The sequence below is a fragment of the Micavibrio sp. TMED2 genome, assembly GCA_002168225.1.
Classification (GTDB): domain Bacteria; phylum Pseudomonadota; class Alphaproteobacteria; order TMED2; family TMED2; genus TMED2.
In genome coordinates this window covers 1,434,908-1,492,578 of sequence record NHBH01000001.1, presented here as the reverse complement: position 1 = coordinate 1,492,578, position 57,671 = coordinate 1,434,908, and the positions used below count along the sequence as shown (strand labels likewise).

45 protein-coding genes (1 of these 45 cut by a window edge) are annotated in these 57,671 nt (G+C 59.2%); 18 read left to right on the top strand and 27 right to left on the bottom strand.

Annotation, left to right across the window (positions count from 1 at the left end; translation table 11 throughout):
• A protein-coding gene (locus tag CBB62_07095; protein ID OUT42060.1) for a hypothetical protein crosses the window boundary here: on the bottom strand, positions 1 to 2,174 show its 5' portion. 178 nt of this gene lie to the left of the window's left edge; the window shows 2,174 of its 2,352 coding nt (coding positions 1–2,174); the start codon lies at positions 2,172 to 2,174; the stop codon falls past the left edge of the window.
• 670 nt (positions 2,175 to 2,844) lie between these two features.
• Here CBB62_07095 and CBB62_07090 point away from each other — a divergent pair.
• The 3 genes from CBB62_07090 to CBB62_07080 all read left to right on the top strand — a co-directional run bounded on the left by CBB62_07090 (position 2,845) and on the right by CBB62_07080 (position 9,233).
• Complete coding sequence (locus CBB62_07090; GenBank protein OUT42059.1) at positions 2,845 to 4,749, top strand: hypothetical protein; 1,905 nt, start codon at positions 2,845 to 2,847, stop codon at positions 4,747 to 4,749.
• Positions 4,749 to 6,119, top strand: a complete 1,371-nt coding sequence (locus CBB62_07085; GenBank protein ID OUT42058.1) for a hypothetical protein — start codon at positions 4,749 to 4,751, stop codon at positions 6,117 to 6,119. The genes CBB62_07090 and CBB62_07085 overlap by 1 nt, the downstream gene beginning before the upstream one ends.
• Positions 6,120 to 6,866: 747 nt before the next feature.
• On the top strand, positions 6,867 to 9,233 hold the full coding sequence (locus tag CBB62_07080) for a hypothetical protein (protein OUT42057.1): 2,367 nt from the start codon (positions 6,867 to 6,869) through the stop codon (positions 9,231 to 9,233).
• 22 nt (positions 9,234 to 9,255) lie between these two features.
• On the opposite strand, the gene CBB62_07075 is transcribed toward CBB62_07080, so the two are convergent.
• Complete coding sequence (locus tag CBB62_07075) at positions 9,256 to 10,545, bottom strand: glycosyl transferase family 1 (GenBank protein ID OUT42056.1); 1,290 nt, start codon at positions 10,543 to 10,545, stop codon at positions 9,256 to 9,258.
• A gap of 117 nt (positions 10,546 to 10,662) precedes the next feature.
• On the opposite strand from CBB62_07075, the gene CBB62_07070 reads away from it, so the two are divergent.
• From CBB62_07070 to CBB62_07055, 4 genes are all read left to right on the top strand, one after another.
• Complete coding sequence (locus tag CBB62_07070) at positions 10,663 to 11,889, top strand: hypothetical protein (protein ID OUT42055.1); 1,227 nt, start codon at positions 10,663 to 10,665, stop codon at positions 11,887 to 11,889.
• Positions 11,886 to 12,941 carry a hypothetical protein gene (locus CBB62_07065; protein ID OUT42054.1) on the top strand — a complete coding sequence of 352 codons (1,056 nt, stop codon included), beginning with the start codon at positions 11,886 to 11,888 and terminating at the stop codon, positions 12,939 to 12,941. Before CBB62_07070 ends, CBB62_07065 begins: the two co-directional genes overlap by 4 nt.
• Positions 12,942 to 12,945: 4 nt before the next feature.
• Positions 12,946 to 13,905, top strand: a complete 960-nt coding sequence (locus tag CBB62_07060; protein OUT42053.1) for a hypothetical protein — start codon at positions 12,946 to 12,948, stop codon at positions 13,903 to 13,905.
• A 79-nt stretch (positions 13,906 to 13,984) separates the two neighbouring features.
• Positions 13,985 to 15,943: a nucleotide sugar dehydratase gene (locus CBB62_07055; GenBank protein OUT42052.1), complete on the top strand. Its 1,959-nt coding sequence runs from the start codon at positions 13,985 to 13,987 to the stop codon at positions 15,941 to 15,943.
• Positions 15,944 to 15,958: 15 nt separating this feature from the next.
• Here CBB62_07055 and CBB62_07050 read toward each other — a convergent pair whose 3' ends face one another.
• Positions 15,959 to 17,386 (bottom strand): mannose-1-phosphate guanylyltransferase/mannose-6-phosphate isomerase, encoded by a 1,428-nt coding sequence (locus CBB62_07050; protein ID OUT42689.1) that lies wholly within the window; start codon positions 17,384 to 17,386, stop codon positions 15,959 to 15,961.
• 239 nt (positions 17,387 to 17,625) lie between these two features.
• On the opposite strand from CBB62_07050, the gene CBB62_07045 reads away from it, so the two are divergent.
• Both CBB62_07045 and CBB62_07040 read left to right on the top strand, forming a co-directional pair.
• Positions 17,626 to 18,420, top strand: coding sequence for a sulfate adenylyltransferase (locus tag CBB62_07045; protein ID OUT42051.1), 795 nt, complete (start codon positions 17,626 to 17,628; stop codon positions 18,418 to 18,420).
• A 15-nt stretch (positions 18,421 to 18,435) separates the two neighbouring features.
• A complete protein-coding gene (locus CBB62_07040) occupies positions 18,436 to 20,319 on the top strand; it encodes an adenylyl-sulfate kinase (GenBank protein ID OUT42050.1) in 1,884 nt (627 codons plus the stop codon).
• 42 nt (positions 20,320 to 20,361) lie between these two features.
• Here the strand turns inward: CBB62_07040 and CBB62_07035 are convergent, their stop codons facing one another.
• The 3 genes from CBB62_07035 to CBB62_07025 all read right to left on the bottom strand — a co-directional run bounded on the left by CBB62_07035 (position 20,362) and on the right by CBB62_07025 (position 23,106).
• A complete protein-coding gene (locus CBB62_07035) occupies positions 20,362 to 20,631 on the bottom strand; it encodes a hypothetical protein (GenBank protein OUT42049.1) in 270 nt (89 codons plus the stop codon).
• 106 nt (positions 20,632 to 20,737) lie between these two features.
• Positions 20,738 to 21,757, bottom strand: a complete 1,020-nt coding sequence (locus CBB62_07030; protein OUT42048.1) for a hypothetical protein — start codon at positions 21,755 to 21,757, stop codon at positions 20,738 to 20,740.
• Positions 21,757 to 23,106: a hypothetical protein gene (locus CBB62_07025; GenBank protein ID OUT42047.1), complete on the bottom strand. Its 1,350-nt coding sequence runs from the start codon at positions 23,104 to 23,106 to the stop codon at positions 21,757 to 21,759. The genes CBB62_07030 and CBB62_07025 overlap by 1 nt, the downstream gene beginning before the upstream one ends.
• Before the next feature lie 170 nt (positions 23,107 to 23,276).
• Here CBB62_07025 and CBB62_07020 point away from each other — a divergent pair, with 170 nt between their 5' ends.
• Entirely contained in the window at positions 23,277 to 23,666 is a 390-nt protein-coding gene (locus CBB62_07020) for a hypothetical protein (GenBank protein ID OUT42046.1), read from the top strand.
• Positions 23,667 to 23,742: 76 nt separating this feature from the next.
• Here the strand turns inward: CBB62_07020 and CBB62_07015 are convergent, their stop codons facing one another.
• Positions 23,743 to 24,798, bottom strand: a complete 1,056-nt coding sequence (locus CBB62_07015) for a hypothetical protein (protein ID OUT42045.1) — start codon at positions 24,796 to 24,798, stop codon at positions 23,743 to 23,745.
• On the bottom strand, positions 24,773 to 25,777 hold the full coding sequence (locus CBB62_07010) for a hypothetical protein (GenBank protein OUT42044.1): 1,005 nt from the start codon (positions 25,775 to 25,777) through the stop codon (positions 24,773 to 24,775). Before CBB62_07010 ends, CBB62_07015 begins: the two co-directional genes overlap by 26 nt.
• A 157-nt stretch (positions 25,778 to 25,934) precedes the next feature.
• On the opposite strand from CBB62_07010, the gene CBB62_07005 reads away from it, so the two are divergent.
• A complete protein-coding gene (locus tag CBB62_07005) occupies positions 25,935 to 26,825 on the top strand; it encodes a hypothetical protein (protein ID OUT42043.1) in 891 nt (296 codons plus the stop codon).
• A 3-nt stretch (positions 26,826 to 26,828) separates the two neighbouring features.
• Here CBB62_07005 and CBB62_07000 read toward each other — a convergent pair whose 3' ends face one another.
• The 6 genes from CBB62_07000 to CBB62_06975 form a co-directional block, all read right to left on the bottom strand.
• Positions 26,829 to 27,749, bottom strand: a complete 921-nt coding sequence (locus CBB62_07000) for a hypothetical protein (protein ID OUT42042.1) — start codon at positions 27,747 to 27,749, stop codon at positions 26,829 to 26,831.
• A gap of 17 nt (positions 27,750 to 27,766) precedes the next feature.
• Positions 27,767 to 30,592 carry a pyruvate, phosphate dikinase gene (locus CBB62_06995; GenBank protein OUT42041.1) on the bottom strand — a complete coding sequence of 942 codons (2,826 nt, stop codon included), beginning with the start codon at positions 30,590 to 30,592 and terminating at the stop codon, positions 27,767 to 27,769.
• Positions 30,492 to 32,594 carry a glycine--tRNA ligase subunit beta gene (locus tag CBB62_06990; GenBank protein ID OUT42040.1) on the bottom strand — a complete coding sequence of 701 codons (2,103 nt, stop codon included), beginning with the start codon at positions 32,592 to 32,594 and terminating at the stop codon, positions 30,492 to 30,494. Before CBB62_06990 ends, CBB62_06995 begins: the two co-directional genes overlap by 101 nt.
• A gap of 8 nt (positions 32,595 to 32,602) precedes the next feature.
• Complete coding sequence (locus CBB62_06985; GenBank protein ID OUT42688.1) at positions 32,603 to 33,523, bottom strand: glycine--tRNA ligase subunit alpha; 921 nt, start codon at positions 33,521 to 33,523, stop codon at positions 32,603 to 32,605.
• 178 nt (positions 33,524 to 33,701) lie between these two features.
• Entirely contained in the window at positions 33,702 to 34,487 is a 786-nt protein-coding gene (locus tag CBB62_06980; GenBank protein ID OUT42039.1) for a hypothetical protein, read from the bottom strand.
• A gap of 153 nt (positions 34,488 to 34,640) precedes the next feature.
• Positions 34,641 to 34,868 carry a hypothetical protein gene (locus CBB62_06975; protein OUT42687.1) on the bottom strand — a complete coding sequence of 76 codons (228 nt, stop codon included), beginning with the start codon at positions 34,866 to 34,868 and terminating at the stop codon, positions 34,641 to 34,643.
• Positions 34,869 to 35,046: 178 nt separating this feature from the next.
• On the opposite strand from CBB62_06975, the gene CBB62_06970 reads away from it, so the two are divergent.
• Positions 35,047 to 36,084 carry a farnesyltranstransferase gene (locus tag CBB62_06970; GenBank protein ID OUT42686.1) on the top strand — a complete coding sequence of 346 codons (1,038 nt, stop codon included), beginning with the start codon at positions 35,047 to 35,049 and terminating at the stop codon, positions 36,082 to 36,084.
• Positions 36,085 to 36,155: 71 nt separating this feature from the next.
• The gene (locus CBB62_06965) at positions 36,156 to 37,037 is read left to right on the top strand and encodes a mechanosensitive ion channel protein MscS (protein OUT42038.1); all 882 of its coding nucleotides are present in this window, start codon (positions 36,156 to 36,158) and stop codon (positions 37,035 to 37,037) included.
• Here CBB62_06965 and CBB62_06960 read toward each other — a convergent pair whose 3' ends face one another.
• Complete coding sequence (locus CBB62_06960) at positions 37,038 to 38,072, bottom strand: hypothetical protein (protein ID OUT42037.1); 1,035 nt, start codon at positions 38,070 to 38,072, stop codon at positions 37,038 to 37,040.
• Between the two features lie 328 nt (positions 38,073 to 38,400).
• Here CBB62_06960 and CBB62_06955 point away from each other — a divergent pair, with 328 nt between their 5' ends.
• Positions 38,401 to 40,854 carry a hypothetical protein gene (locus tag CBB62_06955; GenBank protein ID OUT42036.1) on the top strand — a complete coding sequence of 818 codons (2,454 nt, stop codon included), beginning with the start codon at positions 38,401 to 38,403 and terminating at the stop codon, positions 40,852 to 40,854.
• Between the two features lie 58 nt (positions 40,855 to 40,912).
• Here the strand turns inward: CBB62_06955 and CBB62_06950 are convergent, their stop codons facing one another.
• From CBB62_06950 to CBB62_06925, 6 genes are all read right to left on the bottom strand, one after another.
• Complete coding sequence (locus CBB62_06950) at positions 40,913 to 42,100, bottom strand: hypothetical protein (protein ID OUT42035.1); 1,188 nt, start codon at positions 42,098 to 42,100, stop codon at positions 40,913 to 40,915.
• A gap of 125 nt (positions 42,101 to 42,225) precedes the next feature.
• Entirely contained in the window at positions 42,226 to 43,137 is a 912-nt protein-coding gene (locus CBB62_06945; GenBank protein ID OUT42034.1) for a hypothetical protein, read from the bottom strand.
• A 79-nt stretch (positions 43,138 to 43,216) separates the two neighbouring features.
• Positions 43,217 to 43,897, bottom strand: a complete 681-nt coding sequence (locus CBB62_06940) for a hypothetical protein (GenBank protein ID OUT42033.1) — start codon at positions 43,895 to 43,897, stop codon at positions 43,217 to 43,219.
• Between the two features lie 2 nt (positions 43,898 to 43,899).
• A complete protein-coding gene (locus CBB62_06935) occupies positions 43,900 to 44,889 on the bottom strand; it encodes a hypothetical protein (protein OUT42032.1) in 990 nt (329 codons plus the stop codon).
• A gap of 17 nt (positions 44,890 to 44,906) precedes the next feature.
• Entirely contained in the window at positions 44,907 to 45,674 is a 768-nt protein-coding gene (locus CBB62_06930) for an ABC transporter ATP-binding protein (protein OUT42031.1), read from the bottom strand.
• Positions 45,671 to 46,828, bottom strand: coding sequence for a hypothetical protein (locus tag CBB62_06925; GenBank protein OUT42030.1), 1,158 nt, complete (start codon positions 46,826 to 46,828; stop codon positions 45,671 to 45,673). Before CBB62_06925 ends, CBB62_06930 begins: the two co-directional genes overlap by 4 nt.
• 69 nt (positions 46,829 to 46,897) lie before the next feature.
• Between CBB62_06925 and CBB62_06920 the strand changes: the two genes are divergently transcribed.
• A complete protein-coding gene (locus CBB62_06920) occupies positions 46,898 to 47,413 on the top strand; it encodes an adenine phosphoribosyltransferase (protein OUT42029.1) in 516 nt (171 codons plus the stop codon).
• A 2-nt stretch (positions 47,414 to 47,415) separates the two neighbouring features.
• Here the strand turns inward: CBB62_06920 and CBB62_06915 are convergent, their stop codons facing one another.
• Positions 47,416 to 47,973, bottom strand: coding sequence for a hypothetical protein (locus CBB62_06915; GenBank protein OUT42028.1), 558 nt, complete (start codon positions 47,971 to 47,973; stop codon positions 47,416 to 47,418).
• Between the two features lie 106 nt (positions 47,974 to 48,079).
• Here CBB62_06915 and CBB62_06910 point away from each other — a divergent pair, with 106 nt between their 5' ends.
• Positions 48,080 to 48,889, top strand: coding sequence for a hypothetical protein (locus CBB62_06910; protein OUT42027.1), 810 nt, complete (start codon positions 48,080 to 48,082; stop codon positions 48,887 to 48,889).
• Between the two features lie 9 nt (positions 48,890 to 48,898).
• Here CBB62_06910 and CBB62_06905 read toward each other — a convergent pair whose 3' ends face one another.
• Complete coding sequence (locus CBB62_06905) at positions 48,899 to 49,384, bottom strand: hypothetical protein (protein ID OUT42685.1); 486 nt, start codon at positions 49,382 to 49,384, stop codon at positions 48,899 to 48,901.
• A 160-nt stretch (positions 49,385 to 49,544) separates the two neighbouring features.
• Between CBB62_06905 and CBB62_06900 the strand changes: the two genes are divergently transcribed.
• On the top strand, positions 49,545 to 52,325 hold the full coding sequence (locus tag CBB62_06900; protein ID OUT42026.1) for a hypothetical protein: 2,781 nt from the start codon (positions 49,545 to 49,547) through the stop codon (positions 52,323 to 52,325).
• A 5-nt stretch (positions 52,326 to 52,330) separates the two neighbouring features.
• Here the strand turns inward: CBB62_06900 and CBB62_06895 are convergent, their stop codons facing one another.
• Together CBB62_06895 and CBB62_06890 are read right to left on the bottom strand one after the other, a co-directional pair.
• Entirely contained in the window at positions 52,331 to 53,953 is a 1,623-nt protein-coding gene (locus CBB62_06895; protein ID OUT42025.1) for an ATP-dependent DNA ligase, read from the bottom strand.
• 4 nt (positions 53,954 to 53,957) lie between these two features.
• The gene (locus CBB62_06890) at positions 53,958 to 54,995 is read right to left on the bottom strand and encodes a DNA ligase-associated DEXH box helicase (GenBank protein OUT42024.1); all 1,038 of its coding nucleotides are present in this window, start codon (positions 54,993 to 54,995) and stop codon (positions 53,958 to 53,960) included.
• A 29-nt stretch (positions 54,996 to 55,024) separates the two neighbouring features.
• On the opposite strand from CBB62_06890, the gene CBB62_06885 reads away from it, so the two are divergent.
• Entirely contained in the window at positions 55,025 to 55,948 is a 924-nt protein-coding gene (locus tag CBB62_06885) for a pseudouridine-5-phosphate glycosidase (protein OUT42023.1), read from the top strand.
• 3 nt (positions 55,949 to 55,951) lie between these two features.
• Here CBB62_06885 and CBB62_06880 read toward each other — a convergent pair whose 3' ends face one another.
• Positions 55,952 to 56,704: a 5'-methylthioadenosine/S-adenosylhomocysteine nucleosidase gene (locus CBB62_06880; protein OUT42022.1), complete on the bottom strand. Its 753-nt coding sequence runs from the start codon at positions 56,702 to 56,704 to the stop codon at positions 55,952 to 55,954.
• A 64-nt stretch (positions 56,705 to 56,768) separates the two neighbouring features.
• Positions 56,769 to 57,608, bottom strand: coding sequence for a hypothetical protein (locus CBB62_06875; GenBank protein ID OUT42021.1), 840 nt, complete (start codon positions 57,606 to 57,608; stop codon positions 56,769 to 56,771).
• Between the last annotated feature and the right edge of the window lie 63 nt (positions 57,609 to 57,671).

Genomic DNA, 57,671 nt, shown 5'->3' with positions numbered 1-57,671 from the left:
GCAAAGTCAGTATCAGTACCGCCATCCACGAAGTTGTCTGTTGCAGTACCACTATCATCACCGGCAGGACCACCAAACTCGAGTTGGTCAACACCAGTTGCGAAGTCAGTAATAACATCAGCACCAGCTTGTGACAGAGCGCTGTCGCCGTCAGCGAAGACGAAGACGTCCGCACCAGCGTTACCGGTCAGGTCGTCACGACCCGTGCCACCGGTGATGGTTTCTGCACCAGCACCACCAGCAATCACGTCGTCACCAGCACCACCGCTAAGCAGTGAGGCACCAGCATCGCCAGTGATGTTGTCTGCACCGGCACCACCGTCGATGGTGTCTGCACCGCCGCCAGAGGTGATGATGTCGGTATCGCTACCGCCGGTGATCAGGTTGTCACTACCGTTACCGGTAATGTTCAGCAGGCTGTCAATGGCAGAGGCATCAACACCGACATCGTTACCACCGGTAAGTTCAATGAACTCAACATTTACAACATCGCCGGACAGGGTAAGGACGTCATCATCTTCACCACTGTAGAAGATGGTATCGTCGCCATCACCACCGTCAATCACTTCGCCGTCGGCGAATTCATCTTCCTCAATGAAGATCGCGTCGTCACCGTCGCCAGCAAGAATGCTGTCGGCACCGTCACCACCCATGATGCTGTCGTTACCGTCGCCAGCGTCAATGGTGTCATCACCATCGTTGCCGTAAACAGCATCGTCATCATCACCAGCGAACAGAGCGTCGTTACCTTCGCCACCGAAGAGGCTGTCTTGACCAATGCCACCGGTCAGGATGTCATCACCCAGACCACCGACGAGGGTGTCATCACCGTCAATACCGGTAATGGTGTCAGCGAATTCGGTGCCTTCAACGTTGAGAGCTTCAGTAGTGATCAGGTCACCACCGGTGATGTTCAGACCATTACCAACGGCAGAGAAATCGTGGAAGTTCTCACCATCGTCATGGATCAGGATGTTCTCGAAACCGACGAGCTCACCGGTGAAGGTAAGAGCACCGGTATCAGCCAGAACAGTGTCGGTACCAATGATCAGGGTGTCAGTACCTTCATCGCCAAGAAGAACGATAGACTGGGTACCGGAACCGCCATTGGTCATGAACACATCATCACCAGCGCCACCGAAGACGGTATCAGTGTCAGCAGCTGCTGCGCTGAACTCATCATCGTCGAGATCGAAGGTGTCGTCGCCGAGGCCACCGAACAGAACGTTTGCACCGGTATCGGTACCATCGCCCAGGAACAGGTCGTTGTCTGCACCGCCGTAAAGAACGTCGTTTGCAGCACCACCGGTCAGGGTGTCAGCGCCTTTGTTACCATAGATGACAACATCGTCGGTACCAGCAGTATTACTCTGACTGGTGACAACGTCATTGTCTTGACCACCGTAAAGGGTGTCGCTGTCGCCACCTTCACTGTAGATGCTGTCTTCACCGGTATTACCGTAAACAACATCATCGCCGTCGTTACCGCGCAGGGTATCGTTACCAGCGCCACCATAGAGAAGGTCATCACCGTCAGAACCGTTCAGTGAGTCATCACCGAGGTTACCAAACAGGGTATCATTACCGTCGTCAGCAAAGAGGCTGTCATTACCCTGACCACCGTACAGAACGTCGTCACCGGTACCGGATGTGATGCTGTCATCGCCCTGGTTACCATAAATGACGTTGTCGCCGTCACCAGCAGTGACTTCATCGTTGCCCTGGCCACCGTACAGGATGTTATCGCCATCGCCGGCAACAATGCTGTCACGGCCGAGGTTACCATAAACGATGTTATCGCCATTGCCGACGGTGATGGTGTCGTTACCGCCGAGACCGAAGATCTTGTTATCTTCGTTAGCAGCATCAACCAGCGCACCTGCAGTTACGTCGATGTCATTAGAAACATCGTCGAGAGCAGAACCGGTATCGTTGTTACCAACGATAAACACAGAACCATCCTGGAAGGTCACGTTGGTCGTGGTCAGGGTGGTGAACTGGGTGTCGAGGGTGAAGGTTTTGCCTTGAGCAGACACGGTGGTCTGTGCGCCGGCACCAACGATGATAGCAGCAGCAGCAGTGATGCCGACATCATCAAAAATCAGCTGATCAACAGCAGGATTGAACGGAACAACCGAACCTGCGGTGATACCTGAAAAAAGGAAGATAGCCATTTTGTAATAAGCTCCCTTGAGGTCCTAAAAGAAGAGAAAAAACTCGGTTTATTGCAACTTCAACCGCCGCCCCAGATGCCCCAGTCCGATAATCGCCAAGCCATTCAGTGAACGACCCAAACTGACGAAAAACCTTCGGTACCAAGTGCGCGATGCTGACAAAATGTTAGGCCATCAACACAACGCGGCACCCAAGTAGGCGGGAGCGCAGCTGTAATCACGCACCCTGATAGCCCTTCACGCGGACAGAAGCAAGCATGGAAGTTTCTTGTTTTTCACAAGCTACAGGCAGGTTCCGAGCCTGTGGCAGACTTGCAACATATCGTGTGGTATATAGGCAAATGCGGCCTATGTAAGGACATCTTAATACGATTTTCCGAGAGCAAGGGGCTCGGCTGCATCGTCCACACGCGACAAATCTTCACTTTCTTTCCACACGCGCATTGCTTACAACGTCGCCTTACAGGGCGGTTCGGCAGATTATTAGCCGAAAAATCAAGGTTTGGCACCGATTCTGCCGGTTTTCGGGCAGTGTCAATCTGGCTCAACTGCGGCCCCATGCTGATAAACAGCGATACATAAACTATTATGAGTAGCGGCCTGGCGACGCGATAGCGCCATGCAGGCTCGTCATTCCACTGATCGATAACGTGATTGGCAAGCATCACCGATGAACAAGCAAAACGATACCAGCGCCGCAGATAACGCGCCCGAGAACGCATCCGACAACCAGACAGACGAAAACACCGAAACCGGCCAGGCCGGCACGGCAGTAGCCCTCGGTGGCCCTGAGTCGATACAGGCTGCCGCGCGGGCCAAGGCCGCAGGAGCCAATGATCTGGATGCCCGCGGTGCCATTCTCGCCTGCCGCAAGGTCTTCGGTGTCGTTGCCTGTTTCAGCTTCTTCATCAACCTGCTGATGCTGACCGTACCGATGTACATGATGCAGGTATTCGACCGGGTTCTGACCAGCCGGTCGACCGACACATTATATATTATTACCGCTATCGCCATTTTCTGTCTGGTCATCATGGGTACGCTCGACTGGGTGCGCTCCAAGCTGCTGGTGCACATCTCCAGCTGGATGGATGAGCGCCTCGGTCGCCATGTGCTTGCCACCTCGATCCGTGCCGCCTCCCTGCACCGCGATGCCAGTACCGTTCAGGGTCTGCGCGATCTGAGCACTGTGCGCAACTTCGCCGCCGGATCGACCATCTTCCACTTCTTCGATGCCCCGTGGGTACCGCTGTTCCTGCTGGTGATCTTTCTGGTTCACCCGGCCATGGGCATGATCGCCCTCGTCGGTGCTTTGGTGCTGTTCGGTCTGGCGCTGGCCAATGATTACGCCACCCGCAAGCCGCTGAACGAGGCGAATGGCCGAGCCATCAAGCAGATGAACCTCGCCGAAGCCACCGTGCGCAATGCCGAGGTGGTCGAGGCCATGGGCATGCTCGACAATCTGGTCGCCCGCTGGAATATCGAGAATCGCGACATCATGGAGATTCAGGAAGTGGCCAGCCGCCGGGCCGGCAGCATTTCCGCCTTTACCAAGTTTTTCCGCCTGCTGGTCCAACTCGCGATCATGGGCGTTGGTGTCTATTTTGCCCTCGGTCAGCAACTGACGCCGGGTGCGATGATCGCCGGTTCCATTATCCTTGGCCGTGCCCTCGCCCCGATCGAGCAGATGATCGGCTCATGGCGCAGCTTCGTCAGTGCCCGGGCCAGCTATGATCGCCTCAACCGCCTGCTGCACCGGGATCTGGCCGAGGTACGCGGTGAGATGACCTTCCCCGCCCCTGCCGGTCGCCTGACCGCAGAAGCCGTCACCTTCGGCATGCGTGGCCAGACCAAACCGATCCTGCGTGGGGTCAGCTTTGCGCTCGAAGCCGGCGAGTCTCTCGGCCTGATCGGCCCGTCGGCGGCGGGTAAATCCACCCTCGCCCGGCTGCTGGTTGGTGTCTGGATGCCGACATCGGGCAAAATCCGCCTCGATAATATCGACGTGTTCCACTGGAACCGCCGTGATTTCGGCCAGTATCTCGGCTATCTGCCACAGGATATTGAACTGTTTGCCGGCACCATCCGTGAGAACATTGCCCGCATGGGTGAATGCAGGGACGAGGAAGTCATTGCAGCGGCCCAAAAGGCCAATGCCCATGACATGATCCTGCGTCTGCCGGAAGGATATGACACCAAGATTGGTGCCGATGGCCTTGGCCTCTCCGGTGGTCAACGCCAGCGGATCGGCCTCGCCCGCGCCCTGTTCGGCAATCCGAAGCTGCTGATTCTCGACGAGCCGAACTCGAACCTCGACAGCGAGGGGGAAGCCGCCCTGATGGATGCGCTCAAGACCGCCAAGGCGGAAGGCACGACCATCGTGATCATCGCCCACCGTCCGAGCGTCCTCGCCTTTGTCGACAAGATGCTGGTCCTGCGCGACGGTATGGTTGAAATGTTCGGCGATCGTAATGAAGTAATGGGCAAATTGACCCGTGCCGTGCCGGCCACTGCCGGGGCTGCCGGTCAAATTCAGGCCAGTGATGGCAATCAGGCCCTCAGCGGCGGAGCAAAATAATGAGCAATCAGCCAATGATCGAACAATCACCCGCGCCCCAGTCACAGGCGAACCCGACCGAAACCCGTCAGGAATTCGAGTCGCCCTTCCATCGTGCCCGCAAACCGGCCCTGATCGGCCTCGCCGTGGTCGGCACCTTCTTCTTCGGCGTGGGCGGCTGGGCTTCCTTTGCACCGCTTGACAGTGCTGCGGTTGCATCCGGCCAGGTTGCCGTCGACAGCCGCCGCCAGACGGTCCAGCACCTTGAGGGCGGGATCATTCAGGAAATCGTGGTTACCGAAGGCAGCAAGGTTCAGGAAGGCGACGTACTGGTCCGCCTCGACCGCACTCGCGCCAACGCCAATGTGGACCTACTCAACGGTCAGTATCTCTCCGCCATCGGTACCAAAGCCCGCCTGATCGCCGAGCGTGACGGCGCAGACAAGATCGAATTCTTCGGTGAACTGGCAAAAGATGACCTGTCTCCAACAGAACAGGAAATCGTCGATGGTCAACGCAATGTCTTTACGTCACGGCTGAACCACTACAACGGCCAGCGCGACATTCTCGAGCAGCGCAAGTTGCAGATGAACGAGGAAATTGCCGCCCTTGATGCCCAGCGGAAAGCCGAGAGCGCCCAGCTGGCGCTGATTCAGGAAGAGATCGGCGCGGTCAAGGAACTGGTCGACAAGGGTCTGGAGCGCAAGCCACGCCTGCTCAGCCTGCAACGTGCCGCTGCCGAAATCAGCGGTAACCGCGGTGAATATCAGGGACGGATGGCACAGGTCCGCCAGCAGATCGGTGAGATCGAATCTCAATTGATCGATATCGACAACCAGCGCCTGACCGAAGTGACCGGCCAGCTGCGTGAGGTCGAAGACCGCATCTATGATGTCAAACAGCGCCTGAGTGCCGCCGAAGACGTCTTGCTGCGCACAGACATTGTGTCACCGCGTACCGGTACCGTCGTCAACCTGCGCTATTTCACCCCCGGCGGTGTTATCCGCGCCGGTGAGCCGGTTCTCGATCTGGTGCCAAGTGATGATCGTCTGGTGATCGACGCCATGGTCAACCCGCTCGACATTGATGTGCTCTATGAGGGTATGCCAGCTCAGGTTCGCCTGTCCGCCTACAGCCAGCGAAGCACACCGATTTTCCATGCCCGGCTGGAGCAGCTCTCCGCTGACAGCATGACCGATTCCCAAACCGGTGCCCGGTTCTATATGGCGCGGGTTGTGGTTGAGGATGACAAGCTGGACCTGTTCGAGGATATCAAGCTGATCCCCGGCATGCCTGCGGAAGTCATGCTGCTGACCGGCAAGCGGACCGCCATGGATTATCTGCTGACCCCGATCACCAAAACCATCGAACGCGGCATGCGCGAGCGCTGATCAGCGCTCGCTGCCAGCCCGGTTTCCGGGCGGTTAGACGGCAAGCTTCTCCACGGTCTGCACCACGGTCTCAAGGCATGAGAACGGGCGACGCTTGTCGAGCTGTGTCGCCAGCTTGTGCACCCGCTTGTGCCAATCAGTGGCAGCCAGCCCCAACTTCACCAGCCGGGCATATTCATCGATATCCTCGCCCTGGATCATCTCGGCGATCTTGCGGGCCTTGAGGTTGCGACTGTTAAGGCTCTGCTCCAGATGACGCGGCAGCAGCAGCTGGGCACAGCCCATGGCGAGTGCCGTCTCCAGCGTCCCCATACCGCCGTGATGCAGCACCACGGTCGCCTCGCGCAGCCGTTCTTCCAGCGGTGGCGGCGTGTCGTGCACGATCATCCCCGCCTTGCGCAGGGCATCCCGCAGTTCCGGTGACGCGCTGCGGATGAAGGCTTCCGCCGGTACCTTGGCATTGACCACGGCCTGCAGCATCTTCCGGGTATTATTGAAATCCGCCGCCAGATAGATGAACAGCTTCGGCTCCGCCGGAATCGGGCGCACCGCTGGCAACTCATCAAGCGGCCCTGCCGCTTTCTGTTTCCGACTGTCATTGTAGATGTCGAGTTCCGGCAGGGTCGTGATGACCTGTGCATCCCCGGCGACGAGCTGGCCGAGGCGCTCCACCTGCGGCTGTCCACGCTTGGTCAGCAGGGCATTCACATCGCTGGTGATCTCGTCGACAGGCTTGATCGGTGCGCCATGGGCACGCAGTGGCGGGAACACCGGCGGATCATGGGGCGGCACGACAAAGCCGTCGCCAAAGGCCAGATACGGATAGCGACCGCGCACCGCCATCGGCAGGATCGGGCAGTAATCACCAATGACCACGGATGGCTGGATATAGTTCAGCAGGCCATCCCAGGCATCGAGCGTCGGCTCAAGTACATCCATTTTGGCATACCCGCAGATGGCCATGATGTCAGCATAGGTCAGGGCACGAAACGGCTCGTTTTTCGGGGCCAGACTGACCTGCTGCGGGATCGGGATCATCGGATATCCGGCCTCGCGCACCTCATCGGCAAGGGTGTGAATCGTACGCTGGGCGATAACCGGCTCAAACCCAGCCGCCTCCACCGCCCTGGCCACAACCATCAGGCGACGGATATGGCCGAGACCTCCGCCCATTTCCCACGCAAGCAACGCACGGCGCGCCATGTCATATCCCCAATTCAGAAAGCCAGTGGCGTGAATTGCCCGGACTGGTATCACTGTCATGGTTTACGCCGCTGCAATTCATGCTATGCAACAGCCACCCACCACCGGACAGCCCGGACACCGATTCCCGATCACCACCTGTTTGATGCAAGACGCACCATGAAGAATGCCGCTCTTTATTACCATCCTGATGGCTATCGTACAGATGGTAAAAAACTCATGGGACGTCAGGCGGCCGGGGAAAGCTTCCTGCGTGGCTATCTCGCCTATGCCGATACCGATACGGTTTATGCCCTGTCCCCGACCCGGCATCACCTGCAGGATTTTGACCGGTTCTGTAAGGAACATGACCGGCGCGAGACACCGCTGCGGAAGGTCGGGATTATTGATCAGAATGACCCGGCTGTAGGCGATGTCGGTGCAATTTTCCTGCCCGGCCCCAATCTTGAGGAATATGCCTGGAAGCGTCGCCGCATGGCGCCAACCAACTATTCCCTGACCGGCGTAACCCATACCACCGCATCGGAAGGGGCAATGGCCCATATCGCTAAGATGCTGACCGCGCCGGTCGAGCCATGGGACGCCCTGATCTGCACCTCGACCTTTGTCCGCAAGACCGTTGACCGGCTGCAGGATAATTATAGCGCCTATCTGGCTGAACGCCTCGACTGTGCGCCAATCAAGCCGAAGCTGCAGATGCCGGTTATTCCGCTCGGTATTTTCGCCGATGATTACGACCGTCCGGCAGCCGAGCGGGCACGCCACCGGGCAAGGCTGCGCAAGCAGTTCTTGATTGGCGAGAACGATATTGCCGTCCTGTTCGTCGGTCGCCTCAGCTTCCATGCCAAGGCCAACCCACTGCCCATGCTGATCGCGCTGGAGGAGTTGGCCAAATCCATGCCGGGCGGGCACAGGGTCCATCTGATTCAGGCGGGCTGGTTTGCCAATGACGCCATCGGCAAGGCGTTTGATGAGGCGCAAGCTGCCCTCTCCCCCTCGGTTGTGCATCACCTCGCCAATGGCCGGGACAGTGATATCCGGGTCAATATCTGGCATGCAGCGGACATCTTCTGCTCGCTCGCCGACAATATTCAGGAAACCTTCGGCCTGACCCCGGTCGAAGCCATGGCGGCCAGTCTGCCGGTCGTGGTCAGCGACTGGGACGGCTACCGCGATACCATCGTCCATAATGAAACCGGCATCCGCGTACCGACCATCCTGCCGCAGATGCAGGGCGGCATTCCGCTGGCCGAGCGGTATGAGGACGAGCACATCAATTATGACCAGTATTGCGCCGAAAGCTGCATGAGCACGACGGTCGATATCCGCCATACGGTCGAGGCATTCCGGGCGCTGGCCAATGATCCGGGTTTGCGCAAGCAGATGGGCGCTGCCGGTCGCTGCCGGGCACGGGCAATCTATGACTGGCGGGTCGTGGTGCCGCAATATCAGGCCTTATGGGCCGAGTTGGGTGAACGCCGTCTGGCGGCGCAGCAAGCCGCCCCGGCGCAACCGGCACCAAGGGTTCATGCAGCCAACCCGCTCCGGGCCAACCCGCTCGATATCTTTGCCGATTACCCGACCCTGCAACTGACCGACGCTACCCGTATCTTTGTCAGTGAGATCGACCCGACGGTGCTGCGCAAGGCGAGCCAGTCGATCCTAGTCAATCTCTCCGGCAACAAATTCGTCGGCGCATCCAAGCTCGGTCAGGCCATGTTCAGCGTGGTGAAGCAAGCTGGTGATGACGGCATCACGGTTGCGGAATTGACGGCAAAATTCCCGGAGGCAGAGCATATCCGCATGCCGTCGACCCTCGGCTGGCTGATGAAGATAGGCGCCTTGCGGGTTGCCGATGCCGATATCGCCATCACCCCGGCCACGACCGGTCCGGCAACGCCTGCCGAGTAAAAAGCCTAGCAAGACTGTTAGGTCAGGCAACCTTGGCCTTGGATGGTTTCTCAAATACCGGCTTGCCGGGTTCCCATTTCGGGTTGTTCATCGCCGGGCGATGACCGTTCACCAGATTCTTAATCAGGGTGATCTGGGACGCCATGCATTTCTCGAGATCATATTTGTCGAGAATCGTCTGCCGTGCCGCGATACGCAGATCCTGCATCCGGTCCGGGTGCTCAAGCACGCGCACGGCCTGCTCCACCACTTCCTCGGGCTTGAAGAAATCAACCATCAGGCCGTTCTCGCCGTGACGCAGCACTTCCTCGACCGGCGCGGTTTTCGAGCCAATGATCAGGCAGCCGCTGGCCATGGCTTCCATCATCGACCATGACAGGACGAACGGGAATGTCAGATAGATATGCGCAGATGATATCTGCAGCACCTGTGTAAACTGGTCGTACGGGATTGCACCGAGGAAATGTACGCGCTCCATATCCAGCGTCACTTCCTTGAGCACATTCTCTTTCCAGGTGCCGCCCTCTTTTGGCTTGCGGCCATAGCTGACACCATCGGCACCGACGATCACGAAATGAGCCTGCGGGCGCTCCTTCTGCATCATCTCAATCGCGCGCATGAATTGCGGGAAACCGCGATACGGCTCCAGATTACGCGCGACATAGGTGATAACCTCATCCTTGGCGCTCAGCACCGTACCGTTTGGCAGCGTCAGGGTCGCAGCGGGATTCGGGCGGCAGGCCTTGGTATCGACGCCGTCATGGATGACTGAAATCTTGTAGTGATATTCGGGCGGATTTTGCTGGTACTGCCAGAATGTCGGCGACATGCCGGCATCGGCAGCCTCCAGGGCCATGAAGTTGACGATATTCTTGGTCCGAATACGGCACATGTCATCGACGCTGATCTCCTCATTGGGATCAAAGCCGACATCGGCACCGTGCGACCGATAATAGAACTCGAAATAGTTCAGCAACGGCGCGTTCGGGAAGATGTCCTTGACGTAGAGCGCCTCACCCCAGCCCGGATGGCAGACGATGATATCAGGCGTAAACCCCTTTTCCTTCAGGGTGATACAGGCACGTGCCACCTGTTGACCATGCAGGATGCCGTTCTCGGCAAGGCGGAGATAATTGTGAGTCTCGCGGCCTGCCTCACGCTTGGGTTTGTAGACCACATGGGTGCAGTTCTCGATCCGGCGATCATTGCGCTTGCCGATGAAGACAACCTGATTCTTTTTGTTCGCTGCCAGATGCTTGGCAATGTGTTTATATTGTCCGGGACAATTCTGGTGAATAAACAGAATACGCATATATCGGGCTAACCAGGCGTTGAAATAAAATAGAAGCGACAGTCGCGGCCATTGTGATAGTCGTTTGCACCCCTCAATCGCAAGCCCGTTTCATCCGCGACCAAAATCTATCTTGTCATGCCACTGAATACCCCGGACCCAGCAGCCCAGCAGAATCCACCTGCCAATGCGCCCAAGCTGTTGTTTGTCATCACGGAAGACTGGTTTTTCTGCTCCCACTTCCTGCCGATGACGCGGGCAGCGGTCGCAGCCGGGTACCACGTAGGCGTTGCGGCCCGGTTCGACAAACACCGCGAGCAGATCGAGGCCCTCGGCATCAGTTGCTTTGACCTGTCATTTGAGCGCGGACGGCTGAACCCGTTTGGTGCCACAACACTGATCTGGCGCATCTTCCGCCTGTATCGCGATCTGCGCCCCGATCTGGTGCACCACATCTCGCTGAAACCGGTCATTCTCGGCTCACTGGCAGCCCGTCTTGCACGGGTACCGGCGATGGTCAATGCCATCACCGGCTTCGGCTTTCTGTTCACTGCCAAGGACCCGAAACTGAATTGGTTGCGGCGGGTGGTCGGGCTTGCGCTCAACATGACCGTCGGTGCGCCATCGAGTTTCGTGCTGCTGGAAAATCAGGATGACCGGCAGGTGCTGCTCGACCGCCGGATTACCTCGGCGGAACGGATTACCGTGGTCGGGGGTGCCGGGGTCGATCCCGACAACTATCCGGCCATGCCACTGCCATATCGGGCCGGTAAGCCGGTACAGATAGCCCTCATCGCCCGCATGCTCTGGTCCAAGGGCATTGATCTCGCGGTTGCCGCCGTCGCCAAGGCGCGCAGCAATGGCTGCAATGTCATGCTCACCCTCTATGGTGCGCCTGATCCGCTCAATCCGGCAGCGATCTCAGAAGCGCAGTTACGGGAATGGTCGACAGAGCACGGCACCAACTGGGCTGGCAAAACCGATACCGTGGTCGCCGCCTGGCAGCAGGCGGATATTGCGCTGCTGCCCTCGCGCGGCGGCGAGGGCCTGCCACGCAGCCTGATCGAGGCCGCCGCCTGTGGCCGTCCGATCATCACCACCGATGTTCCCGGCTGCCGGGAAATTGTGCGACACGGGGAGACCGGGCTGATCGTGAAGCCTGATGACGTCGATGCTCTGGCCCGGGCCATTGAAACACTGGCATGTGATGAGGTCAAACGTACCGCCATGGCAGCCGCCAGCCGGGCCCATTTCGAAACCCGCTTTACCGAACAGGCCGTGACCAGCGCGGTTATCAAACTCTATCGGCAAGCGCTCAGCTGGGCACTCTCGACCAACCGTATCGACACGGTACGACTGCCATGAACTCGGCGATATATATCACCCCTCACCCATGGTTCCTGCTGGCCATCTGCCTTGGCGTTGTCGTTATTGGCGGCCTGATCGCCCGGTTTGCCACCGGGCGGGTCTTGCGCCAGTTGCAGGCACAGGAGATCGTGGATCAACCAAATGAGCGCTCAAGCCACGTACAGCCGACCCCGCGCGGCGGCGGCTGGGGCATTCTTGCCGTGGTTATTCCAGTCTGGACACTAGTGCTGAGCATGACCGGTTTCGGCCTCTCAACCCTATGGCTGATGCTTGGTGCGGTTGTCCTTGCGGCGATTTCATGGATCGACGATCTCAGAACCATCGCTGCCCGCCATCGCCTCGCGGTTCATATCATTGCCGTACTGCTCGGCATTCTGGCGCTGGACGGGCTGGGGCCGATTGTACCTCTCCCTCTGCCGCTCTGGCTTGACCGCGTGATTATTGCGCTGGCCTGGCTCTGGTTCCTCAACCTGTACAATTTCATGGACGGCATTGATGGGCTGGCCGGATCGGAAACCGCCTCAATCGGCCTTGGCGTGGTGGTCGTGATTACCGCCAGCCCGATCCTGATCGGCGGCTGGCCGGCGGGTGCTGTACTGGGCGCCGCCCTGACCGCAGGCTCGCTCGGTTTCCTCATGCTGAACTGGCATCCGGCCAAAGTATTCATGGGCGATGTGGGCTCGATCCCGCTCGGTTTCCTGATCGGCTGGCTGCTGTTTGCACTGGCAGCACAGGGCCATCTCACCGCCGCTATCATCCTGCCGCTGTATTTCTGTGCCGATGCCAGCCTGACCCTGCTGAAGCGCCTGAAAAACGGAGCAAAACCGTGGGAAGCCCACCGCGAGCATTTCTATCAGCAATCGGTTCAGGGCGGGCGCAGCCATGGCCGCACTACCGCCATCGTGATTATCGGTAATCTCGCCCTGATCCTCTGTGCGCTGGCGAGCATCCATATCGGCTGGCTGGCGCTGATCCCGGCGGTTATCATGACTGGCATCGTGCTGGCCATTCTGGGTCGCAGCCGCCCCGATCCGGTAGGGATCATCTGACCCGATGAGCATACCGCACCCCGCCCCCTGCATAGCCATCACCGGCGCAACCGGGTTTGTCGGCAAGCCGTTATGTCAGGCACTGATCGAGGCCGGTTACCGCATCAAGCCGATGTCGCGGGAACTGCTCGGCGATCTCGCCAGGGAACAAACCCGCCGTGAGCATCTGGTACCTGCCCTGTTCGAGGGTGTGGATCAGGTTGTCCATCTGGCCGCCATTGCCCATCGGGGCGGTGTTGATGACAGCGCCTATGATGCGGTCAACCATCACGCCGCGCTCGACCTCGCCCGTGCCGCCGCGGAGGCAGGCTGCAGGCGCTTTATCTTCCTCAGCACAGCCAAGGTGCTGGGCGATACCTCACCACCCGGAAAAGGGTTTACCGACAGTGATCCCCCCGCCCCGCCAGATGCCTATGCACAGGCAAAGCTGGCGGCAGAACAGGCACTCGCCGAACTGGCTGGCACAACCGCGATGGAGACCATCAGCCTGCGCCCACCGCTGGTTCATGGCCCAGAGGCCAGCGCCAATTTCGGACGGCTGCTGCAGCTCTGCCGGGATGGCGGCGTTGCCGGACTGCCGGTACCGCTCGGCCGCACAGGCAATCAGCGCAGCCTGATCGGGCTTGGCACCCTGATTGATGCGATTCTGGCGGTTATCCGCTCGGAACAACCGGTCAGCGGGCAATACCTGCTCGCCGAACAACCGGCACTCGCGACAAGCGATATTATCAAGGCAATCGCTGACGGTATGGGCAAGCCCGCCCCGGTGTTCAGCATGCCGCCCGGCCTGCTCCGACTGGCGCTTACGATCATCGGTAAGGCCAAGCTGGCAGACCGGTTGCTCGGTGATTTTGCAGTTGATGATGCCGGGTTCCGCCGGGACTTCAACTGGCACCCCCGCCTGACCAGCCAGGAGAGCATTGCCGAAACCGCGCAGACCTATCGCGCTCAGGCGGCAAAATAACCGCAGCGAAAACTTGCGATTACCCCCTGATCACCGCTAGATCAGAGACGAAACAAGCGACAGACATGCTGTAGAACCGATGAACAACCCGATCCCCATTCGCTGGCGCCGCGCAAGTGTCGTGCTGGTCCATGACCTGATCATGGCCGCCATTGCCTTTACGGTCGCATTCTATCTGCGGGTGGCGGATGATCTGTTCAGCCAGTTTCAGGGCGGATTGCTGCTCGGCACGCCGATCTTCGTCGCGGTTTGCGGCCTATCCTTCTACGCCTTCGGCATGTATCGCGGTGTCTGGCGCTATGCCTCGCTGCCCGACCTCGTCGCCATCACCAAGGCCGTGACCACCGCCGTACTGGTGTTTGTCGGCGTGGCCTTCCTGATCAACCGGGTCGATGACATTCCACGATCGGTGCCGATCATTGCCTGGTTCGTGCTCATGGCCTGTATCGGCGGGCCGCGCTTTGCCTACCGTCTGATCAAGGATGGCAGCATGGCCGCACTCTGGGATCACGACAAGGGCGACCGGATACCGGTGCTGCTGATCGGTGCCCGCGATGGTGCCGAACTGTTCATCCGCGCCATGATCAATGACCGTGAAGCCCCCTACCGCGTGGTTGGCATCATCGACGACCGCAATCGCCGGGTCGGTCGTGACATTCTCGGCGTACCGGTCATGGGGTCACTTGAGGATTTCGACAGCGTTGTCAGCAGCCTGAGCAATCAGGGCAACAAGCCGCAACGCCTGATCCTGACCCAGATCAATGGCCCGATCGCACCGGAAGTGGTCCGTGAACTGCTCGACAAGGCCACCGCTGTTGGCCTCACCATCAGTCGATTGCCGAGCTTGACCGATTTCCGCAAGGCCAATGATGACGGTCGCCTCGAGCCCCGCCCGATCGACATCGCCGATCTGCTTGGTCGCCCGCAAAAGGCCCTTGACCGCAAGGCCATGGCCGAGTTGGTGGCAGGCAAGACCGTGCTGATTACCGGTGCCGGTGGCAGCATCGGTGGCGAGTTGGCGCACCAGCTTGCCGGACTGGGCGCTGCCGAACTGGTGCTCGCCGATCAGGCGGAATATCTGCTGTATGAAACCGGGCTATCGGTTCGTGAAAACCACCCCGACCTGCCCCAGCGCAGCTTTATCTGCGATGTCCGCGACCGCGACCGGGTGTTCAACCTGTTCGAAACCGTGAAACCCGCGCTGGTGTTCCATGCCGCCGCCCTCAAGCATGTGCCGGTGGTTGAGTTGCAGCCATGCGAGGGCATCCTGACCAATGCCATCGGCACCCGTAACGTCGCCGATGCTGCCAATGCCTTTGCCGCCGAAGCCATGGTCCTGATCTCAACCGACAAGGCGGTGCATCCGAGCAGCGTCATGGGTGCCAGCAAGCGGCTGGCGGAAACCTATTGTCAGGCCCTCGATCTCGAAGCAGCGGCGAAGTCAGGCCACGGCCCGGCCACCCGCTTCGTTACCGTGCGGTTCGGCAATGTGCTCGGCTCCACCGGCTCGGTCGTGCCGCTGTTTACCCGCCAGTTGAAAAACGGCGGCCCGCTGACCGTGACCCACCCGGATGCGACACGCTATTTCATGACCCTGCGTGAGGCGGTGGAGCTAGTCATTCACGCATCGGCCCACTCAATCCAGAGCAAGGCCGAACAGGGCAAGATTCTGGTACTGGATATGGGTGAGCCAGTGCGCATCGACGACCTCGCCCGCCAGATGATCCGGCTCGCCGGATTGCAACCCGACATTGACATCAGAGTTGCCTATACCGGCCTGCGTCCCGGTGAAAAACTGACTGAAGAACTGCTCTATGAGAGCGAGCCGGTGGATCGGACCAGCGCCGATGGCGTGCTGGTCGCCAACCCGCAGGCCGCCAACCTGATGCTGATCAGCAAGAGCCTCGACGAGATCGAGCAGCAGGCGCGTGAGATGGATGAAGCAGGCACGCTGAAGGCACTGAACCGCCTCGTGCCGACCTACAAAACCCCGGATATTGCCGCGACCAACGCAACCATTACCAAGCTGCACAGCTAGGTTGCGGTTACGGGATCAATCGACAGTGACGGTGCCATAGCGCTGTTCAAACCGGGTTACGTCATCCTCACCCAGATAGGCACCGGACTGTACCTCGACGATGATCAGCGGTTCATCGGTGGTGTTCTCGACACTGTGGGTCGAGCCGACCGGGATTAGGATTGATTCATCCTGCCCAATGATCCGTTCGGTGCCGTCGAGCGTGACCTTGGCCTCGCCCGCGACCACAACCCAGTGCTCGGCGCGCTGGGCGTGTTTCTGCAGCTGGATGCGGGCATTCGGATTGATCATCAGCCGCTTGACCTGATAGCGGTCGCCCACATGCAGGCGCTGGAACCAGCCCCATGGACGGTGAATGGTCTGGTGCTGCATCGCTTCTGACCGCCCGGTTTCCTTCAGCACGTCCACGACCTTGCGGATATCCTGCGAACTGCCCCGATTGGCCGCCAGCACCGCATCCTCGGTCACCACCAGTACCAGATCCTTGACCCCGACCGTCGCCACCAGCTTGCCATCGGTGCGGATATAGCTGTCGCGGGTATCAATGGTGATCACGTCACCCTGCACCGCATTACCGTCTTCGCTGCGCTCGCTGACTGACCACAGGGCCTCGAAGCCACCAACATCGGTCCAGCCGAGATCAACCGGCACCACCCGTGCCCTATCGGTATGTTCCATAACCGCATAGTCGATGGAGATGTTCGGCGAGGCCTCCATCGCTGTCTGGTCCAGACGGAAGAAGTCCAGATCGTCCCGCCCCGCATCGACCGATTTCTCGGCCGCAGTTAGAACATCCGGCGCGAAACGCTCAAGTTCATCGAGGAAGGCTTTAGCGCTGAACAGGAACATGCCGCTGTTCCAGAGATAGCGGCCATCGGCGAGATAGCCGGTCGCCAGTTCCTTAGACGGTTTTTCAACAAAGGCACCGACCTCGAACAGGCTGCCCGGCTGATCCTCGACCTGACGCCCGATACGGATATAGCCGTAACCGGTTTCCGGGGCATCGGGCTGGATGCCGAAGGTTACCATATGCCCCTCAGCCGCAGCCGGAGCCGCCTTGCGCACGATCTCGGCCAGTGCTGTGGCACGGGTCATGGCATGATCCGCCGGCATCAGCAGCATCAGGGCATCCGGGTCATGTTTGACCAGAATCAGTGCCGATGCCGCCGCGGCAAACGCCGTGTTCCGGCTGCATGGTTCGAGCACAATGGCGCAGGGCGAGATATCGGCGCTGCGCATCTGCTCGGCAATCATGAAGCGATGCGCCTCGTTACAAACCACCAGCGGCTTGCCAAATCCCTGCTCCACCGGCAGGCGCGAGGCGGTTTCCTGAATCATGGTCCGTTCAGTCACCAGCGGCAGCAACTGCTTCGGGTGATGGGAACGCGACAGGGGCCAGAGCCGCGAACCACTGCCACCGGACAGGATAACCGGGGTGACAATGGCATTTGCAGCGGCCTTGCCAGCCGATGACAGATAGGTGGATTTATTGGTCAAGGCGTTCTCTCCGCACCCTGTAAAGCAGTTCTGACCTCATGTACTAGCAAATCAGATGCCGATTGCGCGCACTTTTCTGCATTCACCCCCCTAGCATGTCAGCTTTGCGGTCGTTAAAAGGTGACAGCGCCTGCGCTATGGCCTATCGCAGGCGCATCACATTCAGACACGATCGGTACACCCACATGGACCATCTCGACGAACTCGAAGCCCGCTCGATCTATATCCTGCGCGAGGCTTACAACAAAATCGACCCGCTCGGCATGTTGTGGTCAATCGGCAAGGACTCCACCGCCATCCTCTGGCTGGCGCGCAAGGCGTTCTTCGGGCGTGTGCCGTTCCCGGTCATCCAGCTCGATACCGAGATGGAGCTGGACGAGGTCTATACCTACCGCGATGAGATCGCCGCTGCCTGGGACCTCGATCTGCGCATCGAGTATTGCCCGCCATTCGAGGAAATGGACCCCGAGTTGCCGGAAGCGAGCCGCCATGCCGCACGCAAGACCATCGGCCTCGCCAATGCGCTGGACAAGGAAAAGTATCGCGGCATGGTCGTCGGTATCCGTCGGGACGAGCAGTCGATGCGCGCGAAGGAACGGGTATTCAGCCCGCGCGGCGATGACGGTGCCTGGGACTTCAAGAACCAGCCACCTGAGTTTTGGGACTTCTACAAGACCGATTTTCCACCGGAAACCCATGTGCGCATTCACCCGCTGCTGCACTGGACCGAGGTGGACATCTGGAAATACTTCCGCCGCGAGGGCATTCCGGTGGTGCCGCTCTACTATGCCCGCAATGGCAAGCGTTACCGCTCGCTGGGCGAGAAGAACATCACCTTCCCGATCGACAGCAATGCGTCAAACCTCGATGAGATCATTGCCGAACTGGAAGTGACGAAACAGCCGGAGCGCGCCGGTCGCGCCATGGACCATGACAGCGAAGACAGCTTCGAGAAGCTGCGCACCAGCGGCTATATGTAAGGGGCAGACAGATAGATGAATACGCGTAAACCCCAACTCCGCCTCGTCGTTGTCGGCCATGTGGATCACGGTAAATCAACCCTGATCGGTCGTCTGCTGCACGACACCGACAGCCTGCCCGATGGCAAGCTCGAGGAATTGAAGCGCGTTTCCGAACGCCGCGGGATGCCACTCGAATGGTCATTCGTGCTCGATGCCTTTCAGGCCGAGCGCGATCAGGCCGTCACCATTGATACCACCCAGATCTGGTTCAAAACAGAGCAGCGCGATGTGGTCATCATCGATGCGCCCGGTCACCGTGAGTTTCTGAAGAACATGATCAGTGGTGCCGCCAATGCCGATGCCGCCGTGCTGGTCATCGATGCCGCCGAGGGTGTGCGTGAACAGACCCGCCGTCACGCCTATCTGCTGCGCCTGCTCGGCATGAAGCAGATTATCGTCGCGGTGAACAAGATGGACCTGATCAATCAGGACCAGCAGCGTTTTCGTACTGTGACCGAGGAAATGGCCAATTACCTGCAGGAGATCGGTCTGCAGGCGGTCGCCATGATCCCGATCTCGGCCCGCCACGGCGACAATATCGCCACCCATGCCAAAACAATCGACTGGTATAACGGTGCCAGCCTGATCGAAGCACTCGACAGCCTCGAGCGCACCCCGGCACCGGTTGACCAGCCCCTGCGCTTCCCGGTGCAGGATGTCTATAAATTCGATGAACGCCGGATCATTGCCGGTCGGATCGAAAGCGGACGCCTCAAGGTCGGTGACGAGTTGATCTTCTCGCCCAGCAACCGGCGCGGCATTGTCCGCAGCATTGAGGCATGGAATGCCAAGGAAGCACCGATCGGTGCCAGTGCCGGTGAATCCATCGGCATCACGCTGGATGAGCAAATCTATGTGGAGCGTGGCGATATCGCTAGCCATGCAGGCGATGCCCCGATCCTCAGTGATGTTTTCCGGGCAACCGTATTCTGGCTCGGCGAAAAGCCACTGGAAGCGGGCAAGCAACTGAAGCTCAAACTCGGGACGTCAGAGGCCAATGTCACGATCCAGTCCATCGACCGGGTGATCGATACCCAGGATTTGAAATCCGGCGGCAAGCAGACCGTGGAACGCAATGACGTGGCGGAAGTCACCATCCGCGCCCGCAAGCTGATGGCGCTCGATGAATATTCCCGCCTGCCCCATACCGGCCAGTTCGTCCTGATCGATGAGTATGACACCGTTGGCGGTGGCTCGATCAGCATGGATGGCTACCCGGACCAGCGCCAGAACCTGAGCGTGAAATCCAAAAACATCTATGCCGTCGAGCATCTGCTCGATGTGGATGCCCGCGCCCGCCGCAACAACCATTACGGTGCCGTGTTCTGGTTCACCGGCCTGTCCGGTGCCGGCAAATCAACGCTGGCGATGCTGGTTGAGCGCGCCCTGTTTGATCGCGGCCGTCAGGTATTCGTCCTTGATGGCGATAATGTCCGGCGCGGCCTGAATGCCGATCTCGGTTTCTCCCCCGATGACCGGGCGGAAAATATCCGCCGGATCGGTGAAGTTGCCGCGCTGTTCGGTCGGGCGGGCAATATCTGCATCACCGCCTTCATCTCGCCCTATCGTGCCGACCGTGATCGCGCCCGACAGGCAGCGCCCGAGAGCTTCCACGAAATCTATATCAAGGCCGATCTCTCGACCTGTGAGGAACGTGATCCGAAGGGCTTGTACAAAAAAGCCCGTGCGGGTGAAATCCCTGAATTCACAGGTATTTCAGCCCCATACGAGCCACCGGCACAGCCTGATCTGGAAGTGGATACAGCGGAATTGCCAATCGAGGCCTGCGTTGACCGGATCGTCGATTATATCGAGAGCGCAATCGCCCTTGAGGCCCAGCGCGCCCGCGCCATCTGAGACGTACGGACGCTCAAACTGCAGTTGGCTTAGCCTGCAGGTCTAGTTGGCCGGAATACTGTTGCCGCCATCGCGACCATTATCATCGGTGCCCGGAAAATCGCCCGGCGTCACATCGGCACCGATGAAGCGCTCTGCCGCGCGCGGGAATGGCTCGGCATAGCAATGCGGATCGGCAATGGTGTCATAGCAGTAGATCGGACCACGATAGACAACCGGCACATGGGTTGGCTGCACCGCTGGTGGCGGGGCAAATACGGCCTCGATCTCGGCAAACTGGCGACTGCAGCCCGACATGAAGCCGATGGTCAAAAGGGCGCATCCCAGACGGGCTGCAATTCTGAACCCGGTCACTTGCTGTTTCTTTACCGCTACCATCTTGCCAGTCCTTATCTTCCTGCAGTCCAGCGCTGCCCAATCAGTCTTCGTGGCCGTTCAGATCGACGATCACGCGCGTATTGATCTCACCTTGCAAGATGCGGGCCGAATAATCCGTCACCTCGTCGAGACTGATCCGTCGGCTGCGCTCGGTGAGGATTTGGCGCTGCGCCGTATCCGAAAAAACACGTCCCAGCTTCTGCCAGACCGCGCGGCGATCCTCCATCGGGGCATCCATGGCATTGACCCCGATCATCCGGCATCCGCGCACGACGAAGGGGGCGAGACTGCCCGGCAAATCATACCCCTCGGTCGGGGCACAAACGACCGCCGTGCCGCCGCCTGCCAGTTCCGACAGTGCCGCCGCCAGCGTCGGGCCACCGGCGGTATCGATAATGCCGGACCAGCGCTCGGTGCCGAGCAACGCACCCGAACGCTCGAGCAATGTCTGATGCAGCAGCGTATCGCCCGCGCCCATCTGCTGTACCGCCTCGGTATGGTCGGGATGGGCAATGGCGGCAACCGCATCAATCCCGGCCAGCGCCAGCAGCTGCAGGCACATCTGGCCGGTCTCACTCCCGGCGGCGGTGACCAGTATCGGCTTGTCAGACGCTGCATCATAGTTTTCAAGCAGGGCATCGACGGCCTGCTGGGCCGCTGCGGCGGGCGCGCCGAGTACGGCAGCTTCATAGGTGGAGAAGCCCTGCGGTACCGGCATCAGCCAGTGACGGTTGACCCGCAACTGCCCGGCAAAACCGCCCCAGTAGCGCTCGCCCAGACCGAGGCCATAGGCCAGCACCTTGCTGCCAACCGGCATATGCTCATCATTGCTGTCGAGAACGGTGCCGACCACCTCCATACCCGGAATGTGGCGCGCATGGGCAACCCAGCGACCACGTCCGGAAATGGTCAGGCAATCACGGAACCCGAGGGGAGCATATTCCACATCGATGGTGACATCGGCGGTTGGCAGCTCATCCGTGGTCAGGGTTTCAACAGCGGCGACCGGGGGCGTTGCATCACGCACCACCAACGCCTGAAATTCAGCAACATCTGACATTACACACCTGCCGGTTCGGGGTTCTCGGGATCGGGTTGTTTTGCTTTGTCATCGGCATTGCTCCCGGTGCTGACCGATGGCTTGACGACCGGCAGCGGATCACGGGCCAGCAGCAGCACCGAAAACAGCGCCAGCGCCAGCGTACACATGAACCATGTATGCCAGATCGAGAATGAGGTAACCGCCACCATGGCGAGACAGGCGGAAAACGTTGCAATACCGGCCTGCCCTGCCCGCGGGGCAAGTTTGGACAGACGCCAGAGCATGGCCAGCCCGGCAATCATCACAACCGCCGCGCCAAAGGCGCCGAACTCGTACCATATCTGCAGGAACAGGTTATGCGGATGGCGGTGCACCATGTTGATGTCATGGGGCAGGATCGAGGAAATCTCCCCGGCTTTCGGGAAGGTTGCCTGCGCGGATTCAAGGCCATAGCCGAGCCACGGGGCAGCCATGATCTTCTCGGCAGCGAAATGCCAGACCTCGATCCGGTGCCGGGCCGACAGCATCAGCCAATCGGCATGAACAAGGCCGCTTGCATCAAAGGCAAAAGCTACCGGCACGGCCCCGATCGACAGGGCAACAAAGATGCCGCCAACCATCCACGGGGTGAATTTCGGGAGCCGCACGGCCAGAACATAGACGATGGCGCCGACTGCCACGCCGAGCAGCGCGGTCTGGCTCTCAGTCTGGGTCAGAAGCGCGCCATAGCCGACCGGAATGACAATCGCCAGATTGTTCTGGCCCCGCGCCAACACCAAACCGACAGTCGGGAATACCAGCATGGCCATGCCGACCAGCGCCCGGTTGAAGGTATTGATGCTCAATTCGCCCGGTTTCAGTCCCTGCACCCAGTAATGCAGCGGCTGCCCTTCCTTGACCTCAAATACCAGAATGGTCATCCCGATGAGAATACCGGCGATAAAGGCCCATTCGAGCCTGCGCACCAGTCGGTCCGGCAGGCGCATCAGCACGCCGATGGCACAGGCAATGGGCAGCAGGGTATAGGCGAACTGGATCAACTGCCGTTCGGCAGCATCCATGTCCGGGGTCCAGTAGAGGCTGGCACCGGCGACCAGCAGAAACAGCGCCACCACCGCCAGCGCCAGCGGCGCAATCGGCAGGCCGAGCCGCCGGTCGGTCTGCAGGCACAACCCGCCAAGGATCAGGAAGACCGACAGCGCCAGCGTCACGATCGGGCTTTGCAGACCGACAAAGGAGATCACCGGCCCGATAGCGAAAAAGCCGAGCATCAGGATCAGCTGCCAGCACCCTGCCAAGACCTGCCTGATCCGTCGCAGGATCGAGAGGCCGGGTTTGACGGTGTCATCAGGCAACATGGAGTGCATCCCCTGCGACGAAAGCTCTTTTCAGGGCGGCAATCATTTGCCGTTCCCGATTGCCGCTGCTAAAACCGCTGCGAGAATTGTTCCAGTTCAGATGCCCGTGATCTGCACCCGCCGCCTTGCCTGTCGTTGGCAATATGGTCGGGTGATTAAGCCGAGTGAGGATTTTTTTGATGACAACCCTGCATGTACCCGTAGCGATTGGCGAAGTTGTCGACAAAATTACCATTCTGGAAATCAAGGAAGAGCGCATCGCCGACCCTGCCAAGCTGAAGAATATCAAGCTCGAACTCAGTATGCTGCGCGAGGTTCTCGCCAAAGAGATCGGCGAGAATGCCGATATGGCCAAGCTCCACGCCAAGCTGAAAGGCATCAATGAGGATCTGTGGCAGATTGAGGATGACATTCGGGACAAGGAACGGGCCAAGAGTTTCGACGAGGAATTCATCCGCCTCGCCAGAGCGGTTTATGTCACCAATGACCAGCGAATGCTGGCAAAGCGCGAGATCAATGATCTGTTCGGCTCGACTTTGGTTGAGGAAAAATCCTACGCCGCCTATTGAGGCCTGTCAGGCCACGATGCGCGCCGCCCCGCCTAAGCCCCGGTAAAATCAGCGGCTTTTTTTCGTCCACACCCGGTTACGCCGAGCTTTTCAGGCTTTCCAGCACGGTTTCGGCCACATCCTGCGGCTGGATTCGCGCCATGCCATCAACCCGGCTGATCTCGCCCGTACCCGGCAGGATCGGATGCAGCCATGATGAATAGCGCAGCGGCTCCGTCGCGCCGAACAGGCCATAGGCGGGCACGCCGACCGCCGCCGAGATATTCACAAACGCGGTATCATTGCCGACATAGCAGTCACAGGCGGCCTGTGCCGCCACCAGCCGCGACATCTTCCAGTTGAAGGTCGGGACCAGCGCCACATCCTTGCGCTCACCCAGCGCCGCCTCGATAACCGGCAGGAAGTCAGCCTCAGCCGGGCCACCGAGCAGGAAAAAGGTGGCGGGTCCGGCATCGGCCATCTGCATGATCAGCGCAGCAAACCGGTCCGGTCCCCATTGCTTAAAGGCCTCAGAACTGCCCAGCCCGACAGCGATCCACGGTTTCGGGCAGCCGGAAAACTGCTGCTGGATGTTGTTGGCGTGTTCCGGCGCGACCCGCAACCGATCCGCGCGCTCGGGCACAGCAAAGCCCAGCTCACGCACAAAATCATTCGCCAAATCAATAGGATGCGCCCGTCTCTTGCCATCACCGAGATGCGGCGGATCGCTGAGCAACCGGGTCGGCCATGTGGTGCCATAGGCAAAGCGCTCGGGCACACCGGCAAGCCTGATCGCAGCGGCGTAACGGGCGCTGTGATGCAGCTGATAGGAACGGGAGAACCCTTCGGCCTTCAAATCCCGTACCAGCGCCAGAAAGCCACCCGGCCCGCTGTGCTGCTCGGCGCGATCGACCCAGATCACCCGGCTGATTGACGGGTCGGCGATATACATCTCATCGGCACGGGTACGGTGCTTGGTCAGCAAAATGCGTTCATGGTTCGGATGTGCCGCGGCAATCGCGTGGATTGCCGACAGGTGCCAGACGAGATCGCCAACGCCCGGCAAGGGCTGCAGGATCAGGATCGGTCCATCACCGGCGGGCTGCTGTCCGGGATCAATCATCGCCTCAGCCATTGCTCCGAAGATCGGCATCGCTCTGCTGCGCAGCTGCTTCTGCCTGCATCAACTCGCGACAGGCCGCAAGCACCTGTTCCAGCTCGATCTCATCCATCAGCGAGGTCAGTGGCCGCTCCCCGGCATCAACGGCGCGGATCAGCTCCTGTTTCGGGGTGGCAGAGCGGACCCAGCGGGTCAGGCGGCCATAGGGTGCATAGATACGGTCATCCGATGGCCCGAACAGGCCGAGGGTCGGCACGCCCACTGCCGCCGCGATATGCATCAAGCCGCTGTCATTGCCGACATAGAGGCTGACATAGCGCAGACAGGCCGCGGCAAAGGCCGGATCGGTATTGTGCATCAGATCGACCCGGCGCTCCTCGGCCACGCCTTCCCAGGCCTTGATCGCCTGTGTCCGTTCATTGGGCGCGGCAGAGACCGCCACCCGTGCACCGGGCAGAATGCCATCGGGTGCGGTCAGGGTGGCAATCAGCGCCTGATAACGCGCCATCGGCCATTCCTTGCCCGCCCAGTTGGCGGCAGGCCCAACCGCAAGGATCGGCCCCAGCTCGGGTTTCATATGCTCACGCGCCGCCCGGTCCTGTTCCTCGGTGAACCAAAGGCGCGGCTGTAACGGCATCTGCAAGCCCAGCTTCTCGGCAAACTGATCAACCTTGTGCCGCCCGGCCTCATCCGGCAGTGCCCGGAAGATCAGGCGCTTTTTCGCCATCACCGTGCGGGAGACGATGCTGTCACGCAGATCAACCACCAGATCCCAGTTCTGGCCGACCACCGCACGCCACAGGCGCCACCAGTGACCGCCGCGCGGACGCTTGGCCATGGGGATCAGGGAATGCAGCCGGGGCATATTGGCAAAGAGCGGTGCCGGCAGCGGACCGCAGGCAACCGTCACCTGTGCCTGCGGATAGCGGTCCAGCAGGTTGGCCATAACCGCCGTCGACAGCACGGCATCGCCGAGGCGATTGGACGTTATGAACAGGATTTTTTCAGCCATGAAATGCAGCGTCGGTCGCGTGTTCAAGGGGGATGAAGCCATGTGTTCTAACGCCCGGACATGTCATGGCAAGTGGAAACCGCATGATTGCATGATAGAGATAACTCCCTATCTGTTGATCTGACCTTTGCTCTCTCCCGATGGATGTGACTGTTTCATGAGTAATCCCGGCTACACCCCCTTGCCCGATCGTGCAATCCTGATAGTTCGGGGTGAGGATGCCCCCGGCTTCCTGCAGGGCCTGATCACCATCGACAGTGAGAAACTGGCTGAAAAAACCGCACGTTACGGCTGCCTTCTGACGCCGCAGGGCAAATACGCCTATGATTTCTTTCTCTATCGACAGGGTGCGACCGAGTTCTGGCTCGACACCGCCGCCGACCGTGCCGCCGAGTTGATGAAGCGCCTGCGTCTGTTCAAGCTGCGCTCGAAGGTTGATCTGGCACTGGCAGAGCCGCCACGCACGGTACTCGCCGTGCCGGGGCAACAGGGCACGCCGCCAGCCATTGCAGATGGCGATGAGTCGTTTGCCGATCCCCGCCATGCCGAACTCGGTTACCGGATCATCAGCGGCGATCCCGATGCGACCATGGCGGCCCTTGAGGCGGCGGGGCTGACCAAATCGCCGCTCGGTGATTATGAGAGCCTGCGCCTGTCGCTGGGTATGCCGGAAGGCGACCGCGACATGCAGGTGGATAAATCCACCATGCTCGAATGCAATATCGACCAGCTGGGCGGCGTGGACTGGGACAAGGGCTGCTATATGGGACAGGAACTGACCGCCCGCACCCGCTATCGCGGTCTGGTGAAAAAGCGACTGGTACCGCTCACCATTGACGGGCCATTGCCCGATTACGGCACGCCGGTGGAACTCGATGGCAAGGCTGTGGGCGAAACCCGCTCGGCCTTCGGCAACCGGGCACTGGCCCTGATGAAGCTGCCCGGCATTGAAGCGGGACAGGCCAAGGATGCGACATTCACCATCGGCGATGCCACGGCGATCCTCGCCCTGCCCGATTGGCTGCGCATTGTGCCGGAAGAAGTTTAGTCGCTATATCAGCAACTTGCCTTCCATCATTATCACGGTTTTTCCACTGACTGCGGCATAAAGCTGGCTGCCGTCAGGGTTCAGCACCACCTCGGTCTCAATCGTGCTGGGGCGGCCCATCTCGACGCCCTGCGTGATGGTCAGGCGGGTCGGCACATGCGGGTCGCGACGCTGCAGATAGCTGGCGAGGATCACACTGGCAGAGCCGGTCGCCGGGTCTTCGGTCAAGCCTGACATGGCGGCATCGAGCGCCATCATCCGGCTCGCCACCGGCAGCGGATCGGCCTCACCCAGCACGGTATAGAGCAGCAAGCCAACGCCCTTCTCCGCCAGCCCGTCCGGGAACGGCACGGATGGATCGACGATGGTGGCACGTTTGAGCGCCTCATGGCTGTTCAGCCGAACCATGGCAAAGGTCGGGCCAGCCTCAAGCAATACCGGCGGATCAAGCGACATATCGAGATCATCCACCGTCAGCCCGACCGCGCGGGCGACCGTATCGGGCAGCATCGGTACCGGCTCGCCCGGCAATTTGGGCGCGGCAACGCGGGTACCGGCAATATTGCCCGCCCCATCACGCTGAATATCAATGGTGACCAGCCCGGCGAGTTCCTCGAACAGCAACTGATCACCCAACTTCTTGCCGAACAACTCGCCCATCCGGGCCAAAACATAACCGGTGCCCACATTGGGGTGCCCGGCAAAGCTCATCTCATAGCCCGGTGTGAAGATACGCACATTCGCAGTATTGGCCTGATCCTTCGGCGGCAGCACGAAGGTCGTCTCCGAGTAATTGAACTCGAAGGCGATCTTCTGAAGCTGCTCGGTCGACAATCCCTCGGCGCCAAAAACCACCGCCAGGGGGTTGCCGCCAAAGGGTTGGTCGGTGAAGACGTCGCAGGTGACAAAAACCAGCAATTTCAACGCCCTCTTTCAGGCCATTAAGATTTTTTGTTCAGGCTTGCCTGTGCCGCTGCCAGCCGTGCGATCGGCACCCGGTATGGCGAGCAGGAAACGTAATCAAGGCCGGTTTCCTCACAGAACGTGATGGAAGACGGATCACCGCCATGTTCACCACAGATGCCGAGCTTGATTTCCGGGCGGGTGGCACGGCCCTTCTCGCAACCGATGGCAACCAGTTGGCCAACACCATCACGGTCGAGGCTGACGAACGGATCACGCTCGACGATGCCCTTGTCCTGATAGAGCGGCAGGAACGAGCCTGCGTCATCCCGGCTGATGCCGAAGGTGGTTTGGGTCAGGTCATTGGTACCAAAGCTGAAGAACTGGGCGCTGTTGGCAATCTTGTCCGCGCACAGGGCCGCCCGTGGCAACTCGATCATGGTGCCGACGAGATACTCGAGGGTAACACCGGTCTTGCTGGCAGCCGCCTTGGCCACCTGATCGACCAGATCCTTGAGGATCGCCAGTTCCTTCTCGGTCCCGACCAGCGGGATCATGATTTCAGGAATGACGGTCTCGCCGCTCTCCTGCTGGACCTCAATGGCCGCCTCGATGATGGCACGGGCCTGCATCTCATAGATTTCCGGGTAGGAAATGCCGAGACGGCAGCCACGATGGCCGAGCATCGGGTTGCTTTCGGACAGCTGCAGTACCCGGTGATGCACATCACCGGCATCGGTCTTGAGCGCCTTGGCCACTTCCGCAATCTCATGCTCCTGATGCGGCAGAAACTCGTGCAGCGGTGGATCGAGCAGACGGATGGTGACCGGCTTGCCGCGCATGATCTGGAACAGCTCGACAAAGTCCTGACGCTGCATCGGCTCAAGACGCGACAGGGCATCGCGACGCCCTTTGGCATCACCCGCCAGGATCATTTCCCGGACGGTCAGGATGCGGTCAGCCTCGAAGAACATATGCTCGGTACGGCAGAGACCAATCCCCTCGGCACCGAACTTGATCGCGGTGCGGGCATCGGCCGGGGTTTCTGCATTGGTGCGCACCTTCATGCGGCGGTTCTTGTCCGCCCAGCCCATGAGGGTTGCGAAATCGCCGGACAGCTCAGGCTGTTTGGTCGGAATCTCACCGAGCATCACCTCACCGGTACCGCCATCAATGGTGATGACGTCGCCTTCCTTGAGGGTGACATTGCGCACGATCAGGGTACGCGCCTTGTAGTCGATGCGGAGATCACCGGCACCGGCGACACAGGCCCGGCCCATGCCACGGGCGACAACCGCCGCGTGGCTGGTCATGCCGCCACGGGTGGTCAGGATACCGCGCGCGGCGTGCATGCCGTGGATATCTTCAGGGCTGGTTTCAATGCGCACCAGAATGGCCGGTTTGCCATCCTTGGCGAGGCGCTCGACTTCCTCGGAAGACAGGGCAATAACGCCGGAAGCTGCGCCAGGAGACGCGGGCAAACCCTTGGAAAGGATGGTTTTTTCCGCATCGGGATCAAGGGTCGGGTGCAGCAGCTGGTCAAGCGACGCCGGATCGACGCGCAGGACAGCCTCTTCCTCGCTAATCAGCCCCTCTTTCGCCATGTCGATGGCGATCTTGAGCGCTGCCGGTGCGGTGCGCTTGCCGCTACGGGTCTGCAGCATGAACAGCTTGCCGCTCTGCACCGTGAACTCGATATCCTGCATATCGCGGTAATGCTTCTCGAGGTTCTCACGCACCTCACAGAGCTGCTGGAACACCTCCGGCATCACCTCTTCCATGGATGGCAGGTCGGAATTCTGTTTCTCGCGGCCCCGTACGGTCAGGTGCTGCGGGGTACGGATACCGGCAACCACGTCCTCGCCCTGTGCATTGACGAGGTATTCGCCATAAAACTCGTTCTCGCCGGTGGACGGGTCGCGGGTGAAGGCAACGCCGGTGGCGCAATCATTCCCCATATTGCCGAACACCATGGCCTGAACATTGACCGCAGTGCCCCATGCTTCCGGGATATCATGCAGGCGGCGATAGGTTTTGGCCCGTGGGGTATCCCAGGACTGGAACACGGCCTTCACCGCGCCCATCAGCTGCTCCTGCACATCCTGCGGGAATGGCTGGCCGAGATTGCGTTCCACCACCTTCTTGTATTCCGGCAGCAATTCCTTCCAGTCATCAGCGGTCAGTTCGGTGTCGAGATTGTAATCCCGGTCACGCTTCAGGCCGTCGAGCAGGTCCTCGAACTCATAATGATCAATGCCGAGCACCACGTCGGAATACATGGTGATGAAGCGGCGGTAGCTGTCATAGGCGAAACGGGCATCGCCAGACCGCTTGGCCAGCCCCTCAACCGACACATCGTTCAGACCGAGGTTCAGAACCGTATCCATCATGCCGGGCATGGAGACACGGGCACCGGAGCGGACCGACACCAGCAGCGGGTTGTCGCTGTCGCCGAACTTGGCATCAACCAGCGCCTCGACCTTGGCCAGCGCCTCGGCCATTTGCGCTTCAAGTTCAGGCGGCAAGTTTTTGTTATTGTTGTAATAATAGGTGCAGCAATCGGTTGGGATCGTGAAGCCCGGCGGCACCGGCAGACCAAGGGAAGACATCTCCGCCAGATTGGCACCCTTGCCACCCAGCAGGTTCTTCATCGTGGCGGCGCCATCGGCCTTGCCATCACCGAAGGGATAAACCCATTTGCCCGGCTCACCGGTCTGGGTTGTCGTGTCAGAAGCAGCAGATGCGATCGCACTCATGGTCTTATTATCCCTCAATTTTCGAGAAATCGGCGATTTGATGATAGGAGCTGGAACAGGCCTCCAGCAGGGCCAGACGGTTCGCCCGGACTTTCTCATCCTCCACATTGACCATCACTTCCTCAAAGAAGCGGTCAACGGGCTGGCGTAATTCGGCAAAGGCGCGCATGGCACCGGTAAAGTCGTCAGCACTCAGCAGCTTGGAAACATCGGCATCCACCTTGGCAAGCGCGGTGAACAGCCCCTTCTCGGCCTCTTCGGCGAGCAGGGCCTCCTCCGGCTCGCTGCCGCCGCTCCCATTGGCATTAGCACCCTGTTTCTCACGCTCCTTGCGCACGATATTGGCACCACGTCGATAGGCGGCGAGCAGATCGGCGCCGGTATCGCTACCGAGCAGTTCCTGCAATGCCTCAACCCGGGCGACAAGACGCACCAGATCATCCCCACCACCCTCGGCAAAGACCGCATCAATCAGGTCGTGACGAATCCCCTTCTCACGCAGCACAACCTTGAGACGGTCGGCGAAGAAGGCAGGCAGGGAATCAATGCCGTTATCATGCTGCAACGCCTTGGATTGATCGGCGTATTGATATTCCGCAGCAGCCAGCAACTTGTTGATAGACAGCCCCAAATTATTCTCCAGAACAATTCTGATGATCCCCAGCGCCGCCCGGCGGAGCGCGAATGGGTCACGGCTGCCGGTGGGCTTTTCATCAATCCCGAAGAAGCCAACCAGCGTGTCCAGCTTTTCAGCCAGCGCAACCGCGATGCTGACCGGGCCGGTGGGCACTTCATCGGACTGCCCTGCCGGCTTGTAATGATCGGCAATCGCATTGGCGACGGCTGCCGGTTCCCCGGCGGCTTCAGCGTAGTAACGCCCCATCAGCCCCTGAAGTTCCGGGAACTCGCCAACCATACCGGAGACGAGATCGGCCTTGGCGAGACGCGCTGCCCGCTTGGCCTGATCGGCATTGCTGTTATCGAGCATGGCCGCGATAACACCGGAGAGCGCCTCAAGGCGCTCAACCCGTTCGGCCACCGTGCCGAGCTTGTCGTGGAAGGTGATGGCCTTAAGCTGCGGCAGATAGTCTTCGAGCGGTTGCTTGCGATCCTGATCCCAGAAGAACTTGGCATCGGCGAGACGCGCCCGCAGGACCCGTTCGTTACCGGCAATGATCTGCGCGCCGTTATCATCGGTGCGCATATTGGAGACCACGCCGAACCGGGCGGCCATGCTGCCATCGGCACTCTCAAGGGCGAAATATTTCTGGTGGCTGCGCATGGAAGTGACCAGAACTTCCGGCGGCAAATCCATGAAATCACTGTCAATTTCACCAATCAACGGCACCGGCAGTTCAACCAGTCCCATGACCTCGGTGAGCAGGCCCGGATCATCCTTGACGGTCAGGCCAAGCGCCTTGGCGGCGACGTCGAGGTTCTCGGCAATCGCCCAGCGCCGCTCTGCCGGATCGACCAGCACCTTGGCATCGCGCAACTGCTGCACATAGTCGGCAGGATCGGTAACGGTAATCGGCTCCGGCGCATGGAAGCGATGGCCCACGGTCGTCATCCCGAAAGCGAGCGATGCGCCCTTACCGAGATCGACACTACCCTCGATCCCCGCACCGTCGAACAGCGCCAGAATACCCTGCAGCGGACGGACCCAGCGGGCAGAACCGCTGCTCCAGCGCATGGATTTCGGCCATGGCAGATGTGCGACCACATGCTGAATGATACCGGGAAGCAAGTCGGCGGTTTGCTTGGCCGGGGTTTCGATGATGACGAACCAGAACTCGCCCTTTGGCGTTTCGCGTTTTACGCACTCATCGAGGCTTTCGATGCCGTTGCCGCGCATGAAGCCCTCTATCGCCTTCTCCGGCGCATCGGTGCGCGGGCCACGGCGCTCTTCCGAAACCGCCTCGGTGGCGACCGGCAGATCGGGGATGATCGCGGTCAGGCGGCGCGGGCCGTAATACAGGGTAGGTTTGCCGTGGCTGATACCGGCAGCGGCAAACTGTTCGGTCAGCAGCTTGCCGAGCTGGGCAGCAGCTTCGGCCTGCATACGGGCAGGGATTTCTTCAGAGAAGAGTTCGAGCAGAAAATCGGCCATGGATACGCTTACTCCGCCGCTACGCTGGCATTGGCCGCACGGGCAGCCATGGCGCTGGCAGGTTTGGAAACCCAGACCTCGCAACAGCGGCGCGCCAGTTCACGGACCCGCAGGATATAGGATTGCCGCTCGACCACGCTGATCACGCCGCGGGCATCGAGCAGGTTGAACACATGGCTCGCCTTGATGCACTGGTCATAGGCTGGCAGCGCCAGTTCCTGTGCCAGCAGGCTCGCGCATTCCGCCTCGGCATCCTTGAAGTGCTGGAGCAGCATCTCGGTATTGGCGTGCTCGAAGTTGTGGGCGGAATATTCCTGCTCAGCACGCAAGAACACATCACCGTATTTCACACCGCGACCGTTGAAATCGAGGTCGTAGACATTCTCGACGCCCTGCAGATACATCGCGAGGCGTTCGAGGCCGTAAGTCAGCTCGACCGGGATCGGATCGCATTCAATGCCGCCGACCTGCTGGAAATAGGTGAACTGGGTCACTTCCATGCCGTCGCACCAGACTTCCCAGCCGAGGCCCCAGGCACCCAGTGTCGGGCTTTCCCAGTCATCCTCGACAAAGCGGATGTCGTGCTGGTCCAGATCGAGGCCGATGGCACGCAGGCTGTCGAGATACAGCGCCTGCGGATCAGCCGGGCTCGGCTTCATGATCACCTGATACTGGTAGTAATGCTGAAGCCGGTTCGGGTTCTCGCCATAACGGCCATCGGTGGGACGGCGTGACGGCTGAACATAGGCGGCGTTCCATGGCTCAGGCCCGAGCGCGCGCAGGGTGGTTGCCGGGTGGAATGTGCCCGCCCCCACTTCCATATCGTATGGCTGCAGAATCACGCAGCCCTGCTCAGACCAGAAATTATGGAGACGCAGGATCAGGTCCTGAAAACTCGGTGCCGATTTCTGTGACACGGGTGTGCAAATCCGTTGCTTGTGGGTCAACAGCCGCAAATGCCTCGCGCATAACCGGCAGCTTGGGCGCGGACATTAAAGATGGCACGCGCGCAAATCAACATGGCGCGTGCAGGTTATTTATCAGAAAGCCGGAATATCAGCCCTGCGTCCCTGTGGATGAGCCGCAAACGGGGGCATAAAGGCAATATCAGAGGTCGAGATCGATCATCTCGCCCTGCTCGAGCACCGCTCTGGCGGCAGGCGTGTATTTATCCACCTCGTCATGCAGTGTCAGGCCCGGCAAGACCCGCGCCGGTCCCTTGCTGCCCTTCATCCCCTGAATCAGTACGCGGCGCGCCGGGCGACCGGCACGGGGCCAAAACGGCAGGACGGTTATATCGCCACAACAGCCATTCATGGCCGAGACCACCTCATGCATGCGATCGGCCCGGTGAATCATACTGAAACGCCCACGATGTTTGAGCCAGCGGCAGGCAGAACGCACCCAATCCTGCAGTGTCGCCTCCTCGATATGCGCCGTCGCCTTACCGGCATGACCGGGCGGCGTATGGGAACCGAACGCGAAATGCGGCGGGTTGGCCATCACATGATCAAAGCATTTGGGGGCGAAGGTTTTCCGGTCTCGGAGATCACCTTCTATGAAGTGAACACTATGCCCCAATGCGTTATCGGTAGCATTGATTTTGGCGAGTGCCACGAGATCAGACTGTAGCTCCAGCCCGGTGACCTGCACTTCAGGCACCCGGCGCAACAGGCAAAAGCTGGCCGTGCCGACACCGCTGCCGAGGTCGAGAACCTGTTCGCCCGCGCGCACCTTGACGCAAGCAGCCATGAGCACCGGATCGATCGCAAAGCGATAGCCGCTCGTTGGCTGTTTCAGCGTCAAACGTCCGCCCAGCAGTTTGTCGACAGTAAACCAGTCAGCCCCCCCAGTGTCTGACAGGTTCACATTCTCATTGTGACTCGTGCTCATCACCTCGACGCATGCAGGCTCAACAAATCGCTACTCGTTTGCCGAACATGTTCGCGTACCCCCTCGTACCCGTTAATTCATAAGCAATATGGAATATCTCTAAATTACAGTCATGTATGCAATAGTAATAGCATACTTATAATGACAACAGTTTTATTTGTTCACATTTCCTACGATGGAATGCAGTGCCTGCTCGACCAAGGCACGGGCCGCATCTTTATCAGCATCCGGCACGACTATCCTGCGCGGGATAGCACCGACACTGCCCTCGACTATCGAGGTATGGGTATCCAGAATAACCGCCTCAAAACCGGCATCGTGCAAAACCGATAACAGCCATCCCAGCTCTACGGGGTCATTGCTCTTGTATACTGCCTGCACATCAACCACCCGACTGATCCGGTTTTCACCAATCGCAGAATGTTATCATACAGCGCATATTGGCGCGTCATGTTTGGTTCATAGTGTCGCTTATACTTGACCATGATGGTCAAAGGCGGGCACTCATGCGCCAACATCGTTTCCAGATATGGATACCATTCCGGTTATCGAGCATATTATGACCACTGCAGCCACGCGGCACAAATCGACAGAAGCGTCAAAGGATCAAGGTTTACAGCAGCTCCATGCGGCCTTTGAACCGGCGCTGGAGCAGGTCAACCATCTGATCATCGAACGTATGCAGTCCTCGGTGCCACTGATCCCACAACTGGCGCAATATGTGGTGGCGGCAGGTGGCAAGCGCCTGCGCCCGCTGCTGACCCTCGCCAGTGCCGATCTGTGCGACTATGCCGGTGACCGGCATTATGGCCTCGCTGCCTGTGTCGAGTTCATCCATACCGCGACCCTGCTCCATGACGATGTGGTCGATGAGAGCGCGGAGCGGCGCGGTCAGGCCTCGGCCAATGAGATATTCGGCAACAAGGCCAGCGTTCTGGTCGGCGACTTCCTGTTCACCCGCGCATTTGAGCTGATGGTCGCCGATGGCTCGCTCGAGGTGCTGCGCATCCTGTCGAAGGCATCGGCCACCATCGCCGAGGGCGAGGTCATGCAACTGAACGCCACCAGCGATCTGACCACCGATGAGGCGACCTATCTCGAGGTTATTCGCGGCAAGACCGCCGTGCTGTTTGCTGCCGCCTGTGAGGTTGGTGCCGTGGTTGCCGATCAACCGACAGAGCGGATCGCTGATCTGCGCAATTTCGGCGAAAATCTGGGCATGGCCTTCCAGCTGATCGATGACGTGCTCGACTATTCCGCTGACCGCCGCGACTGGGGCAAGGAAATCGGTGATGACTTCCGGGAAGGCAAGATGACCCTCCCCGTCGTCCTGTCGATTGCCGCAGCGGAACAGGCCAAGGCACAGGACGAAATCGACTTCTGGCAACGCACCATCGGCGATCTCGATCAACAGGACAGCGACCTTGATCATGCAATCGACCTGATGAACCGGCATCAGGCATTGGCCCAGACCAGAGAGCGGGCGGAGCATTTCGCCAATGCCGCGATTGACGACCTGGCTGCCTTCCCCGACAGCCATGCGACCCGCGCCTTGATGATCAATGCGGTTCGTGCCTCAATAAGCAGACGCTACTAAAACCAACGCGAGCCGGAACCAACACCCCGGTAAAGACGTTTGAAAACATAATGCTAACAGGCCTGCCCATCATGGAATTCTTCGCCCCCCTGATCGACCAGTTGAAAATCTATCTGGATCAGAGCCTTCGCCTGCTGCCGCAAATCCTGCTCGCAGGTTTTGTCCTGTTTCTGGCTTGGCTGATTTCTCTCGGCGTCAAGCGATCACTGGTTGCTGTGCTGACCACCAGCAAGATGCGCCCGGCGCTGGTACAGGTAATCCGGATGCTCTCCGGCATTGCCATCATGATTTTCGGCCTGCTGCTCGCGATCACCATAGCGTTTCCATCGGTCACCCCGGCGAAAATGCTGGGCGCCATCGGTCTCGGTGGTGTGGCCATCGGTCTGGCATTCCGGGAAACGCTCGAGAACTTTATCTCTGGCGTCATGATCATGGTGCGCAAGCCAATGCGGATCGGTGACCTGATCGAGGTGGACGATGTCAGCGGTCGGATCGAACAGATCACCATGCGCGACACCTATGTGCGCAAGTTGAGCAATGAGCTTATCCTCATGCCCAATGCCAAAATCTACAAGAACGCGGTCGAAATCATCACCGATCTCGCCGAACGCCGCCACCAACTGATCGTCGGCGTTGCCTATGGTGAGGATGCCGCTCGTGCCCGCGATGTGATTGAAGAGGCCGTCCGCTCGGTCAAAAGCATCAATACCAATCGGGGTGTCGAGGTCTATGCCCGGGAGTTCAACTCCTCATCCATCGACTTCACCGTCCGCTGGTGGGCCGGTTCCGAAGAACGCGACATGCACCGCACCCGCTCGGATATCGTGATCGCGATCAAGCAGGCGCTTGATGATGCCGGTATCGAGATCCCGTTCCCGTATCGCACCCTCACCTTCAAGGGCGATGTACCGATTGCCGGTCTCGGCGACACCGATACGGGTTCAGAAGACTAGTCAGCCGAAGCGGCGGTTGGGCAGGTTTTGATCCCGGCGCGGCACACCCGGTGCTGATTTGGGTGCATCGCCACGGATATTGTCGGGATCGATCCCGAGTGCGCTGAGATCATCGGCGGTAACGCCGGTAATCAGGCCATCCTCCAGACCCAGAACCAGATTGCGGTTCAGGGTCTGCTTGACCGCCTGCTCGACCAGACGGGCATGCTGCTCGAGCGGCTGGAACTTGTAGCCGATCTCGTGAACATCAGAGCCAATGTGGCCAAAGCGCAAATTGTCGAAGAAGTACCAGGCAGCAATACGCTCATCGTTCGTCTGGAACAGCGCCTTTTCCGCAGACTCTTGCCCCGCCAGATCGGGACGCTGCTCGACCACCAGCAGCGTCGCCATATCCCGTTGCAGCTTGTGGGTTGCCTCATGGGCCGATGTGGCCAGTACCTCGACCGGATCATTCCAGCCTGCCGTTTCATGGGAGTTCAGCCAGAGATTGTCTGCATTGGCATCATATTGCGCGCCCAGAATGCGGTTATTGGCATCCGGCGGCACGCACTCGTTCTCGATCCGTCCCGGTGGGATAAAGCCGCTCTCATGGCCATAGGCGTGGAGCAGTTCGATAACTGTGTCGAGGCGATCATCATCGCTTTTGCCGCCCCATGCCTTGTCCAGTGCCCCACCCTGCTTGGAGAAGAAATGCCGGGCGATACGGGTACCGAGGTCACGGCTCTGGTCGATGAAGGCTTCCGGCAGTTCCAGCGTTGAGTAGACCTTCATCCGCGCCAGCATGGCATCATGGCCCGGTTCGGCATCTGGGTCTGCCGGGCGCAGACCGGTCAGCAGTTTCATACGCGTATTATGGGACAAGGCCTTGAGATCGCTGCTCTCGGTCGCCTCGATCAGCTTGATGATACGCGCCTGCGGATTGCGGCCGGTGGCAGCAGAATCGACGGCAATTTGCAGGCGTCGCTCAGCGGGCGGGAGGGCATTTGCCTTGTCCAGAGGGGCAATGGCATCAATATCAAAGATCGTGTTGGGCATAACTCGGCGACAGAATTCATGAGGGAGAGTACTCCCGCATTTTTCGCATGGCTGACGTGAAAGCAGTAAGGGCTTTTATAACAAAACTGACAAAACCCCGGTAACCGGCGATTTTTCCACCATAAATCAGGCATTTGGGCAGCAACAACATTACGCAGCCACCGGGCACCCGCCCCTGCCGGTATTCCATGCAGCACCAGCCTCAGCGCCTGCCACGATCAATGACCGTCTCGGGATGAGCGATGCCACCGGGTTTTGGCCTTGCGACCTCAGCCAGAACGGGCAAGTTTAGAGGAGCTATCGATCCGACTTCTGGAGCAGACCTGTCATGTCACAACCCGGCGTTACCTTTCACACCCCTACCGGTGATTACCGCGTGGATGCGTTGCTGGATGCAGCCTTCGGTGTTGGGAAATGGGGCGGCCCCCAAGGCACCGGCGTTACCCTGACCTATGCCACCAAGGGCCCGGGTTCGACCTATATCCAGAATTACAGCCCGCTGCTCGAACCGGAGCGTGGGCAGGATCTGACACCGACCGAGGCACAGGAAGTCGGCTTCCGTACAGCCATTCAGACATGGGGCTCGGTGGCCAATATCAATTTCGTGGAAATTGAGGAAACCGCTGATCAGACAGCGGATATCCGCTTTGCCATGTCACGCTCGGTAAACGCGCAGGAATTCGAGGATGATTTCGGCTATGACCTGTTCGCTTATGCCTATCTACCGCAATTCACGCCGATTGCAGGTGATGTCTGGTTTGATCCCGATCTGATCGATTTCGATTACACGCCCAATACCCATGGCAGCGGCTATTACCTCATGCTGCATGAGCTGGGCCATGCCCTGTTGGGCTTTGAAGACATCACGGAAAATGGCGGTGTGAATGGTGCCGCATTGAGTGCAGGCGAAAATTTCCACGCCTTCTCGATCATGTCCTATCACGCGACACCGGGCATTGCCGCCGATCCACGCAATGCCGCCGTGTCATTTCCGACCACGCCGATGCTCTATGACATTCTGGCGGCACAGGCGCTCTATGGCCCGAATATGAGCCATAACGCGACCGATACGGTGTATCAGTTTGCGCCCGGTCAGGCGATTTACCAGACCATCTGGGATGCCGGCGGGATCGACACCATTGACTGGTCCAATCAGGAAACCGCCGCCTTCATCAACCTGAATGACGGCAGCTTCAGCAATATGGGGCCGCCACGCAGCAACGGTACCGATGAGTTTCCGGAAACCCTCGCCATCGCCTTCAATGCGATCATCGAGAACGCCAAGGGTGGCACCGGCAATGATACAATCGTCGGCAACGCCGCCAACAATGTTGTCTATGGCGGGCTCGGCATCGATCTGGTCACCGGTTTCAACGGCAATGACCTGATCTATGGCAACCAGGGCACCGACACGATTTACGGCAATCTTGATCTCGACCACCTCTATGGCGGCCAGGATGCCGATCGTCTCTATGGCGGCCAGCAAGCCGATGTGCTCTACGGCAACTTCGCCAATGACGTGCTGTACGGCAATTTCGACAATGATTTCATGTTCGGCGGTCAGGATCAGGACACCCTGTATGGCGGTCAGGGCAATGACATAATGTTCGGCAATCTCGGCGATGACCTGCTGTTCGGCAACCGGGACAATGACCAACTGCTGGGCAATGACGGCAACGACACCCTTTATGGCGGCTCTGGCAATGATGGCCTTGAGGGCGCTACCGGCAATGATCGCCTCTTCGGCGATGAGGGCAATGACACCCTCTATGGCGGTACCGGCACCGATGTTCTCTATGGTGGCCTTGATGACGATCTTATCTATGGCGGTGATGGTGCCGACCAGATCAATGGCGGCGATGATGATGACCGCCTGTTCGGTCAGGAAGGCAATGACGTACTGATCGGCGGAGAAGGCTCCGATTACCTCTATGGCGGCAGTGGCTCCGATCAGATGAGCGGCGGCATCGGCAATGATACCTATGTCGTCTCAAACCTGACCCAGAGCGTCAGCGAAGATGCCAATGCCGGGGTTGATGTGATCGAAACACAGGTAGATTTCATTCTGCCCGCGAATGTGGAGATCGGCATCATGACCGGTCCCAACAATATCAGCCTCTCCGGCAACGCTTTGAATAACAGCCTGACCGGCAATATTCAGGACAACCTGATCACCGGTGGTGGTGGCAATGATACCATTCTGGGCAATGCCGGGGCAGACACACTGGACGGGACCAGCGGATCAAACCTGCTGCAAGGCGGGTTTGGTGATGATGTTTACCTGATCCACTCGGCTGCCGATGTGGTGGTCGAGGATGCCAATGGCGGCGTCGACACGGTAATCACCACGTTCAATACCACAATCGGCACGAATATCGAGGTGCTGATCCTGAACGGCAGTGCCAATGAAGCAACCGGCAATGACGTCGATAACCAGCTTGTCGGTGGCACCGGTGCCGATCTGATCTCCGGTCGCGGCGGCAATGATACTCTCAGCGGCAATGCCGGGGCCGATACCCTCGTCGGCGGTACTGGCGATGATGTACTGACCGGCGGCGGTGGTGCTGACCGTTTTGCCTATAGCGGCACCAATCTCGGCGACGACACGATTACCGACTACGAAACCGGTCTGGATGTCATTACCGTCGACAACGGCCTTACCGTCATCGGCATTGCCGACAATGCCGGAAATGCCGAGGTCAGCCTCAGCAGTGGCGATCTGATTACCGTACTCGGCGTCAGCAGTGGCGATATCGAGGTTGAGGACCTGATGGCAACCTGATCAGGGTTCCGGTATCAGGCGGAGGAGATCAGAATTGGGCCAATAAGGACCCGGCTGATCAGGCACTCGGCTGTGGATGGGGCAACTCACCGGCGAGCATGCGGGCCTCGGTCAGGAAATCGATCGGCGACAGACTGTCGAGCTTGTTGATCAGATAATCCATATCATCATCATTGAGCGCATCAACCTGGGTCAGGACACGTTCCAGCACCCGGCGACGGCGGCGCTCGATATCACCTTCCGCACCATCAAACAGGGTCTCACGCACCACATTCAGCGCGGCCCGGCTGGCTGGCAACAGCATCAGTGGGATTTCCGAGCGTTCGTAAATGGTTTTCAGCCCCAGCGGACCTTCGTCATAAATCAGCAGACGGGCATTCACCAGCGGCAGTCCGGACATATGCGACAGCCCGGCCTCATAAAACTCGAGATCGCCCATACACAAGGATCGCAGCAACAATGACCCATTCAGATGGCCGCCCTCATCGAGGTTCTTGACCAATTCGAGCACGTCATTCCGGGCCGCATCCTCATCGGAGAACAGGTGCATTGTTGCCCGCTCGCGCGAGCGCAACAGGACATCAACCGCCACTTCCTCGGGCACATCCTGACGCTTGACCAGATAATCCAGCAACTGATCCGACACCATGGTGACAAGACGGGCTGTTACCTTGTTCGGCAGGGTGGTATCGCGCTCAAGAATACCGCCATGGACCTTGTTGCTGTCCGGGAAGCGGGTCAGAGCGCGATCAAAACCCTTCTCGTTAATCTGAGCGGTACCATTGCGCATCAGCTCGGCAACGGCATTTTCGGTGCCCTGCTCTACCAGCACATCGGAAACAGTGGCCGAGAGATTCGGTCGCTGGGCAATCGCTGTCTGTTTCAGTTCGGAACCGCTGGCGACAACCTCGATCAGTTCATCATCACTGAGGGTCGGGGTATGCTGAAGGATCGGCAGCGCCACTTCCTCAACATCACGTGCAAGGGTCTGCGCCACATCTTTTGGCAGATTGGGTGAGCTTTTTAGACTTTCGGCCAGTGCCTGACGCACGGTAACCGCCACGTCATGGGCCAGTGACCGCAGGATATCCTCGGCAATGCCGCGTTCCTCGGCACTCAGCCCAGTATCAATCTGGTGACCGAGCTTCTGTGCGACGCTTGATCGGTTCTGTTCGGATTTGTCGAGCGTAAGCCGGGTTACGTCAGCTTCACTCAAATGCACACCGGAAGGCGGTTTCTTAATCATGCTACATTCAAAATTTTAACAGCTACAGCAATCTGCATTCTGACGCTCAACACCATATAGATATATCACTTTCTGGCATTTTACCCCAACATTATGCCCATATATTATTAACGCATTCTTGAATATTACTGCGTGGGTTCAGGATTCTTGCCCGCCCAGAAGCTCGCATCAAAGCTGGACAGCAGCCCCGGATGATCCTGAGACCGCAGATTTATGTAGTTTACCAACTCATCGCGGAACGCCTGATGCTTGGTTTTGTCGAACTGGATCAGGGCTACAGCATTGCCAAGACTGGTGAAATCCTGCCGCAGCCATGAATAGGTATCAGCAGACGTTACATAACGCATGGTACCCGGACCCGACGTTTCCGGCACGTCCATTTCGACAAAAGACAGGAATCGCACCTCACAGGGCAGATTGCCGGCAAAGGCTGGCAAGGGGTGGATTACCATATCAACCCGAACATCATATTCAGAGCGGCAAAGGCGCAAAAATGCGTCGTCCTCGCTCATATCGCCGGAAGAAACGAAACTGCCATCGGCAATCGAAATACCGTAAGGCTCAAGCAGCGTATTCATTTCCCTAGTCAGTCGGTCGACACGACTACCGGCAATCTCGACCCGCAGGCCGCGCAGCTGGCGCGGGTCGCGCACCAACCGGTTGCGCCGGGTCACAATCGTAAGCACCTCAACGGCAAGTGGCCGATACCAGACCGCATCGTCCTGACCATGCTCCACATTATAGGATGCAAGGGTGGCAAAGGCGAAGTCGGCCAGACCACTCTGCGCTGCTTCCATCGCAGCCTTGCCGTCATCAACGGTAAGCAGGGCAATCAGCGGGCGTTCGGTAACTTCACCGACACCTGACCGGGTATTGAACGCCGAAATCAGTCCGGTCATGAAATCCACATGACCCGGCTCACTGTTCCCGACCGCAATCGTCAGCACATGCGGTTCGTCGGCAGCGGCATTCCCATCCTGCGCCAAAGCAACCGTTACCGGCGTTATGGCCAGTGCGCAGCCGATCAGGCCCGCCAACCATAGACCGCTCCGTGGAGCCTGCTGCCAACGCTGAAATACCGAACCGAACGTAATCTTGAACATGCTATCCCCGGAGTTACCTTGCCATTTCAACGAGTGTTTGCTCGACAATCTCGCTCAATACCTTGCCAAGTGCTACATCGAATCCCTGAACCACACTATCAAACCTGCCATTGTCGGCTGTGACAACCTGCTCTTCCTCGAACCGGCTGACAATTGCCCGTTCCGGCATCTTGATCAGGGTTGCACTGATCCGCACCCGGATATCCGGTGCCGCGTTGGTTGAGCGGTCAAAATACTCGGCCTGAAACTCGCGCAACTCGTTTTTCAGAATGTAATCAGCGCGCAATCCCGTGGTCTCACGACCGACCGAGACAATCTTTTTGGTATTCTCGAAGCTCTCAACCAGCAGGGTCTGAACCATGCTGGTCGCCCGGTCGGCCCATGCAACAGAGGCGAAGTAATCGAGCTGATACGGGTTTGGCTTCAAGACAATCCGGGCGGTATTGAGGCCGGATGCGGCCACCGGTTGCTCGACCAGCAACTGACGATCAACAAATGGCATGGCCTGATCGAAGGTGCTCTTGGGCGTCAGGGTATAGAGCTTGGGACCGGGACCACCGGGCAGGTCGATACTGCAAGCCGCCAATACCGGCATCAGCACCGATACGGCCACCGCCCCCATGAGACGACGGCGTGACCTGTTGATCAGGCATGGAACATGTGGAAGATGCTCAGATATGGGCGTTTTGTTCATTCTTATTCCTCTACCTGAACACCATTGGCAGTACCACCGAACAGGAACTCCGTCGGCCCGCGTTCCAGCCTTTCGGCAAGCAGGTTAAGATTTGAGATCAGGCCCCGCAATTCCTGAAACAGATAGGTCAGTTCATAAAGCCCGGATGAGGTAAAATCGCCGATGGCACCGGAATTGGCATCAACGATCTTGTTGGCGGTGTTGACCATTTTCTGGGCCGCTTCGGAGGTCTGGTAGATGCTCTGGCTGGTCTTGGTCATCTCGGCATAGACATCAACCGTCGCCTTCTCGATGGTCTTGACCGTACCGCTGGTTTGGTCGAGGAAGGCGGTCATCCGGCTGTCCACATTCTTGCCAAGCTGGTCATAGGTTGTCAGCGTCTTGTCGGCATTGTCGAGCAAGGGAACCAGTCGGGCGCTGGCCTTGGTGAGTTCGGCAGACAGTTTCTGCAATTCATCCATGGAACTGCCGAGTGCCTGAATATTGTCATCGGAGAAAACCTCGGTTGCCCGCTCACTGAGATTGATCAGATTCTCCAGCAATCTGGGCGCTGCTTCAAGCAACTCGCCAAATTGTGATGGTGCTGAACGGATTTCCGGAATGTCCTCATTGCTTACCTGATAGAGCAGACCGGCATCGTCCGAGCCGGGACTGATCTGGACAAAGACGCCACCGGTCAGCCCCTGTTGCTCCAGCCGTGCCTCGCTGTCAGTGCGGATCGGGGTATCCTGCGGCACCTCGATCCGGACGCGCACCCGGTTCATGGTTTCGGGGTCGATGCGAATATCCGTCACCGTTCCTACCGGCACACCGAGATAGCGCACCGGGCTGCCGGTTTGCAGGCCGGTGACCGCACGGCGCAGATAGATTTCATAGGTCTGTGCCTCGCCACCGACATCGCGCCCGGTCAGCCAAGCGACAAAACCCAGCGCGGCGATGACAAAGATCAGGACAAAGGAGCCGACCAGCAGATCATTAGAACGGTTTTCCATGGGATAATGGCCCTTCCTCAAGCCTTCTCGAGCGGTTTGGCAGCACGGCCGCGTGGACCGTTGAAGTAGTCTTCGATCCAGGGATGCCCGGTTTTCTGCAATTCCGGGATGGTGCCGGTGACGATCTTGCGATCAACCAGTACCGCCAACCGGTCACAGATAGCATAGAGGCTGTCGAGATCATGGGTCACCATGAACACCGTCAGCCCCAGCGCCGTCTGCAGATCACGGATCAGGTTATCAAAATCGGCGGCGGAGATGGGATCAAGCCCGGCGGTCGGCTCGTCCAGAAATACGATGTCGGGATCAAGCGCCAGCGCCCGTGCGAGACCGGCCCGCTTCCGCATCCCGCCGGAGAGTTCGGATGGGTATTTGTCGGCGGCATTGGCGGGAAGGCCAACCATCTGCACCTTGATCCGGGCGATCTCATCGACCAGAGCCGGTGAGACCGCGCCACGTTCCTTGATCGGCAGGCCGATATTCTCTGCCACCGTCATCGAGGAGAACAGCGCGCCATCCTGAAACAGCACCCCGCAACGGCGCAGCAATGGCTGGCGTCCCTCGCGCCCCAGTTCCCAGATCGGCTCATCAAACAGGCGAACATCCCCGGCAGCGGGTTTCAACAGGCCGATAATCTCCCGCAACAGCACGGACTTACCAGTACCAGAGCCGCCGACGACACCCAGCACCTCACCGGCAAAGACCGTCAGATCGAGGTTCTCATGGATCACCTGTTTGCCGAACTGGGTACGCAGACCACGCACCTCGATCACATGTTTCGTCACAGCCCGACCTCCTGAAACAGGATGGCGAACATGGCATCAAGCAGGATGACCAGACAGATCGAGACCACCACCGAGCGAGTGGTCATTTCCCCGACGCTCTGGGCACTGCCGCTGACCTTCAGACCCTGATGGCAGCCGACCAGTGCGATGGCGAAGGCAAAGACTGGTGCCTTGATAAAGGTCACGATGATATCGCTTGCGGTCACTGCCAGCTTAAGCTGCTGCAGGAAAATCGCAGGGCCAATATCGAGCAGAAAATATCCGGCGAGCGCACCGCCGAGCAGCCCGGCCATGGCACCATAGAAACCGACCAGCGGCAAGGTGATGACCAGCGCCAGAATACGCGGCAACACCAACACCTCGACCACGTTCAGCCCCATGGTCTGCATGGCGTCGAGTTCCTGATTTACCTTCATCGTGCCGATTTGCGCTGTGAAGGCGGAACCGGAACGCCCGGCCAGAATGATCGAGGCCAGCAAAATGCCGATCTCGCGCAGCACGGCGAGACCGATGATATTCACCACCAGTATCTCGGCCCCGAAATTCTGCAGCTGTACAGCCGAGAGATAGGCCAGCACCATACCGATCAGCAGCGACAGCAAACCGACGATCGGCAGAGAATTCAGCCCGGTCGCCTCCATCTGATGTACGAGATCATGGCGGCGCAACCGTGAGGGATGGCGGATCACCCCGGCCATCACCCGAAATACCAGACCGGTCATGGCGAGCAGGTCGACGGCTTCTTGCCCCGCGGCACGGGCACCGGCACCAACCCGCAAAACGGTTCGGATCAGGGCATTGTCGGCGCGGGGCTTGTCCAGCTGTTCGGCGGAAACACCCATGACCCGGTCAAACAGTTCACGGGAATGGCCCGGCACATTGTCGAACTCGGCCTTGAGGTCTTTTGCGGTCAGGGCATCGCGCAAGCGGAGCATAAGTGCGGCACCGAAGGTATCCAAAACCTCAACCGCTTCCAGATCAAGACTGACAGCGGTTTTTGCCGCCGCCACAACCTGTTTGCGGCAGGCCTCACAAGCGGCTTCAAGCCCCGGCATACTGGCAAGCGACCACTGGCCACTGAGACGCAGAACGCCCGAGCCGTCATCATAATTCCAGAATTGCTGCGCAGGATTGCTACTCAATGACGCCGCCATGGGTTATGAATGAACTGTCGCCACCGTTCGGTGGCTCTTCCTACCCTTGAAAATTGCGAAATCTGCCCGATGAACCTCAAAGAGCATATCCGCGGAGTGCCGGATTTTCCAAAGCCCGGCATCCTGTTCTACGATATTTCAACGCTTTTGGCCCATGCCGAGGCCTGGCAGCACACCATTGACACGCTGGCGGAGCAGATTGGCCACTACAAGCCGGAAGTTCTGGTCGGGATTGAATCGCGCGGCTTCCTCGTTGCAGCCCCGCTGGCCCTGAAACTCGGCTGCGGCTTCGTGATGATCCGCAAGCCCGGCAAACTCCCCGGCCCGGTGATCCCCTACAGCTATGAACTGGAATACGGCACCGATACGCTGGAAATTCAGCAGGATGCCATCAAACCCGGCCAGCGCGTAATCGTACTTGATGACCTGCTCGCAACCGGCGGCACCATGGCAGCTTCGATCGAGCTGCTGACCCAGATCGGTGCGAATGTCGAGGCGGCAGCGTTCATTATCGAGCTGACCTTCCTCAATGGTCGGGACCGGCTGAAGGTGCCGTCCCACTCCCTGCTGCAATATGATGATTAGGCTCAGTTGACCGGCGCAAACTCGGCGCGGGCGATGCTGAAACCATAAGGCCCCTCGACCAGATAGAGGCGCAAGGTGGTCCCGCGCCGTCCCTGTGCATCGGTTGCCAGATAGCTCGCATGGACAAAATCGCCCCGGTCATCGGTGCCGGTGCCATGCACAAGCGTCTCCACACCACCGCGAATATAGGGCATGAAGCGTGAGGCGATGGCCTGAAACGCCCGGCTTTTCAGTGCATCCGGCGTCTGTTGCCAATTGCTGACCACCAGCGGCGCAATGGCATCAATTGACTCGCTCGCCACAAGGAAATCATAGAGTTTCTCGCTGGCTTCCGCCGGGGTTTCCGCCTCTGCCACCGCAGGTTGAATGCAGGCGGGCAATGCCTCGGCAAACTGCACCGGATCGAGCGGTGAGCCGCTGCCGTCCTCGACACAGGCGGCGATACTGTCACCGGACAACAGCCAGACTGCAGCCGCACCGACAATGCCGAGGACCAGAATGCCAGCAATGACCAATTTCACACTGAAACCGGCCTGGGGGTGACGCTTTCGGGAAAACATAGGAGACAGGTACATAATCAAAATCACTAATCGGGCTGCACCATCTGGAGCATGGCGGCAAGGTTCCCTATAAGAACAACATCTATTTAGATGGGGCGGGCAGCAAATGAAACTAGGCTTTATTACCGATACGCATATCAATGCCGAGGGCGCACCCATCTGGGCCGGGGTCGACAGCCTCGCCCATCTGAACCGGGTGATCGACCATCTGAACGGCCTTGAGCTCGATGCGGTGGTGTTCGGCGGCGATCTCGCCGATGCAGCCGACCTCGCCGATGACGCCCATGCCCATGCCATGTACCGGGCTGCGATGCCAGCGTTCGAGCGGATTGCAGCGCCCCTGCTCCCGATCCCCGGCAATCATGATCGCCACGATCTGTTTCTGAGCTATCTCGATAAATACCGCAGCGGCGATCATGGACCGGACCTGTCCTATGTCCGCGAACTCAATGGCTGGCGGCTGATCATGCTGGATACCGTGGAGCCGGGCCAGATCGAGGGCAGCATCACTGATTTCAGCGTGGAGTGGCTGGCAGAGCTGGTGCAGGCGAACCCGGATCAGCCAACCCTTGTCTTCGCCCATCAGCCGCCATTCTCATGTCATGACGACCCGGCACTGGACATGCGGTTCGATAATGCGGAGCCGCTGGAGGAAGCGCTTTCCGGCTGTACCGGTCTCAAGGGCATCTTCAGCGGCCATTATCACCGGCTGATCGATTGGCAATGGCGCGGCGTGCCCTATCATGTCGCCCCGTCAACGGCAGCGCAGTTCCCGCACCCCGCATGGGGCGAGGAACGCAACCTGCCGAAATACAACGTGCCGGGGTTTCAGATCATCGATCTGGGCGCAGAAGACATTAGCGTTGAAACGGTCTGGCTCGGCACCAATCCGTTTGCCGCGACAACAGCAGCCTAGATATTCCGCTTAGATATTGCGCCAGGTGCCATCGGATTGACGGCAGGCAGTACCGGTCAGGATTTCAGTCTGGCCATCGATTTCGACCGTCTGGCGATAATCCCGACAATACTGTCCTGTTGACCGTTCATAGGTACGGTCAACGGTTACAGTGCCGGAATTGCCGCTGTCAGGATTGCGCCATGGCACGGAAGAACCGGTCGGGGCAGTTTCCAGCGTACGGTGGGTAGTGCGCTCCATCGCCAGTCGATCAGCCTTGTCCAGTGACGAACCGATTTCGCTACCGAGAAAAGCGCCAAGCAGGCCACCTGCGACGGCTGCGGCCACCTGACCGGAACCACTGCCGATCTGGGCACCGGCGAGACCACCGAGCGCGGCACCGCCAAGGGTACCAACCGTTTGTTTGGTACCGGTATTGGAGCCTTCACATGCCGCAAGGCCAAGTCCGGCGACAATTACAACGGCAAGGGTCAGTCCACGATTATAGCGTTTCATCAGTATCATTCCGTTAATCAAAAACAGTTGTTTTATTAGCGGCCCATCATGTCGAAACAATGGCCATCGCATAACTTTCTGCATTGAAATGGTATGCCGGTAAGATTTCATCAACCTTTCTGCCGTTAACATTTGTGAACGCGACTGTGAGGTAGAGCAAATGATGCAAATTCAGATAAACCGGCAATTCTGGGGCGGCATGTTGTTTGGCACGCTGTTTCTGGCCATGACGCTTGTTGCATCCGGCACGGCATTGCGCACACCGGACGGCCAGATCAGCCCGTCCGGCATCGCGATTATCGGCCTTGTGCTCATCTGTTGCTGCTGCCTCAGCTTTGTCTGGCAGCTCATGAAAGCCCCGGAACTGAAACAGGCGCAAGAACAGCCGGAAGCATGGCTCAGAGAGTATCCCGCCTTGTGCAAAATCATGGGCGATATGCCACCCGAAGCGCGAGCAAATCCGGGCAGTGAATGCTGGCTGATGCAGGAAACGCTCGACAATGCTGCCGATGCCATCGTCATCACACGCGCCGAGAGCAGTGATGCGAACGGGCCGCCGATTGTCTTTGCCAACAAGGCCTATGTCGAACTCGCAGGTTCCGATAGCAAGAGCCTGTACGGCAAACCTGCTCGCCTGCTCGGGGATCAGGGGCTTGATGCCACGGTTCTGGTTGAGCTGCATGATACTCTCAAAAACGGCAAGTCATTCCGCTCGGAAGTGCTGTTCTATAGCCAGAATTATACCCAGCGCTGGCTGGATGTCGGCATCTTCCCACTCACTGACAAACACGGCAAAATCACCCATTACGCTGCCTTCGCCCGCGACATCGCAAACCAAAAGGAACTGGAAATCCAGATGCGTGATGACAAGGAGGCAGCAGAGGCCGCCAATCTGCTGAAAAGCGAGTTTCTGGCCACCATGAGTCACGAGATACGCACGCCGCTCAATGGCATCATCGGGATGAGCAACCTGCTGCTCGACACCAATCTGGATGCAACCCAGGCCAACCATGTGGATATGCTGTCCCATTCAGCGGAAACCCTGCTGCAGCTGATCAACGATATCCTTGATCTATCCAAGATCGAGGCCGACAAGCTGGAGCTTGAACCCGCGTCCTTCAGCATCAAGGGGCTGATCTTTGAGATCGCCCAGATGGTAAGGCCGCAAATCCAGCGCAAGGGCCTCGAACTGGTCGTCGATGTTTCGCCGCGCCTGCCGATCAACGTCACCGCCGATCCCGGTCGCCTGCGTCAGATCATCCTGAACCTGATCGGCAATGCCGTGAAGTTCACCAGTCAGGGCTTTATCCGGATTTACGTTGAACCGGTCGAGCAGGCCGATGGTGCAACACATCTCCTGAAAGTCAGCATCGAGGACAGTGGGATCGGCATCTCATCCCAGGCGAAATCACGGATCTTCAACAAGTTCAGTCAGGGCGATGCCTCAACCACCCGGCGCTATGGCGGCACCGGACTTGGCCTTGCCATCTGCAAGAGCCTCGCCAAAGCGATGGGCGGCACCATCGGGCTGGAAAGCGAGGAAAATCAGGGGTCAACCTTCTGGTTTACCTTTGCCTGCGAACCCCATGCCGATGTGCGCCTGTACGAACATTACCGCAAGCAGTTCAAGGACGAGTTGGAGAACCACACGGTTATCATCCTCGACGACCACAGTTGCAGTGCGGTTGCGGTGGAACGGCATCTGCGTGCCGCCGGTGCCGACTGCCACAAGTTCACCAACCTGAACCGCATCACCGATCAGTTGCTGCAATGGCATCAGGTGCATGAAAAGGCAGACCTCATCATCCTCGATGAAGAACTCGGCATTGGCACTGCTTTTGATGTGATGCCTAGGATTGCGCAGGTATTCGGCGACAATGTCCCGCCGATCCTGCTGCTGACCAACAAGCCGCTGCAAGGGTGCCATAAGAAGCTGGCCCGCGCCGGTCTAAGCGGTGCAATTGAAAAACCGATCCGACCGAGCCATCTGGTCCGAGCAGCGGTCGAGCTGCTGCGCAATCGCGGGCACGAGAACTTCTGGGCGCCGCACCCGGATATCCGCCGCCGCACAGCAGCCACCCTTGATGATGAGCGTTCACCGCTGGCCGGGTTGCAAGTCCTGCTCGCCGAGGACAACCCGATCAACGCCCAGATTTTCACGCATATCATGGAGCGCTGGGGCGCCCGGGTGACCGTCGCCGGCAATGGTCGTGAAGCAATCGACATCAGTGACACCATGCCGTTCGATATCATCTTCATGGACTGCCAAATGCCCGAGGTCGACGGCTTTGAAGCGACACAGGAACTGCGCCGCCTGATGGCCGGCAAGATCATCCCGCATACGCCGATCATCGCCCTGACCGCCAATGCCATGAAGGGCGACCGCGAGCGTTGCCTGGAAGCGGGCATGGATGATTACCTCGCTAAACCGACACAGGCGCGCGACATTGCCACCACCATCCGTCGCTGGGTCAGCGCCGACAGGATCGGTGAGAAACATGCCAATGCCGCCTATGGCAATACCGCGGAGGAGCATATCACCACCGACGATGATCACCGCCTGATCAATCTCGAGATGTATAATGAATGTGCGGATATTCTCGGCCCATCCCATGGCCGCGTGGTGGCCGACTTCATGGATCGGCTTGGGCAGATGCTGCAGGAACTGGCATTCGCCGTATCCCGGAGTGACTACACCACTACGGCGAAACTGGTCCATCCGTTCAAGTCATCGGCAGCCCAGCTCGGTGCCATGGGCGTATCCGAGGTCTGCCGCAGCATCGAGATGCGTACCCGTGAGAAACAGCCTAACGAGGTGGATGATACGGCATTGGCAAGCGAGCTGGTCCAGCTTCGTGAAGTTGCCGATGCCACCGCCATCAAGCTCCGCGCCATGACCTCGGAAGGCGGCAAGGAAGATCCGCTGGCGGAAACTGGCTGACAAGATCAGGCAGTAATCAGCTTGCGAATGGTGGCGACTGTATCGGCATCGCGTGGTGGCTTGTCCCAGCGGATGCGGTGGATACGTGGAAACCGCATGGCGATACCGGATTTGTGCCGCGTACTCTCATGCACGCTGTCGAAGGCAACCTCAACCACCAGCCCCTTCTCAGCACCATGTGCAACCTCACGCACCGGACCGAAGCGATTGGTGGTGTTATTGCGCACAAACTTGTCGAGTTGCTTCAACTCCTCGTCGGTAAAGCCGAAATAGGCCTTGCCGACCGGCACCAGTTCCAGTCCAGCCGCGCCATCATCACGCCAGGCCCCGAAAGTATAGTCGGAATAGAAGGATGAGCGTTTGCCATGTCCGCGTTGGGCATACATGAGCACGCAATCCATAGTCAGAGCATCACGCTTCCACTTGAACCATGGCCCCTTCGGTCGCCCGGCGACATAGGTAGATGCCTTGTGCTTCAACATCAGCCCCTCGACCAGCGTATCCGGGGCATCGCGACTGGTGGCCCTGATCTCGCCAAGCTCATCCCAATCGGCAAAGTCAACCAGCGCCGACACGTCCATCCGGTCAGGAGTGACACGCTGATACCATTCTTCAAGTCTCTGCCGCCGCGCATCGAACGGCAGGTCGCGCAGATCCTCACGACCATCATAAAGGATGTCATAGAGCCGGATATGGGCCGGGGCATCGCTCAGCATCTTCGCCGTTACGGTCTTGCGGTTCAGTCGTTGCTGCAGATCATTGAACGACGCGACGGCCCCGTCCCGGAACACCAGCAATTCACCATCGAGAACAGCCTCGAAATCTACCTGCTCAACTATGTCGGGAAAGCTATGGGAGATATCGTCCCCGGTACGCGAATAGAGCCGTGTTATCAGCCCGTCGGCGGTGCGCCGTGCTGCCAGTTGCACCCGGATGCCATCCCATTTCCATTCCGCACGGTAGTCGCCCGGATCAAGCCTCGCGATATCATCGCTTTCGAGTGGGTTGGCCAGCATGGGTGGTCGAAAGATCGCGCCCTCCTCAATATCCGGTCGTTCCTCCCTGCCCTCAAGCCACGCGAACAAATCAGCATAGGGCGGTTCAAGCCCATGCCAAATCTCTTCGATCTCGGCCACATCAATCGTCGACCATTGCGCCAGTGCCAGCTTGGCAAGCCGTGCGGAAACACCGATCCGCATGCCACCGGTCATCAGCTTGATCAGCGCATACCGCTGGTTCGGTCGGGCGCGGTCAAACCAGCCTGCAACCAGTATCGGCACATCGCTACGTTTGGTTTCCGAGAGAGTTTCGACCACCTCAGCCAATGATGGCACGGGTGAATTGGGCTTTGCCGCCGGTTCTGGCCACATCAGGGATGCGGTTTCCGCAAGATCACCAACGAAGTCATAGGACCAGCGGAACAGTTCCGGATCAACCCGCTCACTAATCAGTTCGCGCACCAACCCGGCCTTGGCGTTCTTGAAAGACAGGTTGCCGGTCAGTGCCGCCAGCGCCCAGCCCCGATCAGGGTCCGGCACGTTAGCAAAGTAATCCGCCATGAGGCGCAGCTTGCCATTACGTGACGGCGTCAGGATCAGCTTATCCAGCAAGTCGGCGAAGGCTTTCATGGCATCACTCCGCCTCATCCTCGAACCCGACCAGCGCCAGTGCCCGGGCTTTGCGTCCGGTCAACCTGCAGTGGTGGACAATCGCTTCCTCTCGACCATGGGTAACCCAGATTTCCGGTGCATCCACATCCTCGAATGTCTGGCACAGCTCATCCCAATCCGCATGATCGGACAGGATCAATGGTAACTCCACACCACGCTGTTTCGCACGTTGACGCACGGTCATCCAGCCGCTGGCGAGACAGACCACCGGGTCTGGCAAACGGCGGGACCAGCGATCCTGTATCGCGCCCGGCGGTGCAATGACAATCTCACCGCGAAAATCATCCCTGGTCATGGCGTCGTCACCGCGCACGGTTGCCGGACGCAACTCGCCGAGATCAACACCATGGCGGGTATAGAGATCACATAAATTGGCAAGGGCACCGTGGATATAGATAGGCCGGTCATAGCCGGTGGCACGGATATGGCTGATCACCCGCTGCGCCTTGCCGAGGGCATAGGCACCGATAACGTGGCAGCGCTCGGGATACAGACGAACCGATTGGAACAGCTTGTCAATTTCGGTTTCAACCGGAGGGTGGCGAAATACCGGCAGACCGAATGTTGCCTCGGTCACGAACACATCACAGGGCACAACTTCAAACCCGGCACAGGTCGGGTCCGCTCGACGTTTGTAATCACCGGAAACGACAAGCCGCGCACCCTTATGCTCAAGCACCACCTGAGCCGAGCCTAGCACGTGCCCCGCCGGCATCATGCTGACGCTGACCTCACCGATCGTGATGACCTCGCCATATTCCAACGGTTGGTGCACCCTGCCCGCACCGTCACCATAGCGAACAGTCATGATGTCCAGAGTGGCCTGTGTCGCCAGTACCTTCTGATGGCCGGGACGTGCATGATCGGCGTGACCATGGGTGACAACGGCACGCTCGACAGGCCGCACCGGATCAACATAGAAATCACCGGGCGTGATGTAGAGCCCTTGCGAACGGATCTCGATCCAGCTTTCGGGATGCGGTGGCGTGGTGCGCGTCATTGATGAATTAAGGCGAGTAAACAGTAGCTATGAACAAGATAAGCGCATTTCTCGATTATGCCAGTGAGGTGGCCGATGCCATGGCGGCCGGCAAGCCCGTGGTGGCGCTGGAATCCACCGTTATCGCCCACGGCCTGCCGCATCCGGTCAATCTGGAGACCGCCGCCAGCCTGCAACGGATCATCCGGGAGTTCGGGGCGGTTCCGGCCACAACCGCCATCATGGATGGCCGCATCAAGGTCGGGCTGGATGAGGCAGAGCTTGAGCGGCTCGCCACTGCCAGCGATGTGCGCAAGCTCTCGACCCGCGACATGGCAATCGCCCTGACCGGTGGCGAGACCGGTGCGACCACGGTTGCCGCCACCATGCAGATTGCCGCCCTTGCCGGGATTCGGGTGTTTGCCACCGGCGGCATCGGCGGTGTCCATCGCGGGGCCGAGCAAAGCTTCGACGAGAGCGCGGACATTACCGCCCTCGCCCGCTATCCCGTTGCTGTAGTGACAGCAGGCGCGAAATCCATCCTCGACCTGCCACGGACGCTGGAACGGCTGGAAACCAATGGCGTGCCGGTGCTCGGCTATGGCTGCGACGGATTTCCGGCCTTCTATCTCCGCGACAGCGGCCTGCCGGTTGATCAGCGGTTTGATGATGCCGCCAGCATCGCCCGGATGCTCGATACCCATTGGGCGCTGAATGACAATCGCGGGGGGGTAATCGTCGCCAATCCGATACCGGCAGCCTTTGCCATGAACCGAGAGGATCATGACCGGGCATTACAACAGGCACTCGATCAGGTCGCGGCAGCCGGTGTTAGTGGCAAGGACACCACCCCGGCCCTGCTCGCCGCCATGGTCGAGGCAAGTCAGGGAACGACGCTCGACGCCAATATCGCGCTGATCGAAAACAATGCCCGGCTGGCCGCCGAACTGGCAGTAGCCCTGACCAGCCTTTAGCGATCAGACCACACGCAGAATGGCGCGGGTGATGGTGGCGGCAATATCGGCGGCTTCTTCGAGGAAGGTCGGGAAGTCGAGATGGCTGTCGGCACCGGCGAGATCACTGAGCGCGCGGACAACCAGATAATCGACACCGAACCGCTCCGCGATCTGGGCGATGGCCGCCCCTTCCATCTCGATTGCCTGAGCACTGAACTCCTCGAACAGCCGTTTGCGGGTCGCCTCACAGTTCATGAAGGTGTCGCCCGACAGGATGGTGCCGAAACTGATCGCCGGGAAACGTGGCTCATCACCCGCCGTCACCTTGGGCAGATCGGTCTTGGCCAGCACCGCCTCAACGCGTTTCAGCAAGGTTCTGTCCGGCTCATAACCATGGGTCTGGTCCACATGGGGCAGCGGCGGGACGCCGGGCTGATAGGTGGTGATCCGCTCATTCGCGAGCGCGCCGTAATCATATTGCACAAGCCGCTGACCGATCACGATGTCACCGACCTTGAGCGCCGGGTCGATACCACCTGCAACGCCGGAGAACAGCAGACCGTCACAGCCGAACTCCTGAATCAGCAGGGTAGCGACCAGCGCGGAATTGACCTTGCCAATGCCTGACTGGACGAATACCACCGGCCGGTCCTCCAGCGAGCCAACGGCAAATTCCAGCCCGGCGATCTTGCGCACGCTCTCATGGGCGGCAAAGGCGGAGCCGAGGGCGGCGTGTTCCTGCGGAATGGCCGACATGATGCCGATACGTTGCATGGTCTTGTTCTCTCCGGTGGCCAGAATATGACGAGGATAATCAGTGGATGATCAACAGGGGTAATCAGATGATTTCCAGAACCAGCATCAGATACAGCAGAAGGCTCAGGTAGGAAACCACCTTGATCATGGCGACAATAATCGCCGCCCGGCGTGACAACGGCTTCCGTTCGCCGATCTTGCCGAATGGCAGCAAGCGGCGCAAACGGCCATCAGCCTCGCGCTCCAGCTCGGGAAACGGGGTTTCCGGGTAATGCGTCGCCGGGGCGAACAGCGGCACGTCCCGGAACTTGAACGCCTTGACCAGCACCAGACCGCTCAGAAAACCGCCGATATGTGCCCACCAGGCAATACCGTGATCCCCGCTGAATGCCATCAGGAAGTCGAGCGCAACATAGATGGCGATAAATATTCCTGCGGGGGCGAACACCGGAAACCGGAAGGCAACCAGCACCAGCACCCGCGCACGGGGATGCAGCAACAGATAGGCCGCAAGCAGGCCGCCAATGGAACCGCTCGCACCGATCAGCGCAATGGGTGGCCCTGCCCGCACTGCCTCGGAAAGGCCGAAGGCCAGCGCACTGAATATACCGGTCAGGATATAGAACAACAGGTAACGCAGATGCCCCATGCTGTCCTCGATATTGTCGCCGAAAATGAACAGCATCAGCATATTGCCGAGCAGATGTAGCATGCTGCCATGCATGAACTGATAGGTTACCAGCGTGACCGGGTCATTGAGCAGCGACGCGCCATGGGGCAGATAGGCGAAACCATCAAACAGCCCCGGCAACATCCACATGGCGGCAAAGATCGCCACATTCGCCAGTATCAACCCATAGGTGACATAGGGTTTGCGGATATGGCGCAGCGGATTACCATCGCGCAGAAACAGAAACGGCATCGGACCTTGCTAACGATCGTGACAGGAAATGTGACGAGAAACGAAACGGGAAAAACGACAGCA

What these genes read in the sequence shown, in the direction of transcription:
- CBB62_07090 (OUT42059.1), top strand. Translation starts at nt 2,845, where the DNA reads ATGAACAAGCAAAACGATACCAGCGCCGCAGATAACGCGCCCGAGAAC.
- CBB62_07085 (OUT42058.1), top strand. Translation starts at nt 4,749, where the DNA reads ATGAGCAATCAGCCAATGATCGAACAATCACCCGCGCCCCAGTCACAG.
- CBB62_07080 (OUT42057.1), top strand. Translation starts at nt 6,867, where the DNA reads ATGGGCACGCAGTGGCGGGAACACCGGCGGATCATGGGGCGGCACGAC.
- CBB62_07075 (OUT42056.1), bottom strand. Translation starts at nt 10,545, where the DNA reads ATGCGTATTCTGTTTATTCACCAGAATTGTCCCGGACAATATAAACAC.
- CBB62_07070 (OUT42055.1), top strand. Translation starts at nt 10,663, where the DNA reads ATGCCACTGAATACCCCGGACCCAGCAGCCCAGCAGAATCCACCTGCC.
- CBB62_07065 (OUT42054.1), top strand. Translation starts at nt 11,886, where the DNA reads ATGAACTCGGCGATATATATCACCCCTCACCCATGGTTCCTGCTGGCC.
- CBB62_07060 (OUT42053.1), top strand. Translation starts at nt 12,946, where the DNA reads ATGAGCATACCGCACCCCGCCCCCTGCATAGCCATCACCGGCGCAACC.
- CBB62_07055 (OUT42052.1), top strand. Translation starts at nt 13,985, where the DNA reads ATGAACAACCCGATCCCCATTCGCTGGCGCCGCGCAAGTGTCGTGCTG.
- CBB62_07045 (OUT42051.1), top strand. Translation starts at nt 17,626, where the DNA reads ATGGACCATCTCGACGAACTCGAAGCCCGCTCGATCTATATCCTGCGC.
- CBB62_07040 (OUT42050.1), top strand. Translation starts at nt 18,436, where the DNA reads ATGAATACGCGTAAACCCCAACTCCGCCTCGTCGTTGTCGGCCATGTG.
- CBB62_07030 (OUT42048.1), bottom strand. Translation starts at nt 21,757, where the DNA reads ATGTCAGATGTTGCTGAATTTCAGGCGTTGGTGGTGCGTGATGCAACG.
- CBB62_07025 (OUT42047.1), bottom strand. Translation starts at nt 23,106, where the DNA reads ATGCACTCCATGTTGCCTGATGACACCGTCAAACCCGGCCTCTCGATC.
- CBB62_07020 (OUT42046.1), top strand. Translation starts at nt 23,277, where the DNA reads ATGACAACCCTGCATGTACCCGTAGCGATTGGCGAAGTTGTCGACAAA.
- CBB62_07015 (OUT42045.1), bottom strand. Translation starts at nt 24,798, where the DNA reads ATGCCGATCTTCGGAGCAATGGCTGAGGCGATGATTGATCCCGGACAG.
- CBB62_07010 (OUT42044.1), bottom strand. Translation starts at nt 25,777, where the DNA reads ATGGCTGAAAAAATCCTGTTCATAACGTCCAATCGCCTCGGCGATGCC.
- CBB62_07005 (OUT42043.1), top strand. Translation starts at nt 25,935, where the DNA reads ATGAGTAATCCCGGCTACACCCCCTTGCCCGATCGTGCAATCCTGATA.
- CBB62_06995 (OUT42041.1), bottom strand. Translation starts at nt 30,592, where the DNA reads ATGTGGAGGATGAGAAAGTCCGGGCGAACCGTCTGGCCCTGCTGGAGG.
- CBB62_06990 (OUT42040.1), bottom strand. Translation starts at nt 32,594, where the DNA reads ATGGCCGATTTTCTGCTCGAACTCTTCTCTGAAGAAATCCCTGCCCGT.
- CBB62_06980 (OUT42039.1), bottom strand. Translation starts at nt 34,487, where the DNA reads ATGAGCACGAGTCACAATGAGAATGTGAACCTGTCAGACACTGGGGGG.
- CBB62_06970 (OUT42686.1), top strand. Translation starts at nt 35,047, where the DNA reads ATGACCACTGCAGCCACGCGGCACAAATCGACAGAAGCGTCAAAGGAT.
- CBB62_06965 (OUT42038.1), top strand. Translation starts at nt 36,156, where the DNA reads ATGGAATTCTTCGCCCCCCTGATCGACCAGTTGAAAATCTATCTGGAT.
- CBB62_06960 (OUT42037.1), bottom strand. Translation starts at nt 38,072, where the DNA reads ATGCCCAACACGATCTTTGATATTGATGCCATTGCCCCTCTGGACAAG.
- CBB62_06955 (OUT42036.1), top strand. Translation starts at nt 38,401, where the DNA reads ATGTCACAACCCGGCGTTACCTTTCACACCCCTACCGGTGATTACCGC.
- CBB62_06950 (OUT42035.1), bottom strand. Translation starts at nt 42,100, where the DNA reads ATGATTAAGAAACCGCCTTCCGGTGTGCATTTGAGTGAAGCTGACGTA.
- CBB62_06940 (OUT42033.1), bottom strand. Translation starts at nt 43,897, where the DNA reads ATGAACAAAACGCCCATATCTGAGCATCTTCCACATGTTCCATGCCTG.
- CBB62_06935 (OUT42032.1), bottom strand. Translation starts at nt 44,889, where the DNA reads ATGGAAAACCGTTCTAATGATCTGCTGGTCGGCTCCTTTGTCCTGATC.
- CBB62_06925 (OUT42030.1), bottom strand. Translation starts at nt 46,828, where the DNA reads ATGGCGGCGTCATTGAGTAGCAATCCTGCGCAGCAATTCTGGAATTAT.
- CBB62_06920 (OUT42029.1), top strand. Translation starts at nt 46,898, where the DNA reads ATGAACCTCAAAGAGCATATCCGCGGAGTGCCGGATTTTCCAAAGCCC.
- CBB62_06915 (OUT42028.1), bottom strand. Translation starts at nt 47,973, where the DNA reads ATGTTTTCCCGAAAGCGTCACCCCCAGGCCGGTTTCAGTGTGAAATTG.
- CBB62_06910 (OUT42027.1), top strand. Translation starts at nt 48,080, where the DNA reads ATGAAACTAGGCTTTATTACCGATACGCATATCAATGCCGAGGGCGCA.
- CBB62_06905 (OUT42685.1), bottom strand. Translation starts at nt 49,384, where the DNA reads ATGAAACGCTATAATCGTGGACTGACCCTTGCCGTTGTAATTGTCGCC.
- CBB62_06900 (OUT42026.1), top strand. Translation starts at nt 49,545, where the DNA reads ATGATGCAAATTCAGATAAACCGGCAATTCTGGGGCGGCATGTTGTTT.
- CBB62_06895 (OUT42025.1), bottom strand. Translation starts at nt 53,953, where the DNA reads ATGAAAGCCTTCGCCGACTTGCTGGATAAGCTGATCCTGACGCCGTCA.
- CBB62_06890 (OUT42024.1), bottom strand. Translation starts at nt 54,995, where the DNA reads ATGACGCGCACCACGCCACCGCATCCCGAAAGCTGGATCGAGATCCGT.
- CBB62_06885 (OUT42023.1), top strand. Translation starts at nt 55,025, where the DNA reads ATGAACAAGATAAGCGCATTTCTCGATTATGCCAGTGAGGTGGCCGAT.
- CBB62_06880 (OUT42022.1), bottom strand. Translation starts at nt 56,704, where the DNA reads ATGCAACGTATCGGCATCATGTCGGCCATTCCGCAGGAACACGCCGCC.
- CBB62_06875 (OUT42021.1), bottom strand. Translation starts at nt 57,608, where the DNA reads ATGCCGTTTCTGTTTCTGCGCGATGGTAATCCGCTGCGCCATATCCGC.